This is a genomic window from Veillonella sp. ZSJB6 (assembly GCF_051549505.1).
Taxonomy (GTDB): domain Bacteria; phylum Bacillota; class Negativicutes; order Veillonellales; family Veillonellaceae; genus Veillonella.
The window spans coordinates 1-57671 of the sequence record NZ_JBPUGE010000009.1 but is presented as its reverse complement, the minus strand read 5'-3'; the positions used below and the strand labels follow the sequence as shown (position 1 = coordinate 57671).

Here is a 57671-nt window from a genome sequence, read left to right as displayed (position 1 = left end):
CTTCAGGTGCAATGCCACGAGCTAACATTTTTTCTGTTAAATCTTTCGCTGTAGTTTTAGCCATACCACATTCATGGTGACCAATGATAAAGATTTCGTTAACGCCTAGCTCATAGATACAAACGAGTAAGCTACGTACAATGCCATCAAAAGGACCTGTAATACAGTTACCAGCAGTCTTTACAATTTTCGCTTCACCACGGCCAATATCCATAGAATCTTCTAAGAAGTTTACAAGGCGCGTATCCATACATGTCACAATGGCCATTTCACGACTTGGCATTTTACTACACTTTGTATCTGTTTCTACGTAACCTGTATTTTGATCTTCTACATATTCACGATTATGGGCTAAAATATCTTCTAATAAACTCATAGTACCTCCTATATAAAAAAGACCTTGGCATACAACCAAGGTCTCTATATTAATAATGGTCGATATAAATATTATATCATATCGAGTTGTACACTCTCTAAATTACTAGCAAGCTTAACGCTATTATTCTCTAAAATAGATTTATAATAGCCGTAGCTACGCGTTATCTATCTGGTGTAGATAACGCTTCAATAGCAACGCTACCACCGCGCACAACTTCAATGCGGTTGACGAACATATCTTTAAATAGTGCAATCATGTCGTTATTTTTAGATACTGTTTTAACACATTGTACGAGAACAGATTTACGATTATAATCCACAACTAATAGATCAAAGGTTTGGGCAATACGGAAGATTTCTTGTTTATCCGCTTCTTTACAGCTATTAACCTTGATGAACAGCAATTCTTTTTTCGTAATCGGCATATCTGTAAAGTCGATAACCTTAATAACCTCAACACTGCGATTTAATTGTTTAATAATTTGTTCGTATGTCAAATCATCGCATGTGAGCTCAATGGTCATACGAGACATAGTAGGATCTTCAGTTTCACCTACAGTCAATGTATCAAGATTATAGTTTTTACCTGCGAAGAGGCCTGAAATTTTAGCCAATACGCCAATTTGGTTTTCTACATACGCTGAAATACAGCGCTTTTCCATATGTAATTCCATAGCCCCTCCTATTTTTTATCCTTTAATAACATATCACTTAAGGACTTACCTGCTGGTACCATTGGCAATACATTAAGCTCTGTAGGAATGATGAATTCAAGTAAGGTTGGTCCATTTTTGAAAGTATCCGCCAATTGGAAACCTTTTTCGATGTCCTCTATTTTAGTAATGCGCATAGCCTTTGCACCATAGGCTTCTGCCAATTTTACAAAGTCAGGTACGTATTCAAATTCATCATTATCAATCATCTCACGTGTCACAATGGAGCTTTCATCCATCAATAAATTTGTACACGCATATCGTTTATCGTAGAACAATTGTTGCCATTGGCGTACGTTACCAAGGAAGCCATTATTCAAAATAATAAGTGTTATAGGCAAATGATAGTGCATAGCCGTAGCAAATTCTTGGATATTCATTTGTACGCCACCGTCACCACAGATAGCAAATACACGTTGATCAGGGTTGCCGATTTGAGCACCTAAGGCAGCTGGGAAACCATAACCCATCGTGCCAAGGCCACCAGAGGTCAACATTTGATGTTGTCCTTTAAGTTCAAGGAATTGTGTGGTCCATAATTGATTTTGTCCTACATCAGTAGCAACAATAGGACGTGCATAGTGGTTATTGATGTAGTCAATAACTATTTGAGGTGTTAAGCCTACCTCATCCGCTTGTGTAACAGGACGTTCCGCCTTAAGCTGTTGTAATTGCTCAGGCCACTCACCAAGATCATGAGGTTCAATATATTCCAATAGTTTTTCAATGGCCAATTTAGCATCTGCTACAATTGGAATATCTACCTTAATATTTTTAGAAATAGATGCTGCATCTACATCAATATGGATAATCTTACAATTTTGTGCAAAGGTACTTAGCTTGCCTGTAATGCGGTCGTTAAAGCGGGTACCGATGGAAATCATAACATCGCAATCCGTAAGGGCCACATTCGGAGCATAACCACCATGAATACCAATATTACCGAGGTATAAAGGATGACGACTATCAATGGCCCCTTTCCCCATCAACGTAGTTACAACAGGAATTCCTGTTTTTTCTACTAGCTCCATCATAAGATCGTTAGCACCACTAATACTAACGCCGCCACCTAATAGGAATAGAGGTCGTTTAGCCTTGCTGATAATGGAGCACGCCTTTTTAACTTGACCTACGTGAACTGTTGTATTTGGTTTATAACCACGAATATTAACATCTGTAGGATACTCATCGGAGCCCATAGCCTTTTGAATATTTTTAGGAATATCAACTAACACAGGACCAGGACGGCCTGTACGAGCAATGTAAAAGGCTTCTTTCAAAATACGGCCTAACTCTTTACGATCACGGACCGTAACAGCATACTTACAAACATTCCGAACGATACCAACAGTATCCACCTCTTGGAATGCATCGTTACCCATAAGCCCTAGGTCAACTTGGCCCGTAATACATACGAGAGGAACACTGTCAGAATAAGCTGTAGCAATACCTGTTACAAGATTGGTAGCACCCGGTCCAGAGGTTACCATACATACCCCTACTTTACCTGTACTACGAGCATAACCGTCTGCTGCATGAGCCAATGCTTGCTCATGACGTGGCAAAATTACTTTTACCTTGTCCTGCTTATATAATTTATCCATGATATCGATAGTGGCCGCCCCAGGATAGTTGAATAGGATATCTACCTGCTCCTCTTGAAGGGCTTTTACCACATATGCTGCGCCTGAAATCATAGGTGCCTCCTTATCTATGTTAAACATGCATATAGCGTTCTCAATATTCTCATTTTATATATCTAAAAAATTGAATATCTTATATAGATGTGTTATACTCAGTAGTGTACCACATGTTGTGGTACATGAGTATGTATTAAATCTCAAATTTATAGAAATATATGTTAATTATGTCTGGAAAGGACTGTAAAATCATGAAAGAAATCTTAGGTTTCCACTTAAACGGTTGCCCTTATTGTGCAAACGCATTCCGTGCTATCGATGAACTTGTTGCAGAAAATCCTGCCTATGCAGATATTCATATCAACTGGGTTGAAGATCAAGATGCTCATGAACTCTTCAAAACTCATCCTTATGAATACTATCCAAACTTGTGGTTCGACCTCGACAAACAATACGAGGCTCAACCTGGCGAAAGCTATGACCAAACAAAAGCTTTAATCAAAGCTGTATTGGACAAAGCGCTTGCATAAAATTATTACACAAAAATGTGATAACACTATTAAGAAAGAGGCTAGCAATGCTAGCCTCTTTTTTTATCTTTCCATTCTAGATACATATGTCTAATGACTTGAATTGGTGATACAAATAACATTCTAGGGCCCCCATAGCGCATGATTTCCCGAATCTTTTCACGATATGTAGGTGCATAGCAATGAGTTTTACAAACACTGCAGAAGGTTTTCGTTTCCATATGAGGGCACGCATCAATGCGATGCTCTGCATATTCCCAAACCTGCTCACAATCTTTGCAAAGTTGCCCCTTTGGCATATGGTGTTTATTATGACAATAGATGCCAATAATTTGGTACATAGTTTTTAATTCTAACTTACGTTTTTCATCAACTGTCATAGTACTCTCCTATTTTACAGACCAGGACACCCAGGCCACTTTATCAACCGTCTTATTATGAATCTCTCCATTAATAGCTAAAGGTTCAATGAGATTTCTGATTTCCTCTTTCATATCTTCCATATCACCCCATGTATTGTTGTGTAGTCGCATCGTAAAGTAATTCACAGCTTTATCAAGGCTCATAACCTCTGTTTCAGGAACCGTCTTATACGTCACTTTTACATTATGCCCTATTTCATGAATAGCATCTAAGCACTCTTTCATCTTGCCATCCCAAGGGAAGGAATCACGACCAAAGAAATGTTCAGACAACATATCTACGGTCTCATCGCTGCGTTCACTGAAAGCAATCCACACGCATTTGTCCTTACTTGCATTATGCATGGCCCGAATATTTTCTACATCAAACATGATAGGACAGAAAATACTATATGCCAAATCAAAGGTTTTATCCCATTTTAGTTCACGGCGAGTTTCATCGGACCAAGGAGCAATATATAAATCAAGATCTAAACCTTCAGACTCTGCTAGTTGTTTAGCCCCACGAATCATACCATCAGACAGATCTATGCCTGTCGCCTTAAATCCTTCACGAGCTAAGCCAAGTGCATAATCACAAACACCACAGCCTACATCTAGCGTACGACCGCCTTTAGGGGGCAAAAGATTTTCGTCTTTCAAGAAAGATAAAAACTCTATAACCTGAGCCTTACGGTCATCTCGATTATGCATTTCTACAAAGTAATTCGATCGGTTATTCCACGCATCTTGCTCATCGCGCCACGCTTCATTGACAGTGAGCTCTTGTATTGTATTTGTCATACTATCTCCTCTGTATCACTACAGCAAAACTATGCATTGATACAATTTAGTACTATATTAATCTTAATTAGATAATGTATATGTTATTCATCACGTCCTATATGCCTAGTGTTCCAGCTAGGATGTTCAGATTTTCATAAGGACAATCTTATTGTACATCATTCTCAAAATAAAATGTGTTACTCAAATCACATTTACACGTTATTTCAATACTATCAAATACAAAATCCTATGTGGAGCTTTTAGCTGTACCACATCCCCTATGTATCACCATATAAAAACCCTCCACTCATTGGAGTAGAGGTTTTCTAAATCATTTATATCAACAATATGCTCATTACTTCGTAGCTGTTCAGATCCAGTAATGAAAGCTTCACGTAGAACCTAATTTCTTCTCTAATAATTTTCTTGTTTCCCTCTTGAGTAAAGGCTTTTTAATGCCGAAAAATACGGCAATGGTGGGAATCAACATAACAGCCAAAAGAGGTAGAATAATTCGTGCATGTATTTCCATTCGTTTCTCTCCTATTACTAGAGTTAATATAGCTGTTTCATATATTATTTATTATAATAAAGAAAAGGAGGCTTTGAAAGTATGGGAAAATATATGATAATCCTTATGTTTCTATTGATCGCTATTGCTGTAGTTTTTGCTACTTATAACTTATCTATAATTAGATCTATGCCTCCTGAAGAGCGTTATAAACTTCTTTACTTTAAGGATGATCAAGTCTCTATAGGCATTGGCTTAGTAAGAAGAACATTTAAATTAAGCGATATTCGTGAGGTACGCTTCTCTAAAGTAAAACAATTCCGTAGCATGGGCAGTTGGGCCGGCAGAATGCAAATTTGCAAACTAAATGGTAAAACAAGCCGTTGGATAGAATTTGATGGTACTGTCTATTACAAAAAGATGGTATATATAACTAATGAAGAAGTCATTGATAAATCAATAGACTTACTGATGAATGAATTTCAAGCACGAGGAATTCGTTGTACTAAATATAGATGCTAACATATAATTTTCTGAACTATACATCAACCTAAAAAATAAAGACACATAAAAAGGCTTCTCGAAATTTCGAGAAGCCTTTTATTTGGTGCGCCTAGCAGGATTCGAACCTGCGCACCCGGTTCCGGAGACCGGCGCTCTATCCCCTGAGCTATAGGCGCATGAATACCTAAAAATTATACCATATTACGTTATGGTTCGATAGTATAAAGTATATACAAGCACTAGGTGCGTATCGAAAAGCCCCTAATATTAAGTTGTCCGTCAACTAATATTAGGGGTTACGTTTATTACATATTAGCTTTAATTAGTTCTAGTAAAGCATCACAGCTACGACTGACATCATCATAGGTTTCGTCAAAGTTTCCCGTATACCAAGGATCCTTTACGTCACGGCTTTCACTAACAAAGGACATAGCCTTGTACACCTTAGAGTCTACATCATCGCCAATGATACGTTTTAAATTACGTCCATTATTTTCATCCATGATAATGAGGTAATCAAAATTATGATAGTCATCAACGGTCACTTGACGAGCCTTGCGACGAGTGTAAGGAATACCCATTTCATCTAGCTTTTGCTTAGTCCCATAATGAGTATCGTTGCCTATCTCCTCACGAGATGTGGCGGCAGACTCAACGTAAATAGAATCGCTAAGTCCAGCTTTCGCAACGATATGCCTCATATAAAACTCAGCCATCGTTGAACGACAAATATTACCATGACAAATGAATAAAACCTTAATCATCACAACTCCTCTAGTAACTCAACAATCGATGGGGTATTAACGCACAAAGTTCGTAGATACTTTTTTCTCTTTTTCTGTATCTGGATATGGCACACCTTGCTCCTTAGCTACAGCAAAGCTACGCATCATCCAAATCATATTTCTCGCCAAGTTGCGCATTGTTTGCATACCTTCTTCATCTTGCTTAGCATCTTCAGCTACTAGACCATGGCTAATATTCCAATATGTAGAGCCTGCAATTGGCATTTGAGAAATACCAAAGTATTTATTGAGTACATCAAAGGAAGCCGTTGTACCACCGCGACGAGCTACGGCGATAGATCCACCTGGCTTAAAGGCAAATGGATTTGGCTTTACACTTTCTGCACTAAAGAATACACGATCTAAGAAGGATAAAATACGTCCGCTAGGATGAGCATAGTATACAGGTGTTGCAAAGATAAAGCCATCTGCATCCTTCGCTTTTTCTATGAAGGCATTTACATCATCATCTTTGAATACACATTCACCATGTTCAAAACAATAGCCACATTGAATACAATCACGAATAGGTTTATTGCCAAGCTGAATGACCTCTGTATCTACATTGGCTTCGCTGAATACCTTTTGCACCTCTAGTATAGCTTGCATTGTTGTACCATTGACATGGCTACTACCATTTACGATTAGAACTTTCATATTATATCCTCCTAACTCTTACTTAAGAAGTTACATATTAACTAGCCTTTATATACTATCACAGAAATACAAAATTGTTAAAGTATGACCATCATAGCAAGCCAGTTAATATTTATCTATGTGCCGATAAAGAATAATTCAAATAAACACTTTTACAAAAAACTCTGTAGCAGCTCGATTTAAAGCTACTACAGAGTTTTGATATGCCTAATTAAAAGTTATGTCTAACGCCAGCATCGATACGCCATGTATTGTCTATAGTAGCACCAAAGTTTTTAGTGAGTGTGCCATATAGATATGTGCTAGGACGAACACTCCAAGAACCGCCGATTTCCGCATCAAGCCATGTATCCTTTAAATCTACAGTTGTTTGTACTGTTGGATTACCTGGTGCAGAATATGTAGTATTTACCTTACCAGAGAATTCATGAGCTAGTGCTAATTTAGCAAAGATATTGGATTTTTCTGTTTCTTTACCAATACCAATGCCGATTCTACCTACAGCAGAGTTCACAGCATCAGATTTAACATGCATAGATCCGCTGCCTGCAATAGTTGCATCATAGGATACACCATTTAAATGACCTAGAATAAATTCTACACTAGGGTCGATATAGAAACCATTTTGTTTTTTAATGCGTTTACCATATTCAGCACTCAAGGATGTACCAAATATATGGTAGTTACCATTCAAACGTTGACCACTCATAGAGTTAAGGCTATAGTCGTTGGATAATCTATTACCACGAGCGATGATATCTATATACCGACCATCATCATGTTGCTTTGTACCATATAAGGCTATACCGCCAAGCTTACCGTCGCCACTGCCGTTGGCATAAGAGTTACTAGATGTACTGTAATCTAGGGCACCGCCGAAAATCCAGCCATTGGAGGCTTTATGATCATATCCAATTTGTACGCCATTGTACGTCATATGTGCATCAGCACCATCTGTAATCTTAGATTTACCACCTATATATTTAGCCCATACTCCTTTATCTGTATTAGCTAGACGAAGATCACCTAAACGACGTTGTAAATCATTAGTATTATTTTTCCACGCCATAACTGTTGAAGTAAGGGCAGATTTTGTGCCACCTACGAGCGACGATTCACTAGCACGAACAACTTTTGTTGTATCATCTACAACGAGATGACCTTGAGAATCAAAATGATCTGCCCCTAGGTCTGCAACAGCACCAGGTGTAGTAACGCCTTCATTGATTTGAACTGTTGTGCTAAGTTTCTTATCATTGCCTGTGTATTGTAATTTCTTAGCTAATGCTTGAATATCCTTTTTGTAGCTTGCATCGTCGATGGTATTACCGGAATGGTCGCCTAACATTGTAATATGGCTATTATCCGCCGCATGTTCAACGACGATTTGGCCTTTTTCAGCTTCGCTTGCTGGTACGCCAGATTTATAAATAGCATTCACATAACCGCTATAGTTCTGAATTGTTATAGGCCGCGCATCGATAGGATGAATGTTACCTGCTGCAGTTGGGTTAACACCACCTACAAGATTGCGAACCTTACTCCCCTTGTATAGGTATGCTGCATTATCCCCTGATGGACGTTCTTTTTTAGGTGTAGGACGCTCCATGCCAATCCATTCATTATTCCAAGTAGCTCCGTTTTGTAGGTAAATATCTGCACCAGAATTATGAGGGTTTTTATTGCTTTCAGCATATTCATTCAAAACAGCACCGGTAAGGCTAGAGTTAGGCGTTGTGAAAGCTAGTGCTATATTAGTTGGTTCTACATTGTGATTTGGATCGCGGCCATAATCCTTGTTGATAAGGCCTACATTACCAACAGCAACTAAGTCATGAGTGCCTGGATGTTTGCCATCAGCGCCTGCATTAACATATACATCCCCCTCTTCTGCTACTACAGAATAGGTATCAGATGTTTCTACAGGATGAGTGATAATCTTACCGCCTCCATCAACAAGGATATGACCTCGTTGATTGACTTGTAAACCAGAGCCGATAGCATCAATATCTACATTACCTTTAACGTGAATATTGGTATCCCCAAAATCTCGGTCCGGATTATCCTTGCTAAGACGTGGCACCTTCCCACCGTAACCAGCATAAACAGCACTCATATAATAATGACCTAATTCTCGCTTCGATGCTGGTGCATCATTCTTTAATCGTACAATAAGGTCTTTATCTACCGTTAGTTGTGAACCAAATCCATTATAAATACCTGTAACATTCTTACTTTTACCAGCCTCTGTTAAACTTCTACCATGTACATTAACTGTTAATGTATCCTCTATATGTTTAACCTCAGGTTGCGTTTGTACTGGTGACCCCATTGTTAAACCCAGCAACTCCTCTGCTTTATCGCTAGAAGCATTAATTTCTGTAGCCATAGCAGAATAAGATATACCTGTTAATACTAGTGCAGTCATCACGGCTGATACATGACGTCTAATCTTCATAATTCTCTCCTTCTTATATCATGCTTATAATACTCTCACTAAATCACATAAAATTTATAACACCTAAAAAGCACAAAAAGACCCCCTTAGTCCAACTAAGGAGGTCTTCTATTAACTCACACACTCGGTAAGTACTAAAATTACTAATTATTATTCTTCAGGAGAAATAAGGAAGGACAATGCACTAAAGTATTTATTTTGTTCCCCTTTATTTTGTGTAGGGAATGCAACTTCAACACCTACTACATTTAAGCCATCTGCTGTAACAGCTACAGTAGCTTTACCATTTTCATCGGCTTTAGCTTCACCAGTTAAATCATTTACTAAATCTTTGATAAGAGGTGCATTCGCATATGGTTTACCATCTTTAAACACTTGGATTTCATATGTATCACCTTTTCTTAATGTCAATGGATTAACAGAAGGTACAATTTGAATAAATGCATTCTTATCTACAAATGGTTTTGCTTGTGCATTCCAGTAATGAACATCATATTTGATAGCATGTGTACTCTTAACCGCACCAGGAACTTCGGTGATTGGTTTATGAATTGTTTTACCATCTTTAGTCTTAGTCCAGTAGCCATAATCAAAATTAGTTACAGTTACACCAAGGTCTGCTGGTGGAATAATAGCTACATTTTTTTCATGCTTCACAACTTGTACAGGAATTTGTTTGCCTTGTACATCATATCCAGTAATATTTTTTACCATATCTGCACTATAAGCATTATCTACAGGACCCTCACCTAATACAAGTACTTTTTCATCTGTACGGTTAGCGAAGAACACACCATGTGCATCAACAGAAGAGCATACATAGCCTGCAGCTAAACCTACAGCAAATAAAGAAGCTAGAATTTTCTTATTCATAAGAACCTCCATAATCAATAACTAGTTTCAACAAACTTGCTATTATTATACATCGTCATGGATATTCCGTATATACCGATACCCGTATCAGCAAGGTATTATGCAAACTCCATATATACAAGGTTCTATATTCCTATCAATCATAAATGATAAAATTATCACCTATTTTTATATGAATATAATAAATAGGAATATCTTCTTTGTTATATGTAATAAAAACGACGCCCCCATAGGAGCGTCGTTTTATATCACTAAGGATATTATTTTTTGTTTTTAGCAGCTTTCGCACGTGCGTTACGATCAAGGATTGTTTTACGCATACGAATGCTTTCAGGTGTTACTTCAACGAGTTCATCATCGTTAATCCACTCAAGAGCTTGTTCCAAGGAGAAGATACGAGGTGGAGTCAAGCGTACTGCTTCGTCAGAGGAGCTGGAACGCATGTTAGTAACGTGTTTTTTCTTACATGGGTTAACATCCATATCAAGTTCACGAGTATTTTCACCGATAACTTGGCCTGCGTACACGTCTTGGTTAGGACCAACGAACAATGTACCGCGATCTTGAACAGAGTTCAAGCCATATGGAGTAGTTTCGCCATTTTCAAATGCTACCAAGGCACCGCGTGTACGGGAAGGAATTTCGCCTTTGTATGGTGCATAACCATGGAATACATGGTTCATGATACCATTACCTTTTGTAGCTGTTAAGAACTGTGCACGGAAACCGATCAAACCACGTGCAGGAATTACGAATTCCATGCGAAGGTAACCAGCTAACTCAACCATGTTAGTCAATTCAGCTTTACGTTGACCAAGATTTTCCATTACAGTACCCATGAATTCTTGAGGTACGTCGATAGTCAATGCTTCTAATGGTTCGCACAATTTGTCGTTAATAGTTTTGAAAATTACGCGAGGTTTACCTACTTGTAATTCATAGCCTTCACGACGCATAGTTTCGATCAATACAGCCAAGTGCAATTCGCCACGACCAGATACTTTGAAAGCATCTGCAGAATCAGTTTCTTCAACTTTCATAGAAACGTTAGTTTCTACTTCGCGGAACAAACGATCACGTAAGTGACGGGATGTAACGAATTCACCTTCGCGACCTGCGAATGGAGAGTTGTTTACGGAGAATACCATGGACAATGTTGGTTCGTCGATGGAGATGGATGGTAATGCTTCAGGATTTTCAGCATCTGCTACAGTTTCGCCGATATTGATATCGTCGATACCAGCGAACGCAATGATATCACCCATTTCAGCTTCGTCAGTTTCAACACGGTTCAAGCCATTGTATGTATATACACGACCGATTTTCGCTTTACGAGTGCTTTCACCAGTCATGATAGCCACTTGTTGGTTAGGTTTCATTTTACCGCGAACGATACGGCCTACTGCGATTTTACCGATGAAGTTATCGTAATCAAGTGTAGTAACCATGAATTGAAGAGGACCTTCCAAATCACCTTGTGGTGCAGGAATTTCTTCGATCAATGTTTCAAACAATGGTTCCATATTTACAGCTTCGTCATCCCAGTTAGTTTTAGCCACACCAGCACGAGCAGATGCGTATACTACAGGGAAATCTAGTTGGTCATCATCAGCTTCAAGTTCCATGAACAATTCAAGAACTTCATCTTCAACCTCTTTAACGCGTTGGTCAGGACGGTCGATTTTGTTGATAACTACGATTGGTTTCAATTTTTGTTCTAAAGCTTTACGCAAAACGTATTTAGTTTGAGGCATTGGACCTTCGTAAGCATCTACGAGAAGCAATACGCCGTCAACCATGTTAAGTACACGTTCTACTTCGCCGCCGAAGTCAGCATGGCCTGGAGTATCAACGATGTTGATTTTAATGCCATCATGCATAACAGCAGTGTTTTTAGACAAAATAGTAATACCGCGTTCACGTTCCAAGTCGTTGGAGTCCATTACGCGTTCTGCTACTTTTTCATTTTCACGGAACACATGGCTTTGTTTTAATAACGCGTCCACCAAAGTAGTTTTACCATGGTCAACGTGGGCGATAATCGCTACATTACGAAGATTTTCGCGAATCATAAGATCCTCCCTTTAATTCTTTCAGTATATTCTATATCACATAGCGCTTGTGAAAGTAGCTATGTAGGTATATTCCCAAAATTGGCAACACTTAATTATAACGTAGTCTATAGAAAAAAGTCAAAGAAATGCAGGATTTCTAATCATGGTAATTTCTACATTTGATTATACTTTTGACTCATCTTATAGGCCAATCATTATTTTGGTCACCTATTTTTGTATTCTATAGCCCGCTTAGCAGATTGTCGCAACAATGGAATTTGTTCATTCGTTAAATGAAAACAGAAATTAGGAATCATTTGTTCTATAATCTCTTCATCAGAGGCTTTCAAAATAAATTCTGGCTGTAGTATAGGCTCCAATTCATCAAGTCCAGGATAGTCTTTTCCGATGCTCCAATCATGATTCTTATTAAATGGGCACGAGTCTTGGCAATTATCACAACCTATAATCCACTCTTCCAACATATCCTCTGTCACACCTTCTGGCAAATTACCATTACCAAAGGTATTGATAAAAGAAACACATGTTATTGGATTCATCGTAAATGGTGCAGATAAAGATTTTGTCTTACAACCTTGCTGACATAAGTTACAAGAATCTGGGCACGGAGGAATATCCGTATCATGAATATATTCACAAGACTTATCTATTAAATAGGCTACCAATTCATAATTAGAACCTTTAGGACCATAAAAGAAATTATTTTTTCTATAAATTCCAAGGCCCGCGGCTACAGAAGCAGGACGCAGAGGGACAACACCAGCTGGCTTTGCAGTTTCACCACCAATATATTGAATATTTTGACTCTGTAACCATGTCTCAAAAGATTGTCTCCGTTTAAATTCAACACCATCAGGAATATTACTTAAAGATAATAGTAATCCTTTTGCATATCGATTCTGTAGCGAAGCAGGAAACTTATAATTTCCAAAATACTCGGTACAAACTACTATGGATTGTGCCCAAGGATAATTATTTTTTAATGCTAGAAAGTCTTTACTATGAGCATATACATCTTCACTTTCAGGTACATCTTCTAAACGCTTCGTCAACCGGTCTTTATAAAAATCAAGTGCATCAAGAGGCACTATACCACAACTATCATAGCCACATGCTAGTGCTTTATCATGAATCTCTTGTGCCAATAAAGTATTCATATCATCGCCTCCTAAACATTGATTAACCATATAGTTATCATACTCTTTTACAGACTATAAAAAAAGATTTCTTATGAGTTCATTCTCCAAAAAAGTAATGATACATAAGAAATCTTGTATTAATATTTAGTTTGTATTAATCTTCACCAATCATACGTACTTCTGGCTCCAGATGTACACCATGTTGATCATATACGCGTTTTTGTACCTCTTTAATAAGATCAAGTACATCTTTAGCTTTAGCATTGCCAGTGTTGATAACAAAACCAGCATGCTTATGAGATACTTGTGCGTCACCAACAGATAACCCTTTAAGACCTGTTTGTTCAATCAATGTGCCTGCAAAGTACCCTGGTGGACGTTTAAAGGTAGAACCTGCACTGGCAAATTCTAAAGGTTGCTTGGATTCGCGTTTTTCTGTAAGCTCATCCATACGCGCTTTGATAGCATCCTTGTCGCCTGGTTTAAGGGTCATAACAACTTCACCAATAACCTCATGATTATCGTGGAATACGCTATGACGATATCCAAAATCTAAATGAGATGCATCATATTCCTTGATATTCCCCTCGAAATCTACAGCTAGTACTGATGTGACTACATGGCTCATTTCCCCGTCATAAGCACCTGCATTCATAAATACAGCACCGCCCAATGTTCCTGGAATACCAATGGCAAACTCAAGACCAGAGAGACCATTTTCCCAGGCAAATTCAGACGCATCTTTTAACATATACCCAGAACCAATGCATAATACATTATCATTGCAATCCATGATTTGGGTCATATGACGAACCGATACAACAGCGCCGCGGATGCCACCGTCTTTCACCAAAATATTGGACCCGCAACCGATAACAGTTACAGGCACTTTAAGTTCATGAATGGTGCGAAGTGTGAAGCTCAACTCAGCCATTGTAGTAGGTTCAATAAATAAATCAGCAGGACCACCGATTTTAAATGTCGTATGATTGCAAAGCAACTCCTGCTCTCGTACACGTGTACTTGGTAATTCTTTTAATAAGGCAGTTTTTAATGCCTCAATGTTGTGGTTGTTGTTCGCCATGATCTAACACTTTCATCCCCTCAGTGATTGGTTCGCTAATGATTTTATAAATATCATTAGAAATTTGGCTCCAACGCATTTGTGCTTGTAAATAAGCAGCCGCTGCAGCATTTTCTTGAATTTGAGGCATCATTTCCTCTTGTTTCTTTTGCAATTCATCAGCTTCTGGTGCACCAGACAACTTTGCGTATTCCCATTGCATTTGTTGTGCCATAAATGTGCGCACCAAAGCCGCTGCTACTGCATCAGCTTTCAAAGCGTCTTGAGCAGCCATTAACTCTTTGTACTCTTCGGATTCACGCATAGCGTGAGCTAAATCATGAGCTTTATCGTAGTTCATAATATCCTCCTCTAACAACACCTGTCGAAATACTACCTGTCATGTAGATTGGGTAGGATTTCTAACACATATTTATTGTATATCTCTCAATGGTGAAAGTATATTTATTTAGGTTGAATCCAATTGCCTTCGGCCTTGAGATCTGGATAATCAAGTTGGCGCATCGCTTCATAAGCTATGATAGCTACTGCATTAGATAGGTTTAAAGAACGCGCTTCATCTACCATTGGTATGCGAATGCATGTTTCTTCAACACCCTCTAATAAGCTTTCAGGCAAGCCTCTTGATTCAGGACCAAAGACGAGCATATCTCCGATTTCATAGTTTACCTCTGAGTGGGTATGCTTTGCCTTTGTAGTAGCGTAGAAATATCTGCGATCAGGATATTTTGCATACAACTCTTGAATATTTTCATGTACCTGTACATCTACCAAATGCCAATAATCGAGACCAGCTCGTTTTACGTGCTTATCGTCGATAGAAAAGCCCAGTGGTTTGATAAGATGTAGGGTCATGTGGTTAGCGGCGCACAAACGCGCTATATTTCCTGTATTGCCAGGGATTTCTGGCTCATAAAGTACTATTTCCATTTTCGTTCCCCTATTCTTTATATCTATATTATTCTACAAAGGAACGCACAAAATGTCCACTTTTACCGCCTTCTTTTTCTACGAGATAGGTAGGGCCCATGATCATGCCTTTATCGATAGCCTTACACATATCGTATACAGTGAGTAACCCTACTTGAACTGCTGTAAGAGCTTCCATTTCAACGCCAGTTTTTCCCGTCGTTTTAACGGTGGCCCGTACCTTAACAGCCTTATTATGATTTTCATCGGTGCAAGCAGGACTTTCACCATCTACTAAGGTGCAATGTACCTCAACCTTTGTGAGTGCCAATGGATGGCATAGAGGAATTAAATTACTCGTTTGCTTAGCCCCCATGATAGCGGCTAGTTGCGCTACACTAAGGACATCCCCCTTTTTCATAGTTCCTGCAGCAATGCGCTCATAAATGGCATCATTGATAGCTATGAACCCTTCTGCGACGGCTGTACGAGAGGTAATATCCTTATCGGATACGTCTACCATCCAAGCGTTGCCATCTTGGTCAAAATGTGTTAAATCCATAATATATCCTTACTAATTTTGCATAAATTATCATCAATAGTTTTATTTTCATTTATTATATTATACAATAGAATTAAGATTTATATGTATAAGGAAGGAAGTGTTCCTATGAAAACCAAACTAACTTATTTCGGTCACGCTTGCTTTATGCTCACACGCGGTGATGTATCCATGATTTTCGACCCATTCTTAACAGGTAATACATGGGACAAAGCTAAAAAAGAAGATATTAAATGCCAATATATCTTTGTTAGCCACGGTCACGATGACCATTATGGCGATACAGAATTCATCGCTAAAGCAAATGATGCACTTGTTATCTCTACAGCTGAGATAGCCGGTAAAGCAGCCGCTGCTGGTTGTCGCGCTCATGCTATGCATTTAGGCGGTAAATTTGACTTTGAATTCGGTTCTGTTCGCATAGTTCCAGCCTTCCATGGTGCTGGTATTCCTGGCGGCCATGCAGCCGGTTGTATCGTAGACTTCTACGGAGATATTGTATACTTCGCTGGTGATACAGCACTCTTTAGCGATATGAAATTATTAAATCGCTTTGGCGATATCGACTATGCTTTGCTCCCTATCGGTGATAACTTCACAATGGGCGTTGAAGATGCAGCGCTTGCCGCTTCTTATGTAAAAGCTCGTATCTCCATTCCAATTCACTACAAAACATGGCCTGTAATCGACCGTGAACCAGGCGTATTTACAAGCTTAGTAGAAGGTAAATACAACCAAACAGCGCTTATCATCGATCCAGGTTCCTCTATCGAACTTAATAGCTAATGTAATAGAATATCAATTACATAGAAATGACGCAATTCCAATGAATTGCGTCATTTTTTATATTCTTTTACAGACAAGATCTATTACAAATCCAAGATATATCCATATTCATATCGAAAATAAGGTCTATATCTCTTGGTTTGCCATGGAGAAGCCCCCACGATTGGACATGCGTACAAATTCGTCTATATCTTGTGTTTCATCCACACCTACATAGCCTAGCTCGCGAACCATACCGTATGGATTATGCAAGGATAATTGAGGGTTTTCACCGGTAAGGACCCACAAAACCTTATAGCCCCTAGGAGCTTCACGTAAACGTTCCTCTCCTTTGCCATCCGTGAAGTATACTAACAAATCTACACGATTCTGATTAGCTAACGAAAATACTGGAGAAAATGCTGTAGCACCGCGTACATCAAGGCGAGGTTTTACATCTTTTACAGATTCCATTGTATACGTACGGCGCACCTCATTATCACATTCTACAACAGTAATACGATGATTATAGGCGTGTACAATTTGCAGTACTTGTTCTAATGCGTTCGTAAATTCTGCATCTGTAATACTACCACTCATATCAAGAGCTACCCATACATTAGCCTTATGTTGGCGCAAGGTACCAGATAACTCTAAGCGTTCAGGCTGACGACGATTTCGACGCATCGTCGTTTTTTTGTACCCACTAGCGACCTTGCCCATGAGCTTTTTAAGGTAGAAATACCATGGCAGAGCACGACGTGTCTTTTGGAATGTATCGATAAGACTTTTAACATACCCTTCCATATCACCTTTTGAGGCCTCATTGATATAGCGCTCTGTAATTTGGTCCATCGTGTCGGTATCAATGGAATCAGATTCATCCCAAATATCATGACTCGTTTGAGGATCAAACTCCATAGCTACTGCCGTATCAGAGTTGTCTACAGGCACAAAAAGTTCAGGTTTTTCCTTCATCGCCTTATCGATGGCTTTCGCATAGTACTCAATGGTGCGGAATCGTTTAAGCATCAATCCAAAACGTTCATTCACATTGGCTACAGTAACCGCATCACGATCCACATGTTCTAAATAGTCGTTTACAACCATGTCCATCGCCATATGTACCGCAGTTTTATTGAAGCTTTGACTTAACGCTTTTACCCGCATCAAATGGGCAGAAATGATATGAAGAATTTCACGTTTAATACCATCCTTCATTACATCTGGCGGTTGGCGTAATAAGATGAACGGATTGACATATAATACATAGCCACCTTGCTTTAGGTTAATACCAAAGGCACTTGTCATATCAAAGCGAATGCGATGGGCCATTTGCAAATAGAAATAGCCAAAGAATTGGTCTTCTTCAAGTAACAAGCTATTCACATCATGTAGAATATTCCACAACCGTTGCTCATAAGCAGGTGTCATTACAGCTTGTTGCATAACAGCAAGGTTTGAGCCTTCTACCTGCAGCTCATCTAGGGCACGTCCTATGGTCCCTATATGACTATCTGACATATTGTGATTCATCATATCTGCTGCTATGCGTTGTGGTTCCATGCTATGATGTTGCGCTTCATAACTATCTACATAAGCTTCGTAAGCGGCATAGATTTGCGTATATAAGGCTTCTGCCTCACGATGAATGCGCTCTCGCTTTGCATGCCACCGATCAAGAGCCACGATGGCCTTTTCATCATAGGACCCTGTTTTCTCCCACCCGTCTATATGAGTGAGTAAGTCAGAGGCGTCGCGAATATCGTCTTTATCTAAATTTCGTTGCATCATTCCACCTCCTTTTTCTTTTTAAAACTATATGTTAATTACCTTATGTTATACATACATTATTAGGTAAAACTGTTATTACCTAGCTAAATAGACTTACTTTTGTGCTTCAAAGAAAGTATCTACGAATAAATCATCTTCAATGGCATAGGCGTAAACACGTTCGTAAGTGTTACGCAAGTCTTTCATAACTGCTACCCGTAAATCACCTGGATATAATGTAAGGAATTCAATGAAGTGATGAACTTCTTCGGCATTACTATTTCGATTTAAACGATGCAACATGTTTTTAGCTGCTACATATAAACGAGTTGGGCTTTCACCTTTAACCTGTTCAGCCATAGACATAATAGCACCTGGTTTTTGAACGGCCGCCAATACATCATCAAAGGTAATAAGTGGTTCTTGATCGGACTCAACAAAGTTTACGAAAGCCTCCGCAATGAGTTTACCAACGTTACCGCGGATAACATTCATGAATACTTCGCGACTATATGCTGAGCCTTCTTGATTTTTATAAATTGTATATAACCCAGATACGCGTTCAAAGGAACGTGGTGTAGCATCAATGTCATCTTCATGGCGTTGATTTAAGTATTCTGGATAGGAAGAAATAAATTCAATAACCTTTTCCTCAATGCCCGTGCCGATAGCCCAATCAATCCATTGCATGTAATCAGCATTCATATAAAGCCATACAAAACGGTTTTGTTGTGCTGGGTCCATATCGATAGTTTGATAATCAAAAGAATCTTCAGGGTTCATAGCGGCGATAATGCGCACTTGGTCGCTTAAAGAGAAGCCATTGATTTCACGATTCAAAATGAGGTTCATTAACTCTTGTTGCACAGCATGTTCTGCACGGTTAATTTCATCGATAAACAGCAATACTTGGCGCCCTTTATCTACTGCTTGAGCCACATGTTCCAACGTATGATGCACAGCATACACTGTAGTCTTTACGGAATGCGTATTACCGCGACCATCTGTATGTGTAACAGATTCTACAGTTGGCAAACCACCAATTTCACCTTCTTTTAAGAGGTTACCGTCAATTGTTACCAGTTCCCAATCATGCTCAGCGGCTACACGCGCCGCAAGAGATGTTTTACCAATCCCCGTTTCACCAACGAGCAAAGGTACTTGATTAGCAGCAAGCACTAACTCTACGCTTGCCATTGTATCTATAAAGTTCATTGTATCTCCGTTCTAATATTTCAAATATTCACTAACTGCAATCTTCTTAACAGCCCGAGTTCCATAAGCATCTATAAGTGACAATAGATCGATAGGCCATTTAGATTGACGTCCACCGATAGCTTTATTGTTGATCAATTCACGAATATAGTCTTCATCAACTGTTTCACTAGAGATGGCGCTAATAATGATAGATTTAATTTCGTCCACAGTGACGCCTAAATTATTGGGTATATATCCCAATGTGGCAGCACTTACACTAAATAGGTGCAATGCCAATTCCTTTGTAAGCTTTGTGATTTGTCGCATTGCCTGCGGATCTTGTTTTACCGCCGCTTCTAAAACCGCTACGCTAGGCTCGTCAATATAACGCAAGGCCAAGTAATTTTCTTTTACTGCTTGCAATTGTACGGATTCGCTTGGCTCCTTAATGTATTGCAACGCATCATAGTTAGCCTTTACAGCTTCCAACTGCAGTGCTTCTGAAGGACTTGCGATGTAGCGTATAGCCCATCCAGATTGAGCGAGTGCTTGCTGAACAATCGTATCAGATGGATTATCGATATATTCTAAAACAGCCCAGTCTTTTTCCACCAATGACTGTAATAAATCCTCTGTAGGATGTTCCACGAATTGTATGGCTCGTGGTGATTGTGAAAGCGCCGTTTCAATAACCTTTTTTGTAGGTTCTTTAATATATTGCAACAACATGCCATTTTGAGCTACGCAAGTAAGTTGCATTGCTTCTGTAGGATTAGGAATATTCCTAATTCCATGTGGATTATTGGTCAGCGCCGTTATATATTGTTCTTCTGTCATACTAACCTTCATTTCTATTTAAAAAGGCCATACGAACACGTATGACCTATACTGAATTCTATTTTTATTGTATCACATTTTTTCGATATAATTATATTTCTTTCGTATACTTACTACACCGTTAACGCATCTAAATCAGAATTATTCCCAATTACTAATAATTTATCCGATGCTGAAAGAATGGTAGTCGGATTTGGCGGAACTTCTAATTCCTCACCTCGTCTAATTCCTACTGCATTAAGATTGTATTTCTCACGCAAATTAGAGTCCTTTAAGCAAGATCCAACCATAAATTGAGGCATAACCACCTCAATGAGACTAATATTTTTAGAAAGCTGCAAATAATCCATCACATGCTCTCTAGTTAATGATTGCGCCAACCGTTCTGCCACATCATATTCTGGATAAATCACCATATCGACGCCCATCTTCTTTAGCATCTTACCTTGAAGACCATTCTCCGCTTTAGAAACTACATAAGGCATATTCATTTCTTTCAACAACATAGATGTCATGAGATTGGCCTGTATATTGTCACCAATAGCTACGATGACTATATCAAATTGACTCAAAGCCAATGCTTTGATCGCCTCTTCATCAGTCGTATCAGCCACAATTGCATGTGTTACATAAGGGGAAACCTTTTGTACGATTTCTGGATTAATATCTACACCTAATACTTCATGGTTCATAGAGGCTAACATCTTTGCGATGGTTGTCCCAAATTGGCCTAGGCCAATAACAGCAATTGTTTTATATTTCATAGTATATCTCCTGATATATTAATTATTATGCAATTATAACAATACATTCTCTTCTGCATAACCAATTGGCTTAGTCGGTGCAGTTCTGAGCGCCCATGTACCGATAACAGTCATAACACCTACACGTCCTGTAAACATGACGAGCATCAAAACCCATTTACTACTTTCAGATAGATTAGGCGTAATCCCTGTGGTAAGTCCTACGGTGCCAAAGGCAGATGTAACCTCGAATAATAAACGAATAAAATCGTAAGGCTCATCCCAAGCCAAATAACATGTGGCTAGTAATACGAGAAGAATGGATAAAAAGATGATCCCATTTGCTTTCAGTACAGTTACTAACGAAATGCGCCGTTCAAAAATTTCTGTATCTGGTCGGTTGTTAAACAATGTACAGGATGAAAGAATCGCTACTGCTACGGTGCTAATTTTTACGCCCCCACCAGTAGAGTTTGGGCCGGCACCTATAAACATAAGAATGATAGTGACAAATAAGGTAATTGGATGTAATGCATTATAATCAACCGTCGCAATACCTGCTGTACGAGGTGTAATGGCTTGGAACAAAGAAGCCATGATTTTATTCCATATTGGTAACGGTCCAAAGGTTTTTGGATTAGACCATTCAACACCTAGGAAAATGATGGCACCTAAGAAAATTAAGAATATGGTACCAACAAGCATGATTTTGGTATGTAATTTTAAATCTACAAATCGTCGTACCTTTCGGTGTGACCATATATCAAAGGCTGCTAGGTACCCAAAACCACCGATAACAATAAGAACCATTGTATTAATATTAAATAATACATCCCCTACCATGGCATATGGTAGATCATTGTCAAAAAATACAAAGCCTGCATTGCAGAAGGTAGAGATGGCTTGCATAATTCCTGTATACAATGCAGCGTACCCAATATAGGGATATAGCTGAATCGTATAAATTATGCCGCCAATAATTTCAATGGCAAAGGTATACAAGGTTAATTTTTTCGTAATATGTAATAGCCCTGTCATTCCCTCTTGTCCCACATCTTCTGACAATAGCAACCGATTTTTTAGGCCTACCCGTTTACCTAAAAGCAAGGCAATGATAGTTGTAAAAGAGACAATCCCCAGTCCACCGAGCTGAATCAGTATGACCATAACAATTTTGCCAAATAGAGACCAATGATAATACGTATCTACTGTAGCAAGTCCAGTTACGGAAACACAGGATACCGCTGTAAAAGCTGCATCTACAAGTGTTGTTGTTTGCCCATGAGCACTTGAAATAGGCAATATAAGCAACATCGTGCCTATAAACATAACCCCTAAAAAGCTAAGCGCTAATAATCGATAGGGATTTTGTTGCATATATCGTTGTACATTAGAATGTGAAATATCATGCCACATACGACCTTACTCCAATCCCATTAGTTTATGAACTAGTTCTAGGCTCGGCAAAGGACTGCGCCCGCCAATACCTTGTGTATTTAAAGACGCTACGGCAGACGCAAAGGTAGCCGCTTTTTCCAAGTCACTATGGGCACAGCCTTTAAGTAACTCAATAATACATAAAGAGGTATCACCTTGAACCGCATTCGTCGAACTTACTTTAGCACTCTCACTATGTAAAATATTAGAAAGTTTAGCTAAAAAGGCACCATGGAAACTATCCCCCGCCCCTGTTGTATCAACGACAGAGTCTTGAGAAAACGGCTCACAACGATAGGCAGTGCCATCAGGCCACACAAAATAACTACCATTAGCACCGTCTGTAACCCCTGCTACGAGTGCTCCTCGTTCATGAATGATACGACAAGCCTCTTCTATATTAGTAGTACCTGTATATTTTTCAGCGTAATCACGGGCTACAATGACGATATGACTCGCCTCTGTAATCGGTTTCATCTCTTCGTCGTAGCGCTGTGCACCACCGTCAAGGGAAATAATGGTACCCACATCCTTTGCTACATCCATAGCAGTACGCATGAGTGTTCTATGACGTCCATTAATATGCAATATAAAGGAATTATCAATTAACTGTTTATGAGCATCTAGGAATTCTGGTTCCACAGCTGTAGAGCGTTCAAAAAATACGGCCCGCTCTCCGGTGCTATGTTTTACGAGAATGGTAGCAACGCCACTGTTAGCACCACGTTCAACCTGGATAGCATCTGTATTTACATTGTATTTTTCAAAATCATCTAAAATATGACGCCCCACCATATCATCACCAATACTATCGATCATGACTGTACGAGCACCATATTTACCGGCTACTGCTAACGCTGTTGCTACAGGGCCACCACCATCAGTAGTAGATGAAACCACTTGCTGTACCTCTCGGCCTGTTGGGTAATGATCCACTACGATAAATCGATCTAGCGTACTAGCCCCAATGCCTACAATATCTATATTTTTTTGAGGAAACATACTTATACTAACCTCCCAAAGGCATATCCATAAGATAGCCCATTTTCTTATTAGTGATTCATATAATTACAGAATACATTTCGTTCTATAAAAAGTAAACCCCAGACTAATGTCTAGGGTTTCTCTGTACTACAAAGAGTACTATATGTCACGTACTATGTCTTGTTTAGTATATGTTGTTATTGAAAAGGGTTGTTAGATTCAAGGTGTAATATAAATTTAAGACATCATACGTTCCATCATATATTCAATTTCATCAGCACTCAAATTGTACATAGCTTGTACCATTCGATTAGCTGACTCACCAGAAGCACCACTTTTGGCGATTTCTGCTTTTGCTTTTGCAATGAGAGCTTCCTTGCGTTGTGCTTCTGAATCCTCATCAGTTGGTACCGAAATATTAGCTTTACCTTGGCCAATGCCACGTACCTCTTGATTAGGATTATCTTTAGACGTTGTTTTAGTATCTTGAGCAGCCACAGCCTCCATAGCGAAGGAGTTTTTACCTGTCATGATATATTCAACGGCTTCTAATGTACTTTGTGTAAGATTTACAGTCCAGAATTCACCGGCTGCAGTCAACTTATAAAGCAAACCATTGTAAGCTACGAGACCACGTTTTTCCCATAATTTATAAAGCCAGTTTAATTCATCTAGTTTTGCATCTAATTCAGTTAAGCTCTTAATATTGAGGAAACCTTGTTCAAGCTGGCTTACCACCTGATTTACGATAGGTTGTAAATCGCTTTGCTTCATGAGCGCCATAAATGGTTTTTCACCGCGACTAAGCATATCTTCGTATGGTTTTAATGCACGATGTAACATCATGCCGTACCCATCGACATTACCACCGGCACCACTTCCGAATGGGAACATCGGAACACCAGCTTTAGCTAAGATATTATACAAGCTACGTTCACGGTTATTCGCACTCCAGTGAGCCGCGCTCAATCGACGATAGGAACGCTCGTCTAAGTATTTGCGACCAAACTCGAACATATCCCCTTGCATAGCTGTTGTAGCTGCTGCGGGCACCTTGCCTTTTGCAATATCTTTATTAAGATCACTACCATCAAATACATTTAATTGGTAAAGGTCCGCACCGTCTACACCAGAGCTTACTAGATCAGCCAAATCTTGTTCCCAAACCTCCATAGTTTGTCCTGGTAAGCCGTAAATCAAGTCGATAACAACGGAACATTGTCCATAGGCTTTTAAAGCTGCTAACCGCTCTAATACGGTTTCTTTTGTATCTAAACGTCCCACCATTTGGCGTACCTCTGTGTTGAAAGATTGTACACCAATGGACATACGGTTAACGCCATTTTCCATCCATACGTCAAGATTTTCAGGAATCAAATCGTGAATACGACCTTCCAAGGTCAATTCATAATCATTAGCTAGTGGCAAATACGCTTTGATAGCTTTCAACAATCTTTCAGAGTTTGCTGGAGACAATGATGTTGGCGTGCCACCGCCGATAAACAAGGCATGGATTAAACCATCTTTTAATCTAGGACGTTCACTAGCGAGCTTTAATTCACTAATAAGACCATCAATGTATTGATCCTCCACGTTTTGACTTGTACCATTTTGGAAGAACCCACAGTATGTGCATTTTGTCTTACAAAACGGAATGTGAATATAGGCGCATTGCATTTCACCTTTTTTAGGTGTGCCATTCATTAAGGTATTCCAAACGGCTTGTGTTTCCTTTGGGGACACAAGAATACCATTAAGCCCTGCATGAACAACCCGTTTATGAGGGAATGCACCACTCATCGGATTATCGCATTCTAAACCTAGTTGTAAATTCCGTTGCTTCTCCGGAATGGATTCAAAGAAACTTGCTAAACTCATACTCCAATCCCCTTTCAGTTTAGGCTTGCAACTTTGCAAGTACAGATTTTGTAAATTCTTTTGCATTTGCAAAGTCTTGTTCATCAGGATGTGTCTCAGCCGCCTTGTGCAACGCATCGCGTTCAGGGCTTTGACCATGAGCAGATCCAGGTGGGAACATTTTATACATCATTTCGATGACTTTAGGATCGATTTTACCTTGGCATACGAAGCCATCTACAAGGGATTCCTTGTTTTGTAATAACTCGGATGCTTTTTCGATACTTTCACGAGCATGATCGGAATCTGCATACATGCCTAAGGTAGCAAAGAATACAATATTAGGATTTGTTAAGGTTTCAATCAATTTGGCAGCCTCTTTATTCGCTGTACCGCGATCTACCCAGAAACCTACGAACACAGTGTCATAATCAGCTAAATTCTCAGGCGCCTCTTTTACAGGAACGCAAGGCGTACCTTCAGGCATGACGGAAGCCATTGCTTCCGCTACGCTTTTAGTATTTCCCGTGAGGGATGAATATAAAATAATGGATTTCATAATTATCTCCTTTAATTCATAGATAGGTCTATCACATAGATACTTCTATTCATCTTCATCATCAGATGATTCATGCCCTCTAAACTCAACTGGTACATTGATATCTATATCTTCACCAGTTAGATTTTGATATGGTGTTGCCGCTACCACTGCAGACATAGCCGCATCATTAAAGATTTCATTGGTAGACGATACAATACTTTGACCAATAAGGTTGCCATTTGTATCTAATGTAACTTGTACAGTTACATCACCTTGTAACTTTCTTTTTAAAGCCATTGAAGGCATTTGTGCATTATCTTGCACTCTTACACGGAATCCTTCCGTATCAAAGGCAGCTTTCACCGTACCATGACCATCACCTTTACCAGGGCCGTCACCGTTACCATTCCCCTGACCTTGACCATCGCCATTACCAGTGCCAACACCTGTACCGTTACCACCGCCAGAGCCGCCACCAGTACCAGGGCCGGAACCACCTGCGGAATTATCACCAGAGGCATTACCTTTATGTTCGCCGCCTTTCGGGGGTACATCTACTGCATCAGGAATATCTGTTACAGTAGATGGATCTATATTCGCTACAACAGCCTTTGTTCTTGCCGCCACTTCATCTGCTGACAACGGTTTTGGGAATAGGTCAGACCTGTTCCCGCCACCTCCACCAGCATGACCGCTGCCGCCATCATCGAGTACACTTTGTGTGAGGTCGATCTCATACGTTTCCATATCTTGAATTGCTGGAACTACTACGAAAAAGATTACGGCAACAAAGAGAGCAATGAGATGAACTATGGCGGATATAATGGCTGCTTTTTTCCATGATATGCCTAGTCCCATAGTTATCCTTTCTGTTCGGCTGCAATAGCCAAGCGTTTAACGCCAGATTGTTTTAACATATCCATAATCGCTACAACTTGACCATGAGCAGCGCGTTTGTCAGCTTGTAAAATAACGCTAGCATTTGGATTTTCTTGAATACGCTGTTTAACCATTGCTTCAGCATCATCAATGCTCATTGGCTTATTATCAATTGTAATATGTCCTTCTGCATCCAATGTAAGTACTACAGGTAATTGAGCTGGTGCAGAGGCACTAGTAGCTTGTGGTAATTGCACGGATAACGCCTTTTGAGCAACTGTTTGCAAGCTGTTCATCATGAAGAATACCAACAAGAAGAAAATAATATCAATCATTGGGATAATCATGAATTCAGGCTTTGTTTTCATACGAAAGCTTTGTAGGTTCATAATTAATTCCACCCTTCTCGCTTAGCACTAACGATGTTCACACACATACCTTCGATTTGATTAATAATGGAATCTAAACGATGGCTAAAGAATGTGTACACAATAAATGCCATGATGGCTACACACAAACCAGAAGCTGTAGCGATGAGGGCTTCACCAACGCCACCAGTAATAGCGGATGCACCAGCACCAGCATCGAGAATACTAAAGGAACCAATCATACCTGTAACAGTACCAAGTAAGCCTAATAGTGGGGAGATTGTAACAGTAGCGCTTAGGTAATCCATATATTTACGGAAACCAACCGCATCAACACCCATTTGATCAGCGAAGGCCGTTTTCATTGCTTCTTCGCTAGAAGCATTATGTAGACCAGCTTCTGCAATGCGACTTGCAATAGATGGATTTTCTTTGATTACTTTATCAATTTCGTCCCACTTTTGTAATTTTGCTAGTTCATTTACTGCATGTGTAACAACAAATGTCTTACCTGAATACTTATGATAAAAGAAAGCCCGTTCTACAGCAATAGCGATAACCATGAAAGACAAGAGTAATAATGGATACATTACATACCCGCCACTATGAAACAAGTGAATGACATAATTTAAATTTTCCATTTTAGTAACCTTTCTGCCTGTTTACAGACTGAACATTAGAACCTGTAGGTCCCTTGAATTCTTGTATAATCGCCTAACTTAAAGCTTTCACTACCATATAAAGTATCTCGTTTATTAGTGCCCTTCGCATCAAATGTATAGAATGCTTCAAGGAGTAAATCCTTGCGTGGTACATAGCCCGCACCAAATGTGAAGCTACGAATACCATCGAGATAACGATCTGGTACAGCACCAGTACCATTACCGCCAAAGAATGAACCATGTTCAAAATATTTATAGTCGATAAATGCATTCCAAGATTTTGGAACATCTAGATCAGCACGACCAATGTCTAAGCGGGCCATCCAGAAGTGAGGTGTACCACCCATTTGATGACCTTTAATAGCAAAGTCCGCAGTGCCCCGTTCATGTTGATATACAGTGTTACCATTTAAGTAACGCCCTAAGTTGGAACGGTTTTGGCCGTAATCAACAGTAACCGAAGCATTAGCACCTAATTGATATTTAGCGCCAATACCGAATACTTGAGCTACATTTGAGAAGTTATATTCATCATTGCCGTTACCATTTGCATTTAAATAGGTATGTCTTTTACCGCCAAAGGAACGTAAGTACCAGGCTTGTAACCCAAGACGAGAGCCTATTTGTTTCTTGTATTGAACAAAGGCCGCTTTATCAATAGCCGGTACAGTATCTTTTTCAAGAACTACACCTTCTGTACGAATCAAATTACCGATGATCTTGCCTATTGCTTCACGAGGTAATTTATTTTCAGACTCTGCATCATGTACAACTTTTTCAAGATTGTATAAATAGTTGTACATTGCTGGTGTCATGCCCCAACCATAATCAGAACTACCTTCACCCCAGTCGTTAGAGGCCATTGTAAAGTTCTTTTTATAAATCGCATCTTTAGCATCATAATCGCTAAATACATAGCTACCACTATCGTATTTATACGTTTTAGCACCTAAATAACCAGTGAACTCATAATCACTAGATGGTTGACCATAGTAATCATAGGATTGTTTGTAAGTGCCATCTGGCTGTTTAACCCAAACAACATCGAGCTCACTATTGTTATAATTACTCCAGTTATCTGTAGCATTATATTTTGCAATTTCTGCTACGGATTGATTGATCTCGTCACCATGTTTTTCAACATAGGCCTTAGGATTTACTAAAGCATCTTTATTATCGGTTGATACGATAAGACCTTTAGCCTTTTCTTTTAAGTATTCAGGGTATAAGGAGGAGTTCACATTATACATAATGTCCCCTGTCTTATAGAGTTTTTCTCCTGTATGCTTATTAGTGATTTCATACATTGCATAACCACCAGATGGAATATCGAGGGAGAATTTCTTCCCAGCCATATCTGTAGGATATGCTTTTGTAAGAATATCTTGTAAATGGCCCATGATTTGAGCTTGTTTTTGTTGAGTCTCTTTTAGCTTAGCATCAGCTTTAGCCATTTCTTGATCGCGGTTTGGATTGCTCCAGCTAAGATCTAATGACTCCTTATAAGCTTCATATTCATCTTGTAAGCCTTTAAGCTGTTGATAGAAGTAGATGCTATCTGTCTTACCTTTGTAAGTAGAATCATAGATACCATTAGGACTATCTGGTGCTGCTGCATCCTCTGTAGATTTTTTCTCACCATCAGAGCCAGTTTTTGTAGCACTGTTGATATCATATGGATATTCATCACGATTGATACCAATCAATTCAGCCGCTGTTGGTGGTCTATAAATAACTTCATGTACTGCATGAGTATAAGCCGAATCAGTAATACCTGTACTATGTTTGAAAGTACCAACACCAATACGAACTTGTGAGTCATGACCATTCCAAACGGCACGAACGCCATCATAAGATTGACCAAACCAGTAGCCACTAGCCCCCATAGGTTCTGTTAAGCGACCTACCGATACATCCCATTTTTTAACGCGTCTTGTGAAATCAACTGTGTCGATTCGTTGATGGTTAAAGCCTTTAGAATCGGATTGTGTCCAGCTTGTATCAACACCGCTCATACCAGTTGCACTACCGATAACTTTAAGATTGGTAAACTCATTAAGACGAGCATCGAAGCCTAGGCGCAAACGTTGTTCAAAGCTATGACGATTGGTATCGTACATATTAGCTTTTGCAGAACCAATAGCGGAATTTTCTCTAAATGGAGATTGTGGTCTATTAGAGCCATCATGTGCCATCCAACGTGCTCTGTAGTCGCCAACTAATGTAACACCACGTTCTTTAGTAGTGTCGAAATCAGAATGAATAAAATCAGTTAAGCGAACCACATCAGATACGTTTTGTACACCGGATTCACCATTTGTAACTTTCCCATTAGTATCCGTTACATTTGCACCTGTTACGCTACCTTTTGTACCATCCTTAGTCTTACCGATAGCTGTCGTTTTACTGCTGTCTCCACCACCAAATTTAAGGTTAACCCCTACACGATACACACGTTCTTGCGTAGCACGGTCATCATCGCGATGGTTAAAGATATTATTGATGCCAAAGTACATCATGGCATTTTTATTGAATCGTTTTTGAACCATTACGTTCCAAATGCCAAATGTTTTCTTTTCATAGGTTTGCTTCTTATATACGCCTGCATCACCAGATAAAATATCTGGCCAGTAGTTGCCACCATTATTAAGAGTATTACTATCAAGCATATTGATATAGTAATCGCCCCAAATGGAACCATTCCAACCGGATTTAGGGTTGTCATAGGTAATACCAATATCAACCTTATGCATTGGTTTATCCAACAATTGTCGAGGCATTGTTGGATCACTCTTATTGATCGCATGCAAGTATGTATACCCGAGCTTACCGGACCAATACTTACCGAATTTTTGTTGTACCTCTGCTTGAAGGCCCGTAATTTCAGCTTTACCAATATTTTTAAAGCTATAAATCATGTCTGGTGCACGTTGGTACTTAGCATCACCTTTGAGGTATGGAGCAAAGTCCATAAAGTCCCCTGTGAAGTATACAGACATATAGTTTTTGATGCGGTTATGGAATACGCCTACACGAGCATAAGTATTCTTATTTTCACCTTCTAAGCTCATGTCAAAGTTAACAGATTTCTCAGGTTTCAAATTAGGATTGCCAGCCCAGTACCAACCAAGTTTTGCAACCCCAATACCAACAGGGTTAGAAGCATACATTTCCCAGTTGTACCACAATTCGCCCATACCTGGTTCTGTATAGCCCGTCCCTACATTGGCTTTAAATCTACGGTGAGTATTACCTTTAACGTTATAGGTCATGCCTAAGGACGCAGATAAATTAGAACCAAATAAGCTGCTGTTATCAAAGCGAAGAATTGGGGATAATGTTAAGTTCTTATTTACCTGCCATGTATCAGAAACATAAGCATTTAACTTACGAATCGTACCGCTACCAGTTGTTAAGCGTTGATCACGGCTACGATATTCTTCTAGGAAGGCTTTACCATTTAGCTTAGGTGCCTTTTTGCGCATCTCAGGATCATTGGACTCGCCATATTTAAAATAGTCACCTACAATATTGGCACGTGTGGCAGATAATACAGGATTTTCTGCTTTCAAACGGTCTTCTAAAGCCTTATAACGAGCTTTGAACTCATCTGTTACAGGTTGATTATTAGGAGATGTACTAGACCAATCACTTAATCTACTTTCAGACAAACCATAGTTTATATAGTCATCATAAGTTATACCTGGTTTTTGAGCATCTGTTTCTGCACCATAATATTCATAATCCATATCCCATTGCGGCATACCACCACCGGAATTAATGAATTTATAATCGTGGATATGAGAGTAAACCTTGATGCTATTATCGCCTTTACGTCTTACAAGGCGGTCTAGTTTATCCACTAATAAGCTCTTATCGTAATCCCAAGGATCAATGTACATGGTACTTGTATTAGGAGAACTCTTTAAGCGGCTACCAGAACCTTCTTCACGAGCATAACTTACGCCGTAGCTAAGCAAATGATTTTTATTAAGCTGTGTATTCGCATTAGCTCGAATATCCAATTGACGATGATCGATGTTATCGATATAACGCAACTCATTGGAGCCTTCATAGGCGGAGCGACCTGTATAGCTAATGAGGGCTACATCATTTTCTTTAATGCGGGAGTAGTTAGTTTCAACAGTCCAATCGCTTTTGCCTGCCCGGGAGGACCATTGTAAATTAGCCGTATTGCGGTCTGCGGTACGTTTGAAATGTTGTTGAGGCTCTAAATCAGAGTCGGAGTGCTTAACATCGCGTACAAGGTCTTCTGTGTAGCGGTTAAGTCGCATTTCAAATTTATTCTTATCATTAGCTTCGTAGGTTGCTACAAGACCGATATCAGCCGCATCACCATAATAACGAAGCACATTTGGCTTAAAATTATGTTTTGCATAATCAAAAGCCATGCCAGAATCTCGACGTTTAACGGATGCTAAAACAGGCATTAGATCACGTTTACTGCCTGACAAACCAACCTTTAACTTACCCATTTGACCAGAGTCGGCACGAATAAAGAAGTTTTGGAATGGGAATGTATCACCATCACTCTTACGACGCATACCTTCTGCGTTTAATTGTAAGATCGGTTTCTTCTGTGCTTTTTTTGTGATGATGTTAACAACACCACCAATAGCATCTGAACCGTATTTTGCACTGGCTGCCCCTTGGATAACCTCAATACGTTCAACATTTTCTGTACCTAACCGTTGAACTTCATCTGCTGCACCGGAGTACTTATCAAAATCGCCTAGTACTGGTTGACCATCTACTAAAATAAGTGTGTGACGCGCTTCTGCACCACGAATAGATACACCTACACGGCCCATAGCATCTACAGTTCTAGAGACGCCAATTTGTGTAAAAATAATATCTTCGACGGACTTCGCCTGCTTTTTCTCAATATCTTTCTTGGTAATGATTTGCACTTGCTGTGAGTCTAATTTGGCTGCTTCTTCTGCCCATGTTCCTTTAACATGAACAACATCTGTAGTAACGGTTGCATTCTCAGCCCATACTACAAGAGGTGCGCTAAGCCACAAGGCAACTGCACTAGACAGAATTATGGTGCGCTTTGTATATCCCCACCGGTCCATTGTGCCCTCCTCAAATTTTAACTAATTATACGTTTTGTATCTTTCACTCTCAAATAAAAAGATACACTCTACCAACATATAATGACATTGAATATCATTTACATTTTAATGTTAGCAAAGTGTATCTTGCATATCTACTCCGAAAAGACCAAAAATATACGTTTCGGACAATATTAAATTGTTATATCTTACGATAAGCACTTGGAGTTACACCAGTAGCCTCTTTAAAGGCACTAGTAAACTTACTGCCATTCTCATAGCCTACGGCATTAGCAATTTCTAGAATCGATTGATCCGTTTCATGGAGTAACCTCTTAGCCGCATTAATACGACATTCTTTTAAATATTGATGTATCGTCGTACCATATACGCCCTTAAAACATCTTTTTAATGTAGACGTAGGTACATCAAATTGTTCAGATAATGTCTCAATTGTAATACGCTTCATAAACTGAGTAGATACATATTCGTTAACAGCTTTCACAATATCAACCTGCTGTTTCCGATAGGTTGCTCTCTTTTCATTATTGCTCGTAGAAATTACAGATAATAACAAAAAGATCTCAATAACCTTTAATTTAAAATAGTGCCCTTTGATTTGGTCAGGCACTTTATATAAGCTAGAAAAAATCTGTCTAACCGATTCAGTTTCTTCCATCATCATACCGTACTCGGAATGCTCACAAAATCGTTCAGCTAGGCTTGTTAAATTAATACGTGACTCAGTAACAAGCGAATCCAATACAGGTTGCGCTTTTTCTACATCTACGAGTAATACAATTCCCTTAAAAAGTTTTGTAGGGAAATAATTTTTATGTTGGTAGTCAGCATGAGTATGCCATCCTAATGACATATCTCCTGGCCCCATATATAAATATTCCCCAGATGTAAACTTACACTCGATGCGCCCCTCTTCACAATGATTTATGGCAAATGTCTTGGTATGTGATTTAGCATAAAATTGAACCGACTCTTCTTTCACATCCAGAAATAATAGATCGATACCGTCAAACACCGTATGTCTCGACATAGTAAGTCCTGCATGTGAAATTGCATGATTATGTGGATTCATACTATCACCATATACACAAATACTATATAAATTATCACTTACACAATTATCATAGTATACTTATTGATATTCATTGTCAAATTAATTTTTGTAATAATTCATTTTTTCTTTAAAAATATAAATTTACACAAAAAATAGCCTCGTAAACTAAACCAATGTAGTTTACGAGGCTATATTTAGAATTATGTTTGAAAGTTTTTATTTTTTTGTTTTTACAATAAAGACTAATGCTATAACATGACCAAGCCATACAAAGGCCATAACACCAAGTGCGATGGGCATATCTTGACTGAAATACGCACCAATTGCCATTATTGTACTCACAGATAAGAGAATAGACAACTTTGTCCGCAACGTTAACGATTTATCGCGTTCATAAGCACCAACAGTCTTTTGATATAAACTAGATTCTAAGAACATTTTATGAAAACGTTCAGATCCTCGAGCTAAACAAAACAAGGTAAGCATATAAAAAGGTACTGTTGGCAATAGTGGTAATACGATACCCGCTGTACCAAGAGCAAAGCTAATAGCACCCATAGTAAGGAATATATATCGTATTACAACATTACTATGTTGCTCAGTTGTTTTCATTACTCCTCTTCTACGTAGTTAATAACTTTACCTTTTGTTTTAATAAAGTTTGGAATAATAAGTACAAGAGCTGCAATCGCTACGATGCCATAGATACCTGCCATGCCAATCCATTCGAATGCATGACCTAGTACAAGGCCCATTACAGCAAAGTCAGCATCACCAAATGTTGTATTTTGGAAACCTAATTGACCAAGAACTGGCAATGCCAATGCTGGCAAGAAAGTAATAGCCAAACCATTAAGGAATGCGCCTACTGCAGCACCACGACGGCCGCCTGTAGCATTACCATAGATACCTGCTGTTGCACCGCAGAAGAAATGAGGTACAAGGCCAGGAATGATTAATACGCCACCTACAGCACCAAGGATGAGCATACCGATGATACCGCCGATAAAGGAGCTAATGAAGCCCAATACTACTGCTGTTGGAGCATATGTAAAGAATACGGCACAGTCTACTGCTGGGATAGCATTAGGGATAATTTTTGTGGCAATACCTTGGAATGCAGGAATTAAATCACCTAAGATCATACGTACACCGGAGTATACGATTGTTACACCTACAGCAAAGTTCATAGCGCTCATAACAGCATATAAGTAAGGACTCATATCACCAGATAAAGTAGCTACAAACTCAGAACCAGCCGCAAAGGCTGCAATTAAGTAGAATACAATCATAGTTAATGCTGTAGATAATGTAGAATCACGTAAGAAGCCCCATTTTTCTGGAATTTCAATGTCTTCTGTACTATCGTCTGCTTTACCAACATATTTAGCTACCCAAGCGGATAAATAATAACCTAGACTACCAAAGTGACCGATGGCAATTTCATCGCCTTCTGTAACCTTAGATGTATAGCTTTGACCAATTGCTGGAGAGATAGCAGACCAAGCGCCCATCAAGAAACCACCTACAAGGATGAGTTCCATACCGGACAAGCCAGCTGTACCGAGTACGGCAGACATAAGACAAGCCATAAATAAGCTGTGGTGACCTGTTAAGAACACATATTTGAACTTGGTGAAACGAGCAATACATAAGTTCATCAATAAGCCTACTACGAGAATAGACATCGTTTCAACGCCAAGTACCTTTTGTGCTACAGCCACGATAGCTTCGTTATTTGGTACTACACCAGTAATATGGAAGCCATGCTCAATCATCTTACCTAATGGATCAAGGTTGTTAACGATAACACCTGCACCAGCTGCGAGCATTAAGTAGCCAAGAATAGGTTTCAACGTACCAGTCATGACCTTATGAAACGGACGTTTCAAGGCAATCAAGCCAATACATGACATAATACCAATCAAAAGTGCTGGTTGAGACAGCACATCACGTAAGAACTCTAATACCATTTCCATGGCACTACCTCCTATATATAGTTGTTACAGCTTATTGAGCTGCTTGTTTTAATGCATCAAGAATATCTTCTGTGATTTTCTTTTTATTAATATAGCTGCGAACAATAGCCACATTCTTGTCTTCAAATTGTTCAGCCAATTCTTTTACAGTTACAATAAGGTCCGCTTTACGGCCTTGTGCGGCATTAAAATCAATAGATTCAACTTGTGCATCAATACCATTTTCAGCACAGATTTCTTCAATTTTCATTTTTAGCATCAAGCTAGAACCAATGCCATTACCGCATACAGTTAATACAGAAATCATACTTGCCTCCTACTAAACGTATTCTTGATCTTCTAAATGCTCTGCCAAGAATGCTTGTACATCTTCGATACTTTCAAAATCAGCAGCCGAATCTAAAAACTCATCATCCTCAAATAATGTAGCAATATCTGTCAACAACTGAATATGTTCATCCTTGTTCGGAGCACACAAAAACAACGCCACAGAAACAGGATCATTGTCAGGACTACCAAAATTCAATGGTTTTTCTAAGGTTACCAATGCAGTACCTACACGTTTTGCCCCATTTTCCGGACGAGCATGTGGCATAGCAAGACCTGGTGCCAATACAATATAGGGTCCCATTTCACGCACTACCTCTACCATAGCCTCCGTATAAGATGGATCAGTAAAACCCGCATCAACCATGAGTTGGCCACCGTGACGAATTACCTCTTCCCACGTTTCTGCAGGATAATGAAAGGATACATTATCCTCAGATAGTAAATCTTGTAACAAGCTAACACCTCCTGAATTTACTTACGTACATACTTTTATTATATCCATTCTGTGAGTTTTTTCATATAACAAAATAGGAATAAGGCTATAAAAAAGAATAAAACAAACAATTTTAGTGATGAATTTATTAACACATAGTAGGATATCCTATATTAAATATTTAATCATATTTTTGAATTTTTACTAACTCAAGCATTTTATATTAAGTATCAGCTCAATCCTATTTCCAATTATAATTTCTATAGAATCTAACCGCTCACATTAATACCCATACACGTATATATATTGTATATATATAGAAAATTCTCTATACTTAGATAAGGTTATATTACCTATAAAATAGAATAAGGAGATTTTATGCAAACTTCTATAAAAGCATTAATACTATGTATAATACTATGTATTTCATTGGTAACGGCATTGCAATTTGGATCTACATTTATTCCTTTGGATCAAATTATTCAAGCTCTTATGTCTATGGCGGATCCTAATGCCACTGCCACAATGACAGATACGATTATCACTGATATACGATTACCTCGGCTCATCTATTCAGTCTTAACAGGTATAGGTTTATCCCTCGTTGGTTTGCTAATGCAAACGGTTACGCGAAATGCACTCGCTGATCCCTATGTCTTAGGTGTTTCATCAGGTGCTAGTACAGGCGCTGTATTCGCTATTATTATGGGAGGTCTACCGCTATTGGGTGCCTATAACACACCTATTTTTGCAGCTCTAGGTGCGGCCCTCTCTATTATCTTGGTATTGCTCTGTGTTGGTAAAAGTAATAGTCCTGTAAAGCTCATCCTCATCGGTATGGGCATGACTGGTATATTCTCTGCTCTAACTATGATGATTATTTACGGGGCAAAACACGAAGCACAAGTTCGTAGTGCCATGTTCTGGTTATTAGGTAGCTTTGCCGGTATACAATGGGGTGATTTACCACTAACAGCCATCATTGTGACATTATTTATGTTATATATCTACCTATTTAACCAAGATTTAGATGTATTATTACTAGGCAATCACGAAGCAGCGCAAATGGGCTTATCTGTAAAACAGTTACAGTTGAGCATTGTCATTATATCCTCTATTGTTATTGCTACATTAGTATCCAAGGTCGGTGTAGTTGGATTTATTGGCCTTATTATTCCTCATTTAGCGAGAATCATAGGCGGTCCAAAGCACAAACACACCTTACTATTCAGTACACTCATCGGCAGTATCGTGATGATTTGGTCCGATGTATTATCTAGGGCCCTCTATAGTCCAGAAGAAATCCCGATCGGGGTTCTCACATCCCTACTAGGGGCTCCATTATTTATTTGGATTATTATGAATCGTTACAAGCACAATGGTTAGTGTATATCATATCTATAGGAGATACTATGTATCAAATTAATCAGTTGTCCTTCTCCTATGAGAAGAAAGAAGTGTTAAAGAATATTTCTGTAACATTTCCTAGTAATAAAATTACAGCCATCATCGGCCCGAATGGATGTGGTAAGTCCACATTACTGAGTCATCTGTACCGACTACTACCATCTAAAGATAAAATCATATTGAATCAAAGACCTTTAGAATCATATAAAGGCCGAGAATTTGCTCAATTAGTAGCCGTTCTAACACAATCAAGAGACTCTATGATCGATGATTTTCTCGTAAAAGATATCGTTCTTATGGGGCGCTATCCTTACAAACAACACTTCGGCACATATAGCTCAGAAGATGTAAAAATAGCAGAGCATTATATGCATGAAGTAGGTATTACGCATTTAGCAGATGAAGAAATTCATCATTTATCAGGTGGCGAAAAACAACGTGTATTCATCGCCAAAGCATTGACCCAAGAGCCTCAAATTCTACTCTTAGATGAGCCTACGAACCATCTAGATATGAAATATAAAATAGCACTGATGAAACAATTGCGAGCGTTTAAAGGCACAACTATCGTAGTCTTACACGACTTGAACTTGGCCGCTCAATATTGTGATCATGTGGTTATTATGAACAAAGGAACCATCCTAAAGGAAGGCTCCCCTACCGAGGTGTTAACACCTGAAATTCTTGAACCCATATTTGAAGTTCCTTTCAAAACATCTTGGGATGAAGGGCGCTATCATTTATATTATTAATTCAAAAGAAAGGGCTTACTATGTTCCAAAAATTAAGAAAATCAAAAAAATTGTTATTAGTCGCTATGGCATGCGCAACCTTTGCTATTGCTGGTTGTGGTTCTGATACAACTAAGAACACTGCTGATAATGGCAATGCGGTAACATGGAGTGAAACATTTGACGGTACTAAAACTGACTTTGCTGTAAAATCCGCTCCTACCCATGCAGTATCCATGTCCCAAGCAACTACAGAAATGATGCTCCAACTAGGTCTTGAAGATAAGATGGCTGGTACAGCTTTCAAAGAAGAAGAAATCTATCCACCTCTACAAGCGGCGTATGACAAGGTAAAAGTATTATCCGACAAATGGCCGTCCTACGAAGTATTCATGTCCGTAAAGCCAGACTTTGCAACAGGCTGGCCTGACTCCTTCAGCAAACGCGCTATTCCTGCAGATAAAATGATTGCTCAAAAGGTTAACATATGGCTTCCTGAATCCATGTTATCTACAAAAGCAGATTTAGAGACTAACTTTAATGACATGATTAAATTAGGCGAAATCTTCGGCGTTAAACCTAAAGCTGAAGAATGGGTTGCAAGTCAACGTAAAACGTTAGCAGCTATCCAAGCTAAATTAAAAGACTTACCTCGTAAACGGGTATTCATTTATGACTCTGAAGATGGCCAACCATTCACAGCCTTCGAAGGTTACACTACAAACATCTTGAAACTTATCGGTGCTGATAACGTAATGAGCGGTTTAGGCGTTGATAAAACATGGGCTAAAGGTTCTTGGGAAACTGTAATTGCTCAAAATCCTGATTACATTATTATTGCTGACTATGGTAACTCCATTCGCAACGATGATGATTTCCAACAAAAAATTGAAAAAATCAAATCTAACCCTCAACTTCAAGATATCACTGCTGTAAAAGAAGGTCATTTCATTCGTGTAAAACTATCTGAGATCACACCTGGCGTTCGTACAGTAGATGCTTTAAAACGTTTAGCTGAAGAAATTCACGGCGTAAAAATCGACTAACGATTTACTCAGCTATGAAAGTATTCTATTAACTAGTCCTATAAGTTAATAAAATTATATATAGTATTAGATAGTATTTGTCCTAGGTAGTTAAATATACTGTGACATATACTATATGTAACGGAAAAGGTCCCAATTCATTGAATTGGGACCTTCTTCGTACTGCTTTGTATTGCACACAGCATATGGTTAGAGAGTAGAGATGTGTTGTAGTTGAAAGATTTAAATAATGGGTTATTGTAATATAGATTAAAAGTTTATTATGTTGTATATGCTGTGACAATGCCTTATTTATCCATTTCTAGTACATTGTTGCCTATAGCGTTTATCATTATTGGCCTTAATGGCCATAATTAATGGTTTGAGTGAAAGAAACTCTTCATCACTAAGTCGAATAGTTCTACCAATACGTTTAATCGGATTACGTGGGCGCCCGGCACCGCGTCTAGTTCCACCCCATGCCATATACATACCTCACTTTTCACTTGAAAAACTCCTTCTACCGATAGTATAACCTCCGTTACATAAGTATGCAATAGTTATTCATTTTAAACAGTCCTAAAACAACTATTAAACAAGTAATAAACTGTATTTATTAATAAAACGCATAATAAAGAAAAGCACATATTTATAAGCATTTCTCTATATTCAACTTGAATTATAACATTAACGTTGCCAAATATAGATAAATCGCTTTTATAGAATATAGTATTTAAAACCTAGTGTATATCAACATTCTTTGATGACAGGTTCATAATAAACTACAAAAAATAGTAAAATCTAATTGATAAATTGTATAACTCAATGAATCCAATTCTTAAACAACAGAACTAAAAAAAGACTGCTCTCGCAGTCTTTTTTAGTTTTATATAGCTATTTATTAACCAAATAATAAGTGACCGATTTCATAAGCAATAGCCGCTACAATACCAGATAACGGAATTGTTACAAACCAAGCTAACACCATCGATCTTGCTACGCCCCAGTTAACAGCTTTAATACGTTTAGAGGAACCTACACCTAATAAGGAACCACTTACAACGTGTGTCGTACTTACAGGTAAATGTAAGAATGTAGCTGTAAAAATAGTAATAGCAGAGTTTAAGTCAGCAGCAAAACCATTAATTGTTTCTAGTTTGAAAATCTTAGTCCCCATCGTAGAGATGATTTTCCAACCACCCACTGCTGTACCCATGGCCATAGCCGTAGCACAACAAAGTTTAACCCATAATGGTACATCCAATGTATCAATGAAGCCACCACTAAGCAAGGTTAAGGTAATAATCCCCATCGCCTTTTGCGCATCATTAGAGCCATGTGAGAAGGCCATCATGACGGCAGATACAACTTGCATGGATCTAAATCTATCATTCAACGTAATTGGAGAGAATCTACCAAAGATAAGCAACAATACTTTCATCACAATATAGCCACCAATCATGGCTACAACTGGAGATAAAATAAGGGATAAGAAAATCTTTAAGATCCCTGCTTCATTTAAGGCATCAAAGCCTACGGACCAGCCTACAGCACCGATGATACCGCCGATAAGAGCATGAGATGAGGAACTAGGAATCCCCCAATACCAGGTAAGCAAGTTCCATGTGATGGCACCGATGAGAGCAGCCGAAATGATTCCACTATTGATAAGAGATGCAGACATTACGATATCGCCACCGATTGTCTTTGCAACCCCTGTACTAACCATGGCCCCCAAGAAATTGAGTGCTGCCGTCATCATAATAGCCTTTTTAGGCTCAATAGCACGGGTCGAAACAGATGTAGCAATGGCGTTCGCCGTATCGTGGAAGCCATTGATATAGTCGAAGGCTAATGCTAAAAATACTACTAGCCATACTAAATAATGAGACTCAAGCATATTTCAATACTACCCGGCGGAATGTACCTACCAAATCTTCGCAACCATCGATTACATCCTCCATGGCGCTAAGGATTTCCTTCCATTTGATAATTTCAATAGGATCTGTACACTCAGTGAAGAGTTTAGCCATTTCTTCGTGGTAAATATTATCCGCTTCAGACTCAAGTTTCAATACTTGGTGTACACGGCCTTCTACCTTTACATGGTCCTTTTTAAGGCTGCCCATATAACCAATAGATTTGTTAATATGCTTAACGCATTTTACAACGATTTCACTCATACGGATAGCACCATCACTTGGATTACCAACGTGGTACATAACCATTTTGTCCATGATTTCTTTAATATTATCCAATGTAGTATCCAATTGGTCGATTAGAAGCTGAATATCTTCGCGATCCATTGGGGTAATGAATGTTTTACGCAAACGTTCTACAGTTTCGGTTACTAATTCATCGGCAGCTTTTTCCTTTGTATCAATTTCAAGAAAAGCCTCTTCTTTAGAGATTTCGCCTTTAAACACACGCTCCATCATCTCTGCACTTTCATATGTAAGAGCAGCATGATTTTCTAAAATACTGAAAAATTTTTCTTCTTTTCCTTTTAATTTAAAAGCCATGAAGATCCTCCTGAAACAGTATTGATTGCTTCTATAAATATAATTTAATTATAGCACACTAACCATAATTCCTAAACAATTTACCAATCTCTATATTTTAACCTCTATGCGTATATGGCATATATACTATTCATCACCATGAAAGTCTCAACAATATTTAGATATCATACAGATGGTCGCCTAAATATTTTAAACAAAAAAGCAGATAGCTGATTGAAATATCAACTATCTGCCTTTTATCTTAAGCTATATATGTGCTTTTATAGTATGTATCAACTAACTATAGTTAACTGTTACATTTACTGTTAATTGTTACGGTTAACTATTTTTAGCTATTAGTTATTAGCTTCCGCTGCTGCTTTAGCTGCTTCTGCGGCCTTTTTCAAGTTAGGCACAGATGTTGGGCATGTAGCTGGTGTACAAGCACCGTTAGGGCCTAAGTCTTCTGCACGGCTCACAAATGTTGTATGTAACATGTGATGTGCTTTATGGCTCATAGGTTTACCATCGAAGAACTCTGCATATAATTTTTGGATATCTGGATTATCACAAGCTGCTTTTACTGTTACTTCCGCATCACGAGTGTACAAGGAAGCAATACGAGCTTCACGAGCTTTATCAGCCATTGGTAATTTAACGCGTGGTTGACCACCACCACCGATACAGCCACCACGGCACGCCATTACTTCAATGAAGTCATAATGGATATTTTCTGCACGCATGCGTTCGATGAACTTACGCAAGTTGCCTGTACCATGAACAGCCGCTACATGTAATGTTTTGTCCCCAATGACTACGTCTGCTTCACGAGCACCGTCCATACCACGAATTGCTTCGAATGGGATCAATGTTTGAGGTGCATCTTCACCAGTTGCTAATTTGTAAGCCGCACGCATAGCCGCTTCCATAACGCCACCAGTATTACCGAAGATGATACCACCACCAGATGCTTCACCCATCAATGGATCAAATGAAGAATCTTCTAATTCATCAAAGTTGATTTCTTCTGCACGTAACCATTTTGCAAGTTCACGTGTAGTAATACAGTAGTCTGTATCACGCATTTCTGGTACATCCCAGTATTCAGCAGAGGAGTTCATTTCGTCACGACGAATTTCGAATTTCTTAGCTGTACAAGGTGTTACTGCAACAGCAACGATTTGTTTTGCATCAAGGCCCATTTTTTCAGCAAAATATGTTTTTTGTGTAGGCGCTTGCATTGCAATTGGACTCTTAGCAGTAGACAAGTTTGGCAAGAATTCTGGATAGAATGTTTCAGCAAATTTAACCCAAGCAGGGCAACAAGATGTGAATTGAGGCAATACGGAATCACTATTGATAACGCGTTCCAACAACTCAGATGCTTCCTCCATGATAGTCATGTCCGCACCAAAGTTTGTATCGAGAATATAGTCGCCACCTAATTTACGAAGAGCAGCTACCATTTTACCTTCTACGAATGTACCTGCATCAAGACCAAATTCTTCACCTAAGCCAACACGTACAGCAGGTGCAGTTTGGAATACAACGATTTTATTAGGGTCAGCAATAGCTGCTTTTACTTCATCAATTTCAGAGCGTTCATTGATGGAATCAAATGGACAAATAGATGCACATTGACCGCAATGAATACAAATTGGATGATCCCCATTTGTTGTTAAATCATAATAATCAAATACGCCCATGTCTACAGCACACGCTTTACGACATAAGGAGCAGTTTTTACATTTGGATAAATCTTGAACTAAAGCAATATTGCCGTCTTCAATCGGTACGCGACGGTCTAAAAATTGGTACTTACTCATGAGTTCCTCCTACTTAGGTAACGTTGTTATCGTTAATCGATGAAATTATACTATAAATTGTGACTTTTATCAATAAATTTACATGTAATTCCTTTGCATAACAGATATTAAAAAATCGCATGCTATAAGGAATTATAGGCGTTCTTCCAATTCCATCCACCGTTCTGTGAGCGCATCTATTTGGGATTGAGTCTCTTCTCGCTCAGCCATCAAGGATTGCATCTTCTCATAATCAGTAGCAACTTGACTAATCATGACATCGAGGCCCTTTACTAAATGCTCTAATTTAGGCAATTCCTCCATGATGTTAGCATACTCCGCTTCTTCCGCTTTATTTAGCCCCTTCTTTGGTGCTTCTTTGAAAGTATCTCCTCCAGAAGTTGTGATGCTACTATCACTCCCATCTACCGAAGTGCCTAACGATGAGTCATCACTGGCAGTACTAGGTGCAACCCCTTCCGCTTTTTCATCTTTAGAAGTAACAGATGTACCTGTATTAGCCATATAGAATGGGCGCTTTCCAACGCTACTTTCATCTAAAGAATCCTTGTAATCAGAATAGGAGCCATGAACAATCTCAATATGACCATCACCACTAAACACAAAAAGTTTGTCCACAACGCGGTCTAGGAAATAACGATCGTGACATACGGTGATAATGACACCACTAAAGGAGTCAAGGAAATCCTCCAACACCTCTAATGTAGGAATATCAAGATCATTGGTCGGTTCGTCTAGTAATAAAACATTAGGAGCGCTCATAAGCAACTTTAATAGATACAACCGACGTCGTTCGCCACCTGAAAGTTTACGGATTGGCACACCATGTAGCTCAGGGGTAAACAGGAATCGTTCAAGAATCTGACCTGCACTCAATGTAGAGCCATCGCCCAGAACCATATACGAATGGTCTTCACGAATATAATCGAGAACGCGCATATCTTCATCAAACTCAGGCAGTTCTTGTTTGAAATGTGCAATGCGAACTGTCTCGCCTTTACCAATCGTACCGCTTGTAGGTTCATAGGTTCCATCAAGAATATTCATAAAGGTGGACTTGCCAACCCCATTAGGACCAACGATACCGATACGATCATGACGCACTACATGATAGGTAAAATCCTTAATCATAGGACGCTCACCAAAGTAGAATGCCAAATGTTCAATATCAAAGATGGTTTTCCCTAAACGCGTTTTTAAAGCAATAGGATCCATTTGATCCGGGCGTCGGGTCTTCTCCATATTCTTAAGTTTTTCATAGCGGTCTAAACGAGCCTTTTGTTTTGTCGTTCTCGCCAACGCACCACGGCGTACCCATTCGATTTCTCGTTTTAAGAACTGACGACGCTTCTCTTCTGTAGCCGCCTCACGAGCCTCTCGATCAGCCTTTAAGGCAATAAACTCTTCGTAGTTGCCATCGTATTGGTACATACGTCGATTCGATAATTCTAAAATCCCATTACATACGGAATCGAGGAAATATCTATCATGGGTACTAATTAATAGTCCTCCTTGGCGAGCACTTAAATAAGACTCTAGCCAATCGATACTATCTTCATCTAAATGGTTTGTCGGTTCGTCTAGCAATAATAGATCACAAGGATATAATAATGCCTGCCCTAATGCAAGGCGACGCTTTTGACCACCAGATAACATAGCCACCTTTTGATCCACATCAGGAAAACCTAATTTAGATAAAATAATACGAGCCTCTTGCTCCACTTGCCAACCATCTTGTTGGTCCATCTGCTCCAAGGAATTCATATAGTTCCGTGATACTTTAGCATCCTCGCCACCAGTCTCTTGCATTTCGCGATATTCACGACTAATGCGCTCAAAGGATTGTACCATTCGTAAACGAGGATGATCACCATCAAGAACAGCTTCTAGTAATGTAGAATTCGGATCAAACTCAGGTGTTTGTGCTAAATAATGTATACTAGCCTTACCATTTCGCTCAATGGTCCCCTTATCAGGCTCCATTTGTCCTGCTAAGATTTTTAAGAAAGTAGACTTACCTGTCCCATTAATGCCCACAAGACCTAGTCGTTTTTCGGTGGTGAAAGTAATATTTACCTCCTTAAACAGCAGTCGTGTGCCATATGATTTTTCTATGTTTTGTAAACTAATAACGTTCATCGTATGCTCCTATTATGTCATTCTGATATTTATTATACTACACATTACCATTGACAGTAACAGGCCCCCTCAGTAGAATAAACGTAACGTATATATTCATGAGGAGGTCCACATGGCAGCAGATATCGTTTTAGACTTTTATGAAACTATCAACTTTGAACTTATCGATATCGATGGGTATGACACATTATTTACAGAGCTCTTGGAAGATGGCACCTATGCAACTGTGTCCGATGATGACGGTCATTTGCCAGAGGATTTAGAAACGCCAATCGTATTCAATGTATACGACGATAATGACTCCTTCCAATGGAGTGTGACCCTCGATGATTCTTACCAACTAAAAGACTTGTTGGACAGTGCTGAAAGCACAGATGCATTCTTGGAAACACTTCAAAAAATTCGACAAGAACATATTGAACAATACCAATAAAACAAAAGCGATGACCTATATAAGATCATCGCTTTTTTAATTTTATGATAGAACATATAACGTTGATATAGCATATAACGTTTATTGAACCAACATCGTTAATGAAACATATCGAGCTATATAGCATTTACAATCACTATAATTCTGTAAATACTAAACTATTAACTGATAGATTGCTCTGCTTTCACTAATTCTACCGGCGTCTCAGCATCTAATATGGCTATAAGACTATTTACGATATTAGCCGCACCATCCACATGCCATTCACGAGCGCGCTCAGACATTTGTTGAAGTCTTGGAGAGTTAATAAGAAGCGCGGTCACAACGTCTTCCAAGTTATGAATATCACGAGCCCAACGAGCACAACCTCGTTGTTCTAACAGCTCTGCATTGGCCTCTTCTTGCCCTGGGATGGCATTAAAGAATACCATAGGCAAACCAATAGTAACCGCTTCCATACATGTTAATGCACCAGGCTTTGTAACTAGCAAGGAAGACGACTTCATAAGTTCCGAAATATTCGTAGTATATCCGTATACAATGGTCTTAGTTCGCATAGATTCACTAAGGGTAACTAAGGATTCATAAAGAGATGTATTTTGACCGGCTACGACAGTAATTTCATCAATACCGTTTACTTCATCTAAATGTTTTAATGCCGTTTCTAGAGAACCTAAACCTAGGCCACCGCCCATAACGAGCACTTTTACCGGTTTCTCTAAGCTATATTCTTCAATAGCATCACGGAAGAAGGAGCGTCGTACAGGAATACCTGATACATGGATGCGTGATTTATCAATACCAGCTGCTACCATTTCATCTACCATCGATTCAGTAGCTACATAGTATGTATCAATTTGAGGGTATAGCCAAAATTGATGACTACTAAAGTCCGTCATGATAGCCACTAATGGTACATCGATATGTCCTTGGCGTTTTAAGATAGACGCTGCACCACATGGGAATGGATGCGTAAATACCATTACATCTGGCTCTTCTTGTTGTACCAATTTGAGCATGCGGCTTTTCAATAGGTATGATAATGCAGTTTGCATAATCGTACCTCGTTTTTCCCCTTTTGATACGCGGTAAATCATATCATATAGCATCGGGAATACGTCAATCATCTTGATGTATGTGCCCTTGATCAAATGCTCTACAGACATGGTTTCTGTATCAAGAAAGTCCACATGAGTTATCGATGCTTGTGGTTCTTTCTCTTTCCAATATTCTTCTATGGCTCTAGCGGCCTGCATATGTCCCGTCCCAATAGAAGCGGACACGATGAGAACCTTCCGTGATCTTTCGTTATTCATAGTACACCCTTTCTCTGTGCATTATACCATAAATAGACGAAAAAAAGAGACCTCGAAAGGTCTCTTTCCAATCCATTAGGGATTATTTTTTGCGTTTTTTAGCTTTTGCAGCGTTAACTTGTTCTTTCAAACCTTTACCAGCTTTGAATGCAGGGGATTTGGAAGCTGCGATAGTGATAGTTTTACCGTTTTGTGGGTTACGGCCTTCACGAGCTGCGCGTTCACGAACTTCGAATGTACCGAAGCCGATAACTTGTACTTTACCGCCAGCAGCTAATTCTTCAGCAACTGTGTCAAATACAGCTTTTACCGCTTTTTCAGCGTCTTTTTTAGTTAATTCAGTTTTTTGTGCAACACTTGCGATTAATTCTGTTTTGTTCATGACAGAACCTCCTTAAAAATACTATACCTAAGAAGCATGCAAACCTCTAGGCTACTTTTCCTGCACTTTAGCCTCCTCCCAAAAAGCATCCAGCTCAGCTAATGAAAAGTCTTCCCATGAGCGATCGCTTTGGTTAACACAAGCTTCTACATGTAAAAAACGCTGTCGGAACTTTGTGTTTGTGCGATTTAGTGCATTTTCACCGCTTATTTTATACCATCTTAATAGATTAATCAAGGAAAAAAGCACATCTCCCGCTTCTTTTTCCATATTTTCTCTATCTTCTTGCTCAATAGCCTCCTTAAATTCACCTATTTCTTCGGAAACTTTCGCCCAAACCGGATCGAGCTCATCCCAGTCAAAACCTAGCTTTGCGGCCTTTTCTTGCAGTTTGTAAGCTGCCACTAAAGCAGGTAAACCTTTGGACACACCATCTAATACGGATTTTTGTATATTTTTCTTTTCTTGTGCCTTTAATTCATCCCAACTGTATGATTTTTCATTATTTTCAGGGTCAAAAACATGGGGATGACGACGAATCATCTTTTCCGTCACATCGTGAATTACATCTTCTAATGTAAATTGACCGGCTTCCTCAGCTAATTGACTGTGAAAGACAACTTGTAATAATACATCGCCTAGTTCTTCACGAAGATTTGGCATATCTTTATTATCGATAGCATCAACTACTTCGTAGGTTTCTTCGATGAAATATCGACGCAACGACTCATGAGTCTGTTTTTGATCCCAAGGACAACCATTCGGAGCACGCAAAGCTTTTACTACATCCACTAATGGTTGTACCGATACTGGCTTATCAGTATTGTTCTTCATATAGCTTAGCCTCCTCCTTATCACGGCGAGCCTGCAAGCGCTTACCTATAACTGGGAAATGATACATATCAGCTTTTACAACGGCCTTTGTTAACCATAAGGATAAACCATACACAAATACCGCTACAATAATAGCCGCTGCCACTGCACCCCCATTACCGAACAGTTCTACAGTCGTCACATACACCACCTGTGTAGCTCCGCCCATAGCCATAGCAGACACTACAATTTTTAATAGCTCTAATTTATTGAGTACGGAGCCTACATATTTTTTAACAAATATATAGTTTATGAGTGCAGCAATGGCAAAGTTTAAATTCGTTGCCCATGCGGCACCATTAATGCCAAGTTCAATAGTACCTGTCAATTGATAGTCCAAGAATGTCTTAGCCAACAGACCAATAAAAATGGCTACCATTGGAATAACCGTTCTACCTAAGCCCTGCAAAATACCTGCTGTAATCTGTTGCCACCCTAAGAATATAATACTCAAGCTAATAACAGCAATAACAGGGCCAGCATGAGGCGTTGCATATATCAATTTAGATATAGGTGTCGCTAATACGCAGAGCCCAATGCAAGCTGGTATGGTAAACATATTGGCAATTTTAATGGCTGTACCGGCGCGCTGTACAATCCGGTGCACATCGCCTTGAGCATGGGCCTCAGATACGGCTGGTACAAGGCTAGCAGCCAAGGATGTAGTCAAAATGATAGGTAACCCAATTAACGATGTAGCCATCCCTGTGAGATAGCCAAATTGTGTTGTCGCTTCATTGAGGTAATACCCGATATCCATCAATCTCTTTGGGACGATAAATGTATCGATAAGAGATACCATAGGCAACATAATATTGGCCATTGATACTGGTATAGCCAAGCTAAATAGTCGTTTGACTACAGAGCTATTGCTTTCACCGATAGCATTTGGATTCTGCTGCGCCAACATTTGCGCCCGTACACGACGCTGACGATAGTAAAAGTAAATCAATACGAGCAATCCAGCTAATACACCGGGGAATGTAGCAAACGTTGCACCACCTGCCGCCAAGTGTAGCCCTCTATCAATGAAATAATAGGCTAAGCCCACCATAGAGGATACGCGGAAGATTTGTTCAAAGACTTGGCTAGTTCCCGTAGGCACCATGTATTGGAAGCCTTGGAAGTAACCTCTAAAACAGCTCAAAATTGTAACGATGAAGATAGCTGGCGACAATAGCTGAATCGCTAAGAGTGCACGAGGATCTGTAATAATATGGGTATCTATGAGCCACTGTGCACTGCCGTATAAAGCTACACTAAATACAAGGCCTAATAGTGTTAACACCTTTAACGATACGGAAAATACCTGTTGTACGCCCCGCATATCATCATTAGCTAGCTTTTCCGCAATCATAATAGATATAGCAACAGGAATGCCTGCAGCGGAAATACTAACGATAATTTGATAAATCGGATAGGCCATCATATATAGGCCAATCCCTTCACCACCGAGAACGCGTGCAATAAGGACTTTACTGAAAGCACCGATAACCTTAACGATAATCCCAGCTAAGGTTAAAATCATAGCCCCCTTTAAAAATCGATTCATAGGCCCTCCTTAGACGATAATTTCTGGCTAAGAGCCTTCATCACCGCTTCCGTAATGGTCAAAATAGAACCTTTCATACCATTAAGGCTCACATATAATGTGGCTGGCTTGGTGTCTGTAAATTTCATCTTCTTCCATAGATCTTCTCGTACAGCCCCCATATCCCAGTCGGCCATCTTAGAATCATCATGCCAATGGATAGTAAGCTGTTGATCTCTACGAACGATACTTTTAATGCCAAGTAAACGTGCTTGCTCTTTAATTTGGGCAATGCGCAATAGTCGGTCCACAGGATCTGTTGGCGTACCGAACCGGTCGATGAGTTCGTCTGTCATATCATCAAGCTGTTCTTTTGATTTAATATGTAACAATCGTTGGTATACAGAAATTTTGCGGGCACTATCTTTGATATATGCATCGTCGATAAAAGCATCCACCTCTAAATCGATAGCTGGATCAATGGAGACCTCGCGTTCTACCTCTTTATGTTGAGCCTTTGCAATGGCTTCTTCTAACATACTTACGTACATACCAAAGCCGACAGAGGCGATGTTACCATGTTGTTGTGAACCTAAGAGATTACCAGCACCACGGATTTCTAAATCTCGCATCGCCAATTTAAAACCAGCACCGAGCTCGGTGAACTCTTCAATAGCTTTCAAGCGCTTTTCTGCAGCCTCTGAGAGCATTTTATCAGGTCGATACATAAAGTATGCATAGGCCCTTCTACGAGAACGACCTACACGGCCACGCATTTGATATAGCTGAGATAAGCCTAAGCGATCCGCATCATAAATGATGATGGTATTCGCATTTGGTATATCTAGACCTGTTTCGATGATACTAGTAGACAATAATACATCGTAATGGCCTTCATAGAAATCAGTCATGATTTCCTCAATTTGACGGCCTGTCATTTGACCATGAGCAATGGCATAGCGCAAGTCTGGTAAAGCTTCTGCTAGTAACTCACCCATATGATTAATGGATGCTACGCGGTTATATACAAAGTAAACCTGACCACCACGCGCCAATTCGCGCTTGATTGCATCGGCCACGAGGTTCATATCATATTCCACTACATAGGTTTGAACAGGCAAGCGTTCTTCTGGTGGCGTATTAATAACAGACATCTCACGAACACCAACGAGGGACATATGTAATGTTCGAGGAATTGGGGTCGCACTCAAGGTGAGTACATCAATATTATTGGCCCACTCTTTCCATTTTTCCTTTTGAGCTACCCCGAAACGTTGTTCCTCATCTACAACGAGCATACCTAAATCTTTGAAGACAACCTTCTTATTGAGCAAGGAATGTGTGCCGATAAGAACATCAATTGATCCATCTTCAACGCCTTTTAGAACTTGTTTTTTCTCCGCTGTACTGCGGAAACGATTGAGCACATCTACCTTAACCCCAAATGGAGCAAAGCGGTTCCAGAAGGTTTGGAAATGTTGCTGTGCCAAAACAGTGGTTGGCACAAGTACTGCTACTTGTTTGCCGCTCATAACAGCCTTAAAGATGGCACGCATGGCCACTTCTGTTTTACCAAACCCTACATCGCCAGCAAGCAAACGATCCATAGGAACTGGTTTTTCCATGGATGCCTTAATTTCTGCAGTAGCTTGTAATTGGTCTTCCGTTTCCTCATAAGGGAATGCATCTTCAAATTCCTGCTGCCATGGTTGGTCTGGCAAGAATGCAAAGCCTTGCGTTATTTCACGCTGTGCATAGAGGGCCACTAACTTATCTGCTAAATCATCAATAGATTTCTTTGCCTTTGTAACAACCTTAGCCCAGTCACGGCCGCCCATTTTATTGATGCGCGGCACATCACCTTCATTACCAATATACTTTTGTAATTGATCTAAGTTGTTGGCAGGTAAGAATAATTTATCTGATCCCGCATAGTCAATTTCAATATAATCCCGATGAATCCCTTCTGTTTCTATCGTTTTAAGGCCAATATACTTACCAATACCGTGCAAACTATGTACAACATAGTCACCAGGCGTTAAATCCGTAAAGTAATTGATTTCTTGGCCCTTTTTAGGCTTGTTGCGTAGCTTCCGTTTTTGTTGTCCGTAAATATTACCTTCTACGACAACTACTAAATGGCTATTTGGTAATTCAAAGCCATCGGTCAATAAACCTTGTAAGATAACTACCGTATTAGGCTTTGCAATCCATTCCGCACTATGAACAAAGGCAATACCTTCCCCTTCAAGGGCACGTTCAATCCCTTCTCTTCGTTGCTGATTATTTAATACCAATACAACTTGATGGTTTAAGCGATGCCATTGTTTAATCTCATCAGTTAATAAAGGAATTTGACGCTCAAAGCTCGTCATCGTCTTACCTTGAATACCAATTGGGGTAAATCCAGCTAAGCCGATAGAACGTTGTTGCATAAATGTGAAAGCTACTTGATTCGTCGCTTCTACAGTACGTTGCAATTCACTCCAGTCACAATGATTTTTACGATGTGTTGGATCCTCCTTGAGGAATTTCTTTAATGCTTCCTGAATACGACCAGGCTCATCGTAAATAAGAGTGCCTTCTTTCACATAGGATAATAAGGTACAATCTGCATCACTTTTACCAAGAAAGAAAGGTGTCACCGTATAAGAATCAATTTGTTCAATGGAACGTTGGTTCTCCACAGAGAAGAACCGCAACGTATCAATTTCATCGCCAAAGAACTCAATCCGTATGGGATGTTCACTATTAACAGGATATATGTCTAAAATATCCCCGCGCACGGCAAAATGACCACGTTGTTCCACCTGGTCTACACGTTCATATCCAATTGTAACGAGCTGTTCAAGAGCTGTATCGCGTTCAATCGTATCATTCAAAGAGAAATGTAACGACTGTCCTTTTAAATATTGTGGAGATACCACATACTGTGTAACCTCTTCAGCATTCGCAATGACTACAGCAGGTTCCTGCCATGCTAGCAATGCTAAGGCACGCATTTGTGCCCCTTGGTCTTCAAGGCTACGAGCAATCGTTGTAAAGTCCACATGATCTGTTATAGGAAATGATAGGACAGGAATATTAGGCCAGAAAAAGGCTAAATCCCGTTCCCACATCTCTTTATGGTCCTTATCATGGACTACGATAACCACAGGCTTTGTAAGACCCGTAGAAAAAGCTTGGTTTAAGAGGAAACTCTTTTGAGATCCACTAAGACCATATATGACTGACTTTCCTTTCCGCTGAAATGCGTTTAGCCCATCCACAAAGGATGGGTTCTGTGAAAGCAGCTGTGTTAATGTATTATCCATACTGCACCATATAGTATTACTATGATTATTTAAATTAATAGTTCTAACTCATTTATTATAACACATAACGGCATAGTTAATTTTCTATCTATGTTATGCCTTACTAATCACGCTTGTTTGTACCTAAATTAAAAGCGCTTAGTCTTATGTATGCCCATTAATAAAGCTAATTTTAGGCAAAAAAAATAGCACCTCAAAAGGTGCAATAAAGTTGGTGCGGGAGAAGGGACTTGAACCCCCACGCCGTAAGGCGCCAGATCCTAAGTCTGGTGCGTCTGCCAATTCCGCCACTCCCGCGTCTCAACTGAAATAATAATATCATGTATAGAATTCATCGTCAATCATTTTTTTAGAATTAACTTAAATTTCATGTATCCCCTAAAAATAAAAGTTCTATTATATATGTTGGCTATACACATTAGAAGTACTAGACATTAACAGGAGAATAGGAAAATGAAAAAGAGACTGACCCAGAATCCGAACTACTAGAATCCTGGGTCAGCCTCTTTTTTAGGATGATGATGAATAAATGCATGCCCTACATTTACCATAAAATATATTAACAGTCATAACACATGTCATGCTGGTAATACCAAGAAGGTATTATTCACCATGACCATGCCATCGACATTAAGGTCTTTTGAATACAATTTAAATCATCTCTGATAAAAATCGTATAGAACTAAAAAATCCTTTTTACGGGTACGTAAAAAGGAGCTACTAACTTCTCCTCCCTATCTCTCGTAGGTCAAATGGTGAATGTTGAATAGGCAGTTCTCCTGACTCGGCGTCATTGCTCATCTAGCCTTCCCAGTTTCCCAGTGACTTAATTTAGACTCGCTCGACCATACAGTGGCGGGACCGTGCTGGCATTTAACCAGCTTCTCTATTATGCTTTTCAGCACCTATTCCCAAATATGATGTTTTCTATGAGTTAATATTAACACCACTATCGTATTAAGTCAATTTATTTTTGTAATTTTATTAATTCATCTTTTATTCATCTATTGCCATATATGATATTTTTAATTACAATATAAAGGTATCTAAAAATAGGAGGAATCTATGTATATCGGAGATTTCATTAAAGAATATCGCGAAGCTAATGGTGTATCTATCGAAGACTTTGCGAACAAAGCAAGCTTAACAGTTACTGAAATTGAAGCATTAGAAAAAAATATCCAAGAAGATGGTACTGTAGTGCCTGTTGCAATGCGCCAGATCAAAGGTATTGCAGCAGCTATGAATGTACCAATGCCTGTAGTCATGGCTCAGATTCCTTCTAATCAAGAATTAGTTGTACATGTGGTTGCTGAATCTGATCAGCCACATGCGAAGTAATAAGGAGAATACATGAAGCGTAGTTTATTAATTGCAGCGGCTTTCACAATCTTAGGTATCCTCCCCTCTCAAGCAGTTAATATTGCTGATTTAGAGAATGCCAGAGGTTATGCCTACTTATATCGTATGAATGGCCAAAATTATTACGCAGAGCAACGCGTTAAGGTCATCGCAGGAGAAGGTAATAAATTTGAAATTGTAGCCCGTACATATAGTCACCAAGGTGCTCAATATTATATGACAGAGTATATAAATCATTATTACTTTGATCAAGATGCCGATACGATTCAATGGGTTCAAGAACAACGTAATATCATTGATGCCCGTACAGGCAGAGTATTACGTGAGGAAAAACGACCTAAAGCTAAATTAATTACCTTAAAACCAGATACATATGGTTATATGCAAGCTATCTACTGGAGAGATCTTGCTGTGGCTGCAGGACAGCTAAAATAAGGTAAAACACTTAAGCCACAATCTAATTAGATTTAAAGCACGGAAACTAAAAGACTCTACACAATTATGTGTAGAGTCTTTTTAATAGATAAATGGTTTTACAAAAATAAAAAAGCACCACATTACTGTGATGCTTTCATTTGGTGACCCAGAAGGGATTCGAACCCCTGGCCTTTTGATTCGTAGTCAAACGCTCTATCCAGCTGAGCTACTGAGTCATGTACTTGGTACTCACTTATATTAACATAACGCTTACATCTATGCAAGCATTTTTTTAATATTTTTTGAGTAATTTTATGGACATGCGGTCCGAAGACCGCAATCCAAATTTGGCAGGGGCAGTAGGACTTGAACCCACAACCAACGGTTTTGGAGACCGCTACTCTACCAATTGAGCTATACCCCTATGTTCATCAAGCTGTGCTTGATACTTGATTAGTTTAACAAAAATTAGGTCCCATGTCAAGAAACAAAGCCTGTTAAAATAATGAAATAATAGTGAATTTAAAAGGAAAAAGAGCCCTTTCTCAAGGGCTCTTATGTCTACCTAACTTTTACCTTTATATATACGGGAGATGGTATATATAATTAGAGAGTTTTGTATATGTATTGTTTTGTTTATACACAGGGAGAGTATTGTTGTGTATTTAAGTGTTGTATTGTTTTGTGTTGTGTTGTTTGTATTATTTGTAAAAGGGACAGGTAAAAGTTATTTGCAGTAGACCTCCATTTCCTTAGTTGATCTCAATCAACTATTGCTAGTATAAAGATTATATGTGAAAACATAGTGAAAGTTATATGAGATATAAATGAAATGAGTAAATTTTGGTGCATATTTAGGCAATACTAATGTAGGTATAAACTCAGTATTTATCTATATTTATAGCTTTATATGTGAATTTCAGATAAACCTATGCATGAATAGAATATGTAGTAGATAGTGATTATTAAAATTTAAAATTAAAGTAATATTAATTACATAAAGATGATTAATTAGTAAAGTTGATTAAAGAATAACTTGTATAATGATCTATTAAAGCAGTTAAACATAAACTATTATGTATAGATATAGCACTAAAAAAAGTAAAATTAGGGCTATATGGTGGATATTTGATCATTAAGAGGTAAATCTCCATTGAATAATATAGTGGTTATTTAGGGATAAATATTTAAAGCAAGATATTAAGAATTAATGTATATGATACATAAATTGAGATGAGGTTTATATGTATTTACATGTATTTGGAGCTACTAAACTGGTTTACGGTTCGGTAACATTGGCACGTTGTGCCGCGTTACCGTATGGATAGAGTTGGATACTACCACTAGCCGCGGCTTCCTATCACACTCGCCCATGGCAGTAGTTAAGGCTATAATCTAAAATAAAGAATATACCTTAAGGGCTTCGTCGAACCTGATGCAATGGACGTATGCGTCGCTGCGCTCCTTTACG

The 57671-nt window shown here is 39.0% G+C and carries 52 protein-coding genes, 4 tRNA genes and 1 riboswitch (1 of these 57 running past the window's edge); of the genes, 9 read left to right on the top strand and 47 right to left on the bottom strand.

Annotated elements, in window-relative coordinates; translation table 11 throughout:
* The 3 genes from ACSV5T_RS09070 to ilvB form a co-directional block, all read right to left on the bottom strand.
* A protein-coding gene (locus ACSV5T_RS09070; protein WP_295826067.1) for a beta-class carbonic anhydrase crosses the window boundary here: on the bottom strand, positions 1 to 376 show its 5' portion. Its footprint begins 212 nt before the window's first position; only the first 376 of its 588 coding nucleotides appear in the window; the start codon lies at positions 374 to 376; the stop codon falls past the left edge of the window.
* A gap of 163 nt (positions 377 to 539) precedes the next feature.
* Positions 540 to 1052, bottom strand: coding sequence for an acetolactate synthase small subunit (gene ilvN / locus ACSV5T_RS09065; RefSeq protein ID WP_060924047.1), 513 nt, complete (start codon positions 1050 to 1052; stop codon positions 540 to 542).
* 8 nt (positions 1053 to 1060) lie between these two features.
* Complete coding sequence (gene ilvB, locus ACSV5T_RS09060) at positions 1061 to 2788, bottom strand: biosynthetic-type acetolactate synthase large subunit (protein ID WP_438320862.1); 1728 nt, start codon at positions 2786 to 2788, stop codon at positions 1061 to 1063.
* Between the two features lie 194 nt (positions 2789 to 2982).
* Here ilvB and ACSV5T_RS09055 point away from each other — a divergent pair, with 194 nt between their 5' ends.
* Positions 2983 to 3261: a glutaredoxin gene (locus ACSV5T_RS09055; RefSeq protein WP_295780646.1), complete on the top strand. Its 279-nt coding sequence runs from the start codon at positions 2983 to 2985 to the stop codon at positions 3259 to 3261.
* 50 nt (positions 3262 to 3311) lie between these two features.
* Here ACSV5T_RS09055 and ACSV5T_RS09050 read toward each other — a convergent pair whose 3' ends face one another.
* The 3 genes from ACSV5T_RS09050 to ACSV5T_RS09040 all read right to left on the bottom strand — a co-directional run bounded on the left by ACSV5T_RS09050 (position 3312) and on the right by ACSV5T_RS09040 (position 4980).
* Positions 3312 to 3641 carry a nitrous oxide-stimulated promoter family protein gene (locus ACSV5T_RS09050; protein ID WP_438320861.1) on the bottom strand — a complete coding sequence of 110 codons (330 nt, stop codon included), beginning with the start codon at positions 3639 to 3641 and terminating at the stop codon, positions 3312 to 3314.
* Between the two features lie 9 nt (positions 3642 to 3650).
* A complete protein-coding gene (locus ACSV5T_RS09045) occupies positions 3651 to 4466 on the bottom strand; it encodes a class I SAM-dependent methyltransferase (protein WP_438320860.1) in 816 nt (271 codons plus the stop codon).
* 373 nt (positions 4467 to 4839) lie between these two features.
* Entirely contained in the window at positions 4840 to 4980 is a 141-nt protein-coding gene (locus tag ACSV5T_RS09040) for a hypothetical protein (protein WP_438320859.1), read from the bottom strand.
* Between the two features lie 81 nt (positions 4981 to 5061).
* Between ACSV5T_RS09040 and ACSV5T_RS09035 the strand changes: the two genes are divergently transcribed.
* Entirely contained in the window at positions 5062 to 5481 is a 420-nt protein-coding gene (locus tag ACSV5T_RS09035) for a hypothetical protein (protein ID WP_438320858.1), read from the top strand.
* Positions 5482 to 5564: 83 nt separating this feature from the next.
* Here the strand turns inward: ACSV5T_RS09035 and ACSV5T_RS09030 are convergent.
* From ACSV5T_RS09030 to moaC, 11 genes are all read right to left on the bottom strand, one after another.
* Positions 5565 to 5639: transfer RNA gene (locus ACSV5T_RS09030), tRNA-Arg, on the bottom strand.
* A gap of 129 nt (positions 5640 to 5768) precedes the next feature.
* Entirely contained in the window at positions 5769 to 6227 is a 459-nt protein-coding gene (locus ACSV5T_RS09025; RefSeq protein WP_438320857.1) for a low molecular weight protein-tyrosine-phosphatase, read from the bottom strand.
* A gap of 36 nt (positions 6228 to 6263) precedes the next feature.
* Positions 6264 to 6905: a flavodoxin family protein gene (locus ACSV5T_RS09020; RefSeq protein ID WP_438320856.1), complete on the bottom strand. Its 642-nt coding sequence runs from the start codon at positions 6903 to 6905 to the stop codon at positions 6264 to 6266.
* Between the two features lie 211 nt (positions 6906 to 7116).
* Entirely contained in the window at positions 7117 to 9363 is a 2247-nt protein-coding gene (locus tag ACSV5T_RS09015) for an autotransporter outer membrane beta-barrel domain-containing protein (protein ID WP_438320855.1), read from the bottom strand.
* A 150-nt stretch (positions 9364 to 9513) separates the two neighbouring features.
* Positions 9514 to 10236 (bottom strand): DUF4198 domain-containing protein, encoded by a 723-nt coding sequence (locus tag ACSV5T_RS09010; protein ID WP_156719920.1) that lies wholly within the window; start codon positions 10234 to 10236, stop codon positions 9514 to 9516.
* A 260-nt stretch (positions 10237 to 10496) separates the two neighbouring features.
* Positions 10497 to 12308 (bottom strand): translational GTPase TypA, encoded by a 1812-nt coding sequence (gene typA / locus ACSV5T_RS09005; protein WP_005385769.1) that lies wholly within the window; start codon positions 12306 to 12308, stop codon positions 10497 to 10499.
* Positions 12309 to 12514: 206 nt separating this feature from the next.
* Positions 12515 to 13468 (bottom strand): epoxyqueuosine reductase, encoded by a 954-nt coding sequence (locus tag ACSV5T_RS09000; protein ID WP_438320854.1) that lies wholly within the window; start codon positions 13466 to 13468, stop codon positions 12515 to 12517.
* A 136-nt stretch (positions 13469 to 13604) separates the two neighbouring features.
* A complete protein-coding gene (murB, locus tag ACSV5T_RS08995; RefSeq protein WP_438320853.1) occupies positions 13605 to 14534 on the bottom strand; it encodes a UDP-N-acetylmuramate dehydrogenase in 930 nt (309 codons plus the stop codon).
* The gene (locus tag ACSV5T_RS08990; protein ID WP_438320852.1) at positions 14509 to 14874 is read right to left on the bottom strand and encodes a YlbF family regulator; all 366 of its coding nucleotides are present in this window, start codon (positions 14872 to 14874) and stop codon (positions 14509 to 14511) included. Before ACSV5T_RS08990 ends, murB begins: the two co-directional genes overlap by 26 nt.
* A 104-nt stretch (positions 14875 to 14978) precedes the next feature.
* The gene (gene trmL, locus ACSV5T_RS08985; RefSeq protein WP_303931033.1) at positions 14979 to 15464 is read right to left on the bottom strand and encodes a tRNA (uridine(34)/cytosine(34)/5-carboxymethylaminomethyluridine(34)-2'-O)-methyltransferase TrmL; all 486 of its coding nucleotides are present in this window, start codon (positions 15462 to 15464) and stop codon (positions 14979 to 14981) included.
* A 28-nt stretch (positions 15465 to 15492) separates the two neighbouring features.
* Entirely contained in the window at positions 15493 to 16005 is a 513-nt protein-coding gene (gene moaC / locus ACSV5T_RS08980; protein ID WP_105089510.1) for a cyclic pyranopterin monophosphate synthase MoaC, read from the bottom strand.
* 108 nt (positions 16006 to 16113) lie between these two features.
* Here moaC and ACSV5T_RS08975 point away from each other — a divergent pair, with 108 nt between their 5' ends.
* On the top strand, positions 16114 to 16791 hold the full coding sequence (locus tag ACSV5T_RS08975) for a metal-dependent hydrolase (RefSeq protein ID WP_295868144.1): 678 nt from the start codon (positions 16114 to 16116) through the stop codon (positions 16789 to 16791).
* Positions 16792 to 16917: 126 nt separating this feature from the next.
* Here ACSV5T_RS08975 and ACSV5T_RS08970 read toward each other — a convergent pair whose 3' ends face one another.
* From ACSV5T_RS08970 to ACSV5T_RS08890, 17 genes are all read right to left on the bottom strand, one after another.
* Positions 16918 to 18561, bottom strand: a complete 1644-nt coding sequence (locus ACSV5T_RS08970; RefSeq protein WP_438320889.1) for a vWA domain-containing protein — start codon at positions 18559 to 18561, stop codon at positions 16918 to 16920.
* 96 nt (positions 18562 to 18657) lie between these two features.
* Positions 18658 to 19758 (bottom strand): AAA family ATPase, encoded by a 1101-nt coding sequence (locus tag ACSV5T_RS08965; RefSeq protein WP_295868146.1) that lies wholly within the window; start codon positions 19756 to 19758, stop codon positions 18658 to 18660.
* Between the two features lie 12 nt (positions 19759 to 19770).
* Positions 19771 to 20577, bottom strand: coding sequence for a hypothetical protein (locus tag ACSV5T_RS08960; RefSeq protein WP_438320851.1), 807 nt, complete (start codon positions 20575 to 20577; stop codon positions 19771 to 19773).
* Between the two features lie 113 nt (positions 20578 to 20690).
* Positions 20691 to 21341 (bottom strand): potassium channel family protein, encoded by a 651-nt coding sequence (locus ACSV5T_RS08955; RefSeq protein WP_438320850.1) that lies wholly within the window; start codon positions 21339 to 21341, stop codon positions 20691 to 20693.
* 33 nt (positions 21342 to 21374) lie between these two features.
* On the bottom strand, positions 21375 to 22736 hold the full coding sequence (locus tag ACSV5T_RS08950; RefSeq protein WP_438320849.1) for a TrkH family potassium uptake protein: 1362 nt from the start codon (positions 22734 to 22736) through the stop codon (positions 21375 to 21377).
* A gap of 6 nt (positions 22737 to 22742) precedes the next feature.
* The gene (locus ACSV5T_RS08945; protein ID WP_438320888.1) at positions 22743 to 23765 is read right to left on the bottom strand and encodes a carbohydrate kinase family protein; all 1023 of its coding nucleotides are present in this window, start codon (positions 23763 to 23765) and stop codon (positions 22743 to 22745) included.
* A 213-nt stretch (positions 23766 to 23978) separates the two neighbouring features.
* Positions 23979 to 25619, bottom strand: coding sequence for a heme anaerobic degradation radical SAM methyltransferase ChuW/HutW (gene hutW, locus ACSV5T_RS08940; RefSeq protein ID WP_438320848.1), 1641 nt, complete (start codon positions 25617 to 25619; stop codon positions 23979 to 23981).
* 19 nt (positions 25620 to 25638) lie between these two features.
* Entirely contained in the window at positions 25639 to 26157 is a 519-nt protein-coding gene (locus ACSV5T_RS08935; RefSeq protein WP_009351304.1) for a flavodoxin family protein, read from the bottom strand.
* 45 nt (positions 26158 to 26202) lie between these two features.
* On the bottom strand, positions 26203 to 26997 hold the full coding sequence (locus ACSV5T_RS08930; RefSeq protein ID WP_438320847.1) for an energy transducer TonB family protein: 795 nt from the start codon (positions 26995 to 26997) through the stop codon (positions 26203 to 26205).
* A 2-nt stretch (positions 26998 to 26999) separates the two neighbouring features.
* Positions 27000 to 27407: an ExbD/TolR family protein gene (locus ACSV5T_RS08925; RefSeq protein WP_004698605.1), complete on the bottom strand. Its 408-nt coding sequence runs from the start codon at positions 27405 to 27407 to the stop codon at positions 27000 to 27002.
* Between the two features lie 2 nt (positions 27408 to 27409).
* The gene (locus ACSV5T_RS08920) at positions 27410 to 28027 is read right to left on the bottom strand and encodes a MotA/TolQ/ExbB proton channel family protein (protein ID WP_295212421.1); all 618 of its coding nucleotides are present in this window, start codon (positions 28025 to 28027) and stop codon (positions 27410 to 27412) included.
* A gap of 35 nt (positions 28028 to 28062) precedes the next feature.
* On the bottom strand, positions 28063 to 33147 hold the full coding sequence (locus ACSV5T_RS08915) for a TonB-dependent receptor domain-containing protein (RefSeq protein WP_438320846.1): 5085 nt from the start codon (positions 33145 to 33147) through the stop codon (positions 28063 to 28065).
* Between the two features lie 181 nt (positions 33148 to 33328).
* A complete protein-coding gene (locus ACSV5T_RS08910; RefSeq protein ID WP_005385728.1) occupies positions 33329 to 34219 on the bottom strand; it encodes a helix-turn-helix domain-containing protein in 891 nt (296 codons plus the stop codon).
* 198 nt (positions 34220 to 34417) lie between these two features.
* Positions 34418 to 34813, bottom strand: a complete 396-nt coding sequence (locus ACSV5T_RS08905) for a YbaN family protein (RefSeq protein ID WP_438320845.1) — start codon at positions 34811 to 34813, stop codon at positions 34418 to 34420.
* The gene (locus tag ACSV5T_RS08900; protein ID WP_105089523.1) at positions 34813 to 36180 is read right to left on the bottom strand and encodes a PTS ascorbate transporter subunit IIC; all 1368 of its coding nucleotides are present in this window, start codon (positions 36178 to 36180) and stop codon (positions 34813 to 34815) included. The genes ACSV5T_RS08905 and ACSV5T_RS08900 overlap by 1 nt, the downstream gene beginning before the upstream one ends.
* Positions 36181 to 36211: 31 nt before the next feature.
* The gene (locus ACSV5T_RS08895; RefSeq protein ID WP_005385725.1) at positions 36212 to 36487 is read right to left on the bottom strand and encodes a PTS sugar transporter subunit IIB; all 276 of its coding nucleotides are present in this window, start codon (positions 36485 to 36487) and stop codon (positions 36212 to 36214) included.
* Positions 36488 to 36499: 12 nt separating this feature from the next.
* On the bottom strand, positions 36500 to 36964 hold the full coding sequence (locus ACSV5T_RS08890; RefSeq protein WP_438320844.1) for a PTS sugar transporter subunit IIA: 465 nt from the start codon (positions 36962 to 36964) through the stop codon (positions 36500 to 36502).
* Between the two features lie 357 nt (positions 36965 to 37321).
* Between ACSV5T_RS08890 and ACSV5T_RS08885 the strand changes: the two genes are divergently transcribed.
* The 3 genes from ACSV5T_RS08885 to ACSV5T_RS08875 are packed head-to-tail and all read left to right on the top strand — an operon-like array spanning position 37322 to position 40127.
* Entirely contained in the window at positions 37322 to 38329 is a 1008-nt protein-coding gene (locus tag ACSV5T_RS08885; protein WP_438320843.1) for a FecCD family ABC transporter permease, read from the top strand.
* Positions 38330 to 38355: 26 nt separating this feature from the next.
* Positions 38356 to 39102 carry an ABC transporter ATP-binding protein gene (locus ACSV5T_RS08880; RefSeq protein ID WP_295868910.1) on the top strand — a complete coding sequence of 249 codons (747 nt, stop codon included), beginning with the start codon at positions 38356 to 38358 and terminating at the stop codon, positions 39100 to 39102.
* A gap of 20 nt (positions 39103 to 39122) precedes the next feature.
* Positions 39123 to 40127 (top strand): ABC transporter substrate-binding protein, encoded by a 1005-nt coding sequence (locus ACSV5T_RS08875; protein ID WP_438320842.1) that lies wholly within the window; start codon positions 39123 to 39125, stop codon positions 40125 to 40127.
* A gap of 291 nt (positions 40128 to 40418) precedes the next feature.
* Here ACSV5T_RS08875 and ACSV5T_RS08870 read toward each other — a convergent pair whose 3' ends face one another.
* The 5 genes from ACSV5T_RS08870 to ACSV5T_RS08850 form a co-directional block, all read right to left on the bottom strand.
* Entirely contained in the window at positions 40419 to 40592 is a 174-nt protein-coding gene (locus ACSV5T_RS08870) for a hypothetical protein (RefSeq protein WP_438320841.1), read from the bottom strand.
* A 415-nt stretch (positions 40593 to 41007) separates the two neighbouring features.
* The gene (locus ACSV5T_RS08865; protein WP_438320839.1) at positions 41008 to 42006 is read right to left on the bottom strand and encodes an anion permease; all 999 of its coding nucleotides are present in this window, start codon (positions 42004 to 42006) and stop codon (positions 41008 to 41010) included.
* Positions 41999 to 42628 carry a DUF47 domain-containing protein gene (locus tag ACSV5T_RS08860; protein WP_105089528.1) on the bottom strand — a complete coding sequence of 210 codons (630 nt, stop codon included), beginning with the start codon at positions 42626 to 42628 and terminating at the stop codon, positions 41999 to 42001. The genes ACSV5T_RS08865 and ACSV5T_RS08860 overlap by 8 nt, the downstream gene beginning before the upstream one ends.
* A gap of 335 nt (positions 42629 to 42963) precedes the next feature.
* On the bottom strand, positions 42964 to 44433 hold the full coding sequence (locus ACSV5T_RS08855) for a [FeFe] hydrogenase, group A (RefSeq protein ID WP_438320837.1): 1470 nt from the start codon (positions 44431 to 44433) through the stop codon (positions 42964 to 42966).
* Positions 44434 to 44565: 132 nt separating this feature from the next.
* On the bottom strand, positions 44566 to 46572 hold the full coding sequence (locus ACSV5T_RS08850) for an ABC-F family ATP-binding cassette domain-containing protein (RefSeq protein WP_438320836.1): 2007 nt from the start codon (positions 46570 to 46572) through the stop codon (positions 44566 to 44568).
* A gap of 112 nt (positions 46573 to 46684) precedes the next feature.
* Between ACSV5T_RS08850 and ACSV5T_RS08845 the strand changes: the two genes are divergently transcribed.
* Entirely contained in the window at positions 46685 to 47005 is a 321-nt protein-coding gene (locus ACSV5T_RS08845; RefSeq protein ID WP_295204268.1) for a hypothetical protein, read from the top strand.
* Between the two features lie 161 nt (positions 47006 to 47166).
* Here ACSV5T_RS08845 and ACSV5T_RS08840 read toward each other — a convergent pair whose 3' ends face one another.
* The 6 genes from ACSV5T_RS08840 to ACSV5T_RS08815 form a co-directional block, all read right to left on the bottom strand.
* Entirely contained in the window at positions 47167 to 48321 is a 1155-nt protein-coding gene (locus tag ACSV5T_RS08840; protein WP_227721561.1) for an MGDG synthase family glycosyltransferase, read from the bottom strand.
* An 82-nt stretch (positions 48322 to 48403) separates the two neighbouring features.
* Entirely contained in the window at positions 48404 to 48703 is a 300-nt protein-coding gene (locus tag ACSV5T_RS08835; protein WP_005385694.1) for an HU family DNA-binding protein, read from the bottom strand.
* Positions 48704 to 48754: 51 nt separating this feature from the next.
* Positions 48755 to 49537: a nucleoside triphosphate pyrophosphohydrolase gene (mazG, locus tag ACSV5T_RS08830; RefSeq protein ID WP_438320834.1), complete on the bottom strand. Its 783-nt coding sequence runs from the start codon at positions 49535 to 49537 to the stop codon at positions 48755 to 48757.
* Positions 49521 to 51128, bottom strand: a complete 1608-nt coding sequence (locus tag ACSV5T_RS08825) for a putative polysaccharide biosynthesis protein (RefSeq protein ID WP_303931837.1) — start codon at positions 51126 to 51128, stop codon at positions 49521 to 49523. Before ACSV5T_RS08825 ends, mazG begins: the two co-directional genes overlap by 17 nt.
* Entirely contained in the window at positions 51125 to 54421 is a 3297-nt protein-coding gene (gene mfd / locus ACSV5T_RS08820; protein WP_438320833.1) for a transcription-repair coupling factor, read from the bottom strand. The genes ACSV5T_RS08825 and mfd overlap by 4 nt, the downstream gene beginning before the upstream one ends.
* A gap of 212 nt (positions 54422 to 54633) precedes the next feature.
* Positions 54634 to 54718, bottom strand: a tRNA-Leu gene (locus ACSV5T_RS08815).
* A gap of 455 nt (positions 54719 to 55173) precedes the next feature.
* Positions 55174 to 55345: riboswitch (cobalamin riboswitch) on the bottom strand.
* 141 nt (positions 55346 to 55486) lie between these two features.
* On the opposite strand from ACSV5T_RS08815, the gene ACSV5T_RS08810 reads away from it, so the two are divergent.
* Positions 55487 to 55762 carry a helix-turn-helix domain-containing protein gene (locus tag ACSV5T_RS08810; RefSeq protein ID WP_005385690.1) on the top strand — a complete coding sequence of 92 codons (276 nt, stop codon included), beginning with the start codon at positions 55487 to 55489 and terminating at the stop codon, positions 55760 to 55762.
* Positions 55763 to 55774: 12 nt separating this feature from the next.
* The gene (locus ACSV5T_RS08805; RefSeq protein ID WP_005385689.1) at positions 55775 to 56218 is read left to right on the top strand and encodes a hypothetical protein; all 444 of its coding nucleotides are present in this window, start codon (positions 55775 to 55777) and stop codon (positions 56216 to 56218) included.
* Positions 56219 to 56359: 141 nt separating this feature from the next.
* Here the strand turns inward: ACSV5T_RS08805 and ACSV5T_RS08800 are convergent.
* Both ACSV5T_RS08800 and ACSV5T_RS08795 read right to left on the bottom strand, forming a co-directional pair.
* A tRNA-Arg gene (locus tag ACSV5T_RS08800) sits at positions 56360 to 56436 on the bottom strand.
* Positions 56437 to 56548: 112 nt separating this feature from the next.
* A tRNA-Trp gene (locus ACSV5T_RS08795) sits at positions 56549 to 56624 on the bottom strand.
* Positions 56625 to 57671: the final 1047 nt, after the last annotated feature.

Excerpts from the sequence above, each read along its gene's own strand:
- ACSV5T_RS08905 (WP_438320845.1), bottom strand. The coding sequence starts at position 34,813 with ATGAAAACAACTGAGCAACATAGTAATGTTGTAATACGATATATATTC.
- murB (WP_438320853.1), bottom strand. The coding sequence starts at position 14,534 with ATGGCGAACAACAACCACAACATTGAGGCATTAAAAACTGCCTTATTA.
- ACSV5T_RS09010 (WP_156719920.1), bottom strand. The coding sequence starts at position 10,236 with ATGAATAAGAAAATTCTAGCTTCTTTATTTGCTGTAGGTTTAGCTGCA.
- ACSV5T_RS08875 (WP_438320842.1), top strand. The coding sequence starts at position 39,123 with ATGTTCCAAAAATTAAGAAAATCAAAAAAATTGTTATTAGTCGCTATG.
- typA (WP_005385769.1), bottom strand. The coding sequence starts at position 12,308 with ATGATTCGCGAAAATCTTCGTAATGTAGCGATTATCGCCCACGTTGAC.
- mazG (WP_438320834.1), bottom strand. The coding sequence starts at position 49,537 with ATGAAGAACAATACTGATAAGCCAGTATCGGTACAACCATTAGTGGAT.
- ilvB (WP_438320862.1), bottom strand. The coding sequence starts at position 2,788 with ATGATTTCAGGCGCAGCATATGTGGTAAAAGCCCTTCAAGAGGAGCAG.
- ACSV5T_RS09050 (WP_438320861.1), bottom strand. The coding sequence starts at position 3,641 with ATGACAGTTGATGAAAAACGTAAGTTAGAATTAAAAACTATGTACCAA.
- ACSV5T_RS08975 (WP_295868144.1), top strand. The coding sequence starts at position 16,114 with ATGAAAACCAAACTAACTTATTTCGGTCACGCTTGCTTTATGCTCACA.
- ACSV5T_RS08810 (WP_005385690.1), top strand. The coding sequence starts at position 55,487 with ATGTATATCGGAGATTTCATTAAAGAATATCGCGAAGCTAATGGTGTA.
- ACSV5T_RS08855 (WP_438320837.1), bottom strand. The coding sequence starts at position 44,433 with ATGAGTAAGTACCAATTTTTAGACCGTCGCGTACCGATTGAAGACGGC.
- ACSV5T_RS08990 (WP_438320852.1), bottom strand. The coding sequence starts at position 14,874 with ATGAACTACGATAAAGCTCATGATTTAGCTCACGCTATGCGTGAATCC.
- ACSV5T_RS08840 (WP_227721561.1), bottom strand. The coding sequence starts at position 48,321 with ATGAATAACGAAAGATCACGGAAGGTTCTCATCGTGTCCGCTTCTATT.
- trmL (WP_303931033.1), bottom strand. The coding sequence starts at position 15,464 with ATGGAAATAGTACTTTATGAGCCAGAAATCCCTGGCAATACAGGAAAT.
- ACSV5T_RS08910 (WP_005385728.1), bottom strand. The coding sequence starts at position 34,219 with ATGAATCCACATAATCATGCAATTTCACATGCAGGACTTACTATGTCG.
- mfd (WP_438320833.1), bottom strand. The coding sequence starts at position 54,421 with ATGGATAATACATTAACACAGCTGCTTTCACAGAACCCATCCTTTGTG.
- ACSV5T_RS08900 (WP_105089523.1), bottom strand. The coding sequence starts at position 36,180 with ATGGAAATGGTATTAGAGTTCTTACGTGATGTGCTGTCTCAACCAGCA.
- ACSV5T_RS08925 (WP_004698605.1), bottom strand. The coding sequence starts at position 27,407 with ATGAACCTACAAAGCTTTCGTATGAAAACAAAGCCTGAATTCATGATT.
- ACSV5T_RS09000 (WP_438320854.1), bottom strand. The coding sequence starts at position 13,468 with ATGAATACTTTATTGGCACAAGAGATTCATGATAAAGCACTAGCATGT.
- ACSV5T_RS08915 (WP_438320846.1), bottom strand. The coding sequence starts at position 33,147 with ATGGACCGGTGGGGATATACAAAGCGCACCATAATTCTGTCTAGTGCA.
- ACSV5T_RS08895 (WP_005385725.1), bottom strand. The coding sequence starts at position 36,487 with ATGATTTCTGTATTAACTGTATGCGGTAATGGCATTGGTTCTAGCTTG.
- moaC (WP_105089510.1), bottom strand. The coding sequence starts at position 16,005 with ATGGATTTAACACATTTTGACCAAGATGGCAACGCTTGGATGGTAGAC.
- ACSV5T_RS08865 (WP_438320839.1), bottom strand. The coding sequence starts at position 42,006 with ATGCTTGAGTCTCATTATTTAGTATGGCTAGTAGTATTTTTAGCATTA.
- ACSV5T_RS08965 (WP_295868146.1), bottom strand. The coding sequence starts at position 19,758 with ATGAACTTTATAGATACAATGGCAAGCGTAGAGTTAGTGCTTGCTGCT.
- ACSV5T_RS09035 (WP_438320858.1), top strand. The coding sequence starts at position 5,062 with ATGGGAAAATATATGATAATCCTTATGTTTCTATTGATCGCTATTGCT.
- ACSV5T_RS08860 (WP_105089528.1), bottom strand. The coding sequence starts at position 42,628 with ATGGCTTTTAAATTAAAAGGAAAAGAAGAAAAATTTTTCAGTATTTTA.
- ilvN (WP_060924047.1), bottom strand. The coding sequence starts at position 1,052 with ATGGAATTACATATGGAAAAGCGCTGTATTTCAGCGTATGTAGAAAAC.
- ACSV5T_RS09045 (WP_438320860.1), bottom strand. The coding sequence starts at position 4,466 with ATGACAAATACAATACAAGAGCTCACTGTCAATGAAGCGTGGCGCGAT.
- ACSV5T_RS08870 (WP_438320841.1), bottom strand. The coding sequence starts at position 40,592 with ATGGCATGGGGTGGAACTAGACGCGGTGCCGGGCGCCCACGTAATCCG.
- ACSV5T_RS09055 (WP_295780646.1), top strand. The coding sequence starts at position 2,983 with ATGAAAGAAATCTTAGGTTTCCACTTAAACGGTTGCCCTTATTGTGCA.
- ACSV5T_RS08850 (WP_438320836.1), bottom strand. The coding sequence starts at position 46,572 with ATGAACGTTATTAGTTTACAAAACATAGAAAAATCATATGGCACACGA.
- ACSV5T_RS09040 (WP_438320859.1), bottom strand. The coding sequence starts at position 4,980 with ATGGAAATACATGCACGAATTATTCTACCTCTTTTGGCTGTTATGTTG.
- hutW (WP_438320848.1), bottom strand. The coding sequence starts at position 25,619 with ATGAGTTTAGCAAGTTTCTTTGAATCCATTCCGGAGAAGCAACGGAAT.
- ACSV5T_RS08970 (WP_438320889.1), bottom strand. The coding sequence starts at position 18,561 with ATGCAACGAAATTTAGATAAAGACGATATTCGCGACGCCTCTGACTTA.
- ACSV5T_RS08935 (WP_009351304.1), bottom strand. The coding sequence starts at position 26,157 with ATGAAATCCATTATTTTATATTCATCCCTCACGGGAAATACTAAAAGC.
- ACSV5T_RS08920 (WP_295212421.1), bottom strand. The coding sequence starts at position 28,027 with ATGGAAAATTTAAATTATGTCATTCACTTGTTTCATAGTGGCGGGTAT.
- ACSV5T_RS08930 (WP_438320847.1), bottom strand. The coding sequence starts at position 26,997 with ATGGGACTAGGCATATCATGGAAAAAAGCAGCCATTATATCCGCCATA.
- ACSV5T_RS08950 (WP_438320849.1), bottom strand. The coding sequence starts at position 22,736 with ATGTGGCATGATATTTCACATTCTAATGTACAACGATATATGCAACAA.
- ACSV5T_RS08835 (WP_005385694.1), bottom strand. The coding sequence starts at position 48,703 with ATGAACAAAACAGAATTAATCGCAAGTGTTGCACAAAAAACTGAATTA.
- ACSV5T_RS09020 (WP_438320856.1), bottom strand. The coding sequence starts at position 6,905 with ATGAAAGTTCTAATCGTAAATGGTAGTAGCCATGTCAATGGTACAACA.
- ACSV5T_RS09025 (WP_438320857.1), bottom strand. The coding sequence starts at position 6,227 with ATGATTAAGGTTTTATTCATTTGTCATGGTAATATTTGTCGTTCAACG.
- ACSV5T_RS08960 (WP_438320851.1), bottom strand. The coding sequence starts at position 20,577 with ATGACAGAAGAACAATATATAACGGCGCTGACCAATAATCCACATGGA.
- ACSV5T_RS08845 (WP_295204268.1), top strand. The coding sequence starts at position 46,685 with ATGGCAGCAGATATCGTTTTAGACTTTTATGAAACTATCAACTTTGAA.
- ACSV5T_RS08885 (WP_438320843.1), top strand. The coding sequence starts at position 37,322 with ATGCAAACTTCTATAAAAGCATTAATACTATGTATAATACTATGTATT.
- ACSV5T_RS08955 (WP_438320850.1), bottom strand. The coding sequence starts at position 21,341 with ATGAAATATAAAACAATTGCTGTTATTGGCCTAGGCCAATTTGGGACA.
- ACSV5T_RS09015 (WP_438320855.1), bottom strand. The coding sequence starts at position 9,363 with ATGAAGATTAGACGTCATGTATCAGCCGTGATGACTGCACTAGTATTA.
- ACSV5T_RS08805 (WP_005385689.1), top strand. The coding sequence starts at position 55,775 with ATGAAGCGTAGTTTATTAATTGCAGCGGCTTTCACAATCTTAGGTATC.
- ACSV5T_RS08825 (WP_303931837.1), bottom strand. The coding sequence starts at position 51,128 with ATGAATCGATTTTTAAAGGGGGCTATGATTTTAACCTTAGCTGGGATT.
- ACSV5T_RS08880 (WP_295868910.1), top strand. The coding sequence starts at position 38,356 with ATGTATCAAATTAATCAGTTGTCCTTCTCCTATGAGAAGAAAGAAGTG.